We start from the raw sequence: 56,912 nt of genomic DNA on the forward strand, positions 1-56,912 counted from the left end.
ATCTCGCGCTCTGCGCGGTCATGTTCATTCCCATCGCAGCGCGAGACAAACGCTGTCGTTCCACCTCGATTAGCCCGGGACGTCGGCCCTCAAATAGCGCGGGACGTAACACTCAGCGCGTGACCTTTCTTGCCCGCGTCAGCGCGGTTCGGCTCTATTTGAATGGTGCCGATGGCAAGCATATTCGCGAGAAGGCGGGCATCAGCCGTGGCCAGGTGTACCGCCTGCTGACCGAACGTTGCCTGGCGCCGCATCCGGACGGTCGTATCTATGGCTGGCGCGGATTGCTACCGTACCAGCGCATCCATCCTTACACCCGTACTGCGCCGCTTGTCGTGAATCCCTGGGGCGGCGGAGCCGCCGGGGCACTTCAAGCCTTGTTCCAAAGCGCCGCTGGCCAAGGCTTGGAAGCGGAGTTTCGCCAGCAGATCCTCGGGAGCCGCAAAACACTCGAATCGTCCCGACGACCGCGGGCCGTGCTGTACCGCTGGTTTCTGACCGCGCTGCGCGAACGAGGCTTCGAGCAGCGCGGCGAATGGCCCTTCAATGTCACGAAGCAAGGCTACAAGGCCATCTGCCATTACATGGATGCGGTCATTGCGACCGCACCGCTACGGACGCGCAGCGCATTGCTTGGCGGCCCGGAAGCGGAGCGAAAGACCCGCACCGGCGACGGGACACGCCGTCCAGCGTTGCGGTTGTTCGAGCGCGTGGAATGCGATGCGCACAAGCTCGACGCGCGGATGGTGGTGCTCGTGCCGTCACCGCACGGCGGCTACGAGCCGCGGGTCATCCACCGCCTTTGGGTGGTCGTGCTGATCGAAGTCGCCTCGCGCGCCATTCTCGGCTACAGCTTGTCCTTGCGACGTGAGTGTAGTGCCGAGGATGTCTTGCGCGCCGTACGCTGCGCGTTGACGCCATGGGCGCCGCGCGACATCCTGTTCAGCGACAAAGCCTATGCCAAGGGCGCCGGCCTGCCTTCGTACCGCTCGCCACGGTTCGTCGGGGCTTGCTGGCAAGAATTCAGCGTGGACGGCGCTCTGGCAAACATTTGCCAGCGGGTCGAAGTTGCCTTACGCGACATCGTGGGCGCACGGCTGGTGAAGCCTCAGGATCCTGGCAGCTTCAGCTGCCGGCGCAGCAAGGACGACCGTCCCTACATCGAGGCCTTCTTCCGTTGCCTGGCGGCCGGTGGTTTTCATCGCCTGGCGACCACCACCGGAAGCTCACCGGATCAGAAACGGGGCACCGACCCGGAGCAGAAAGCGAAGGACACCCATTTCCAGCTCGAGTATGCACAGGAGCTGCTGGACACGCTGATCGCTAACTACAATGCCACACCACATTCCGGCCTCGGCTATCGCACTCCGCTGGATCAGCTTGAGTTGTTGGCCGATCAGGAGGATGTGCCGTTGCCCACGGTTGACCCGATTGCCGTCAGCAAGATGGTAGGCGTGCGCAAGCTCTGTACGCTGCTGGGCGGCAACGATACCGGTCGACGACCGCATTTCCACTTCGCCAACGCCCGGTATTCCGCAGAATGGCTGTGCCTCCGCGGGGATCTGCTCGGCAAGAAGCTATGGCTGGCGATTGAAAATGAAGACGATGCCCGTTTCGCCACGGTGTCGACGCAGGCCGGCCATTTTCTCGGCGTCGTTCGGGCCGCACCGCCCTGGCACCGCACCCCGCATTCCCTGTACATCAGGCAGGCCATTCGCGGCCTTGAACAGCGGCGGCTGTTGTTCCTGTCGCGCGAGTGCGATGCGGTCGAAGCCTTGTTGCAGTATGCCGAAAGCTCCCCTGACGGGCGGCTGCCGCCGCACCCGGCGTACCTGGAAGCCCGCCGGATCCTGCAGCAGTACGCCGAGCTGGTCGAAGGCGAATCCATGGTGGCCCTGGCACGCCAGGCCTTGCCCAGCGAAGCGGCTGCCAAGGCGGAGCCGGCCGGACCCGCGACGCCCCGATGTCTTCCCCCCATGCGCAAGGCACAGCTATGGTGAACGCGACGTACTGCCCCCCAGCTCCCCTGGTCCCTGCCCACGTACCCCGAGACCATCCGGTCGTGACGCGAGACTATTCCCTTTACACCATCGCGATTCAGGAAATGGTGGACGCGGTGGCCGGCTGGATCGATGACCAGGTCGACGGCGCGACAATCTATGGCCCCTCGCGTTTCGGCAAGTCCAGTGGTGTCAACCACTGGCTGCAGAGATTGCTGTCGGAGCGCTGCGGCGGCTTTGTGCCGATGGTGGTCTGGAGCCACACCGACTCGGGCGGTGCGCAGTCGGTCGGCCGGTTTTATGCGGAGTTGCTGCAGGCGAGTTCCCATGCGCTGGCAACAGCGGTCAGAAGCCCATTGGCGCGGCACCACATGTTGCTGGAACGCTGGATCGAGCTGGCCAGTCAAGGTGGCGGGCGCTTTCTGGTCCTCGTCATCGATGAAGCTCAGGGCATGTCGCAGCGGGAATGGTTGTGGCTCGTCGGACTGCACAGTCAGCTCGATCAGCAGCGCATCCGACTGTGCGTGATCTCGGTGGCCTCGCTGCAGTTCTTTGACGAAGCCATCACCATGGCGCTGTCCGGCGGTGCGCATGTCGCAGCCCGCTTCATGCTCGCCACCAAACCATTCGAGGGGATTCGTAGCGAGCAGGAACTCGCTTACGTGATGGCAGGCTATGACAGCGGCAGCGAGTGGCCGGCAGGCTCTGGCCTGTCGTTCACGGCAAGCTTGGCGCCAATGGCGTGGGCACAGGGTTTTCGGCTCGCCGATAGTGCGACTGCCCTGATGCGTGCCATGACCGATTGCCTACCGGTGCGTTACGCGGGGCCAATTAATTTTCCGATGAAGACGGTGACCCATGCTTGCCGCCACGTGCTGCTGTGCCTGGCCGCGGGCGCGGACGTGGAGCAGGCGACCTCACTGAATGCGTGGCGACAGGTGGTCGAGGCAGGCGGCCATCGCATGTTGATGGCAATGGTGTCGGCCACCGCGGCGCGACGACGCAATGATCGCAGCGCGATGCAGACGTGATGGAACCACCGCGTTTAACGTGGCATCGCGACAGCGTCCTGCCCTATGCGTCCTTGAGCCACACGCTGCACCGCGCCTGCGAACTCAATGGGCTTTGGCCACACCAGCTTGCCCGCATGGCGGCGATCCGGGATCACGACGGCCGGCACCGGCCCGCCTACGGGATTGATCGAGCGCGACTCGCAGCGTTACTGGGCGAACCATCGGAGAAATTTCGATGGTCCACGCTGGATGAGGCGCCGGCCTGCCTGCGGCCCGCCCTCTTCGGCGCTCACGCCAGAGTCTGTCCCCTCTGCCTGGCGGCAGGCTATCACTCTGACTTGTTTGCGCTGCGCTGGCTGAAGGACTGCCCGATCCACGCAGTGCCACTGCGTGCCGAGTGTCACTGCGGCCGCGCGTTGCCAATGACATTGTCGGACCCTGACGGCCCGCCCGGCAGCTGCCCCTGTGATCGGCTGCGCTTTTTTACCCCCGAGCTGTGCCGCCGGCCTCGCCTGGTGCCGGCGGACATGCTGGCCATGGATGCGTTGGTCGCGTGGCTCGACGCGCTCACGCAACTCGCGCACTCGGAGGCCGTCGCCGGCCAGCGCTATTGGACCCAACGCCTGGAACCGGAGGAGATCATGGCGTTGAGTGAGGCGATGGGGCAGGCGCTTCCACCGGGCCTTTTGTCCCTGCCTTCCCGGGACACGCTGCGGCTCGTGCGCCGGCCGGACACGGGCTCGCGCAGAAACTGCTGCTGTCGGCGACCGCCACCGGACCTCGGTTTGACGGCACAGGCGTCATCCTACTGGCCGGATGCGCCGGCGTTGATGGTCTACCGAGCGATGGCACGCCATTTTCGACGCCATGTGGTACCCCGCACCGCGACCTGGCTCGCCAGGATCTTCAGGTATCCGCATGCTGCCGTAGCCGCCGCGACCGCGGCGCATCACCCACAGGCAACGCTCGTTCTGACAGAGTGCCTGTGGGCGCGCAGTGTCGAACCGAATGTCGATCTGCGCCGTTGGCCCTATCGGGCGCCACCGGCTGGGGTGTTCGGCGACTTGAGCGAGCAGGTGATGCTGCACGCGTCCATCCATACGCCGAACCGGGCCTTTTCCGGGACCCCGGATCGCACATGGCTCGCCTATCATGCGGCGGCGAGCCCGTTGCTGCAGCTTTGGACGCTGGCGGAGCGGCGCGTCCGCGCCACGCTGGAAGGTGGGCGCTTGCATTGTCCGGACGCCGGCGAGATCGCGACCGGCCCGCTGCGCCCATGGTGGAGTGCCAGGCGCGCTCACGCGACCTGCCTGGTCGAGACGGTCATTGCCGGCGGCGAGGCGTGGGGGCCCATCTTCCGCCCCGGCAAGGCAGCACGCTGCTATCGCGCCATGCGGCACCGCCACCGCCGCCGGCGGGCCATTGTGGCGCAATGGCAAGCTCAAGGATCGGGGCTGACGTACTCGGCAGAGAGCGGCTGGACGGTCGCGGCCGCCCTCGCCCCCGCCAATGCCGATATCCGCAGGCGGCGTCTGCTCGGCGAGCCAGAGAGCGGCGTGAGGTTCTGGATTTACCGGGAAGGCGGCGGCGCGTTTGTCGCGCGCCTGTGCGATGGGCGAATTCAGGCCGTGGGCGAATCGCCCCGAGCAGCTATCATGGGATTACGGTCCGCCCTCCTCCGCTATCGCCCGATTTGACGTGTTCTGCGCGAATGCATCATGGCCGTCCGCAGCTACAATTTCAGGTGCAAGCGGTGACAACTTCAGGTGTGTGAGCGGCAGCGCGCACAGAAGTGCGCTGAAGAGCGCTTTTCTATCAAGCCTGATAACGCGTATTATCAGGCTTGAATTTCGCCCAAGCACTGGAGGTCATTCGGCGATCGCAATAATCTGGTTCAATTGCTCGCAGGCGGCAGAAAAGACCTCCAAGGGCGCCTGCTTCCACGGGTGAGCCTTTGCATTGCGGGCGCGCCAGTCAAACGATTTGGGTTGATGCGCTAGAACGTAGCTGTCCTTCCCCTTCGGGCCCTGAAACTTGATCGCAAACGGGTTCGTATCGTTGTAGGCGGCCGTAGTCATCGGCAAGCCAATCACGATACTGGTCCGCTCATTGAACGGCCGCGGTGAAAGGACAAGCATCGGATGCATATCCTTCATCTCACGGCCGGCTTGCGGATTGCAGTCGATCCAAATGATGTCGCGTCGCTCGGGCACCCATACCTTGCACACCATCAGATAGCCTCCGCGCCGACCCGCTGCGTGGCCATGGCTTCCCCCCCGTGCTTGACGGGGTCAAACAGAGCCAACTTCTCCGCAAGCGTGAGGGCACGACGGCCAACGGGCCGCACCGTGACACCAATCTCATCGACCGAGACCTCGACTTCCTGACCCTCAGCGAAATGGGCCGAGCGAGCCACCGCGGTCGGAATCCGGACTGCCAAGCTGTTCCCCCACTTTTGGATCGTCAGTGTTGCACTTTTTCGCATGATCAAAGCCTTCCAAGAACGTTGATACAAGTCTAAACATAAGTGCTGGAAGTTTCAACGCGTATAGACGTGCTAACTCGAACCGCACATACAGCACGCCCGGCGACGCATGCCGGGCGATCGATGCTGCAAGCGACGCTGGTCCCCTTCTGTCGTAGCGCCCGAGGCCTGTCTCGCGCGGCGCAGCGTCCGCGGCGATACGTCATCTTGATCGCAGAGGCAGAAGAAGCGAACCGGCCCGCTGGGGCTGCCTCACTCGGATCAGTGGCAGGCGTGGTCATGAGCTTGGCATAGGGCCCCGGGGATAGGGCGTAGCCACCGGCACAAAAAAATAATTTACATTGCGCTTTAGGCAGCATTTCAGCCCTACTTCAGATGGAGCGTGCTGAATATTGTTATAGTTCAAGCACTTAGCTCCTCCCATGGCTCAGGATCCTAGCCTCAATGCCGTCACCAAACTAACCCGCACCGAATTTGCGGTAGTCCGTGCTATGCGGCAAGGCATGCGGCCGGGATTGAGGACCTGACGTCATTAGCTAACCGGCGCGGCAGCAGCTGGTGGCGCACGGTGCCACGCATTGGCGCGCAGTCGGCCGAGGTCATCACGCACTGGCTGATGCGCCAGCGACCCGCCATGGGCGCCGCGGCGGTCAAGGCCTATGCGCTGCCGGCCCCCCGCCGCGACGCGCTTGTGCCGTACCCGGTATCGCTCGAGCATATGCTGGCGCAGGCCCCAAATACCGCGGGAGGGCCAGCACTTGCCGCCGATCTGGCATTCGTACGCGCCTGGCTGCAGGATCGGAGGCCCCGTACCCGCAACAGCTATCGGCGCAAGACCGAGCGGCTGCTGTTGTGATCACGGATCCTCAGCCGGCGGCGTTCTGGTGCGGACCGAGCGGGGCGCGCGACAGGATGCACTGGCGCCCATTCGAAGGCCCTCTGAGGGCCAGTTCGCTGGCGGCCGCCCTACGGGTGGTTCGGGCGCTGTTACGCGCAATGGTCAGGGCCGGGCATCTGGCGAGCGCCCCGCTCGTCCCGAGGCGAGCCGCCGCCGCTGCGCCCAAGGCGCAGCTCGCGCCGTCCGCCCTACCCTAAGTGGAGGGTTTCTTGGTTTGGCTTGGGGAGGCGCGCCAGAGCCCGCGGCATCGGGCTGGGCGGGCTGCCATACGGCTCGTGACCAGCGCTGCGAGCTGGCCGCGCTGCGCTGCGCCAGCCTGCAGTCGAGTTCTGATGGCACCTTACTGCGACATCCGGGTTGGCGGCAGCAACTGGCGGCCCTTGACACAGCCGCCCGACAGGCCTTGCAGGCGCATAGGGCCGACCGTGGCTGGCCAAGCATGATGCCGCAGGCACAGGCGGCACTGGTGGCCCCCGCGGTACAGCCTGCTACCACGCGGGGGCGCAACAAGCGGCTTGCGGGCATAGCGGCGGGGTACTCTTCCACCGGCTTGGATAAGTTGCTGCGTAGTTTGTGGCGGCGCTTCTGCGAGCAGCGCGCAGTCCCATCGAAAGGGTTCACGCCCAGCCAGCTTCGCCCCCGCGCCACGCGGGCCTGAGTGACCGGCGCCGGGACGACAGCACCAATTGAGCTTAGCGTTACGCGAAGCGCCAGAGCCGCAAGCGTTCCTCCCGCGGATCCATACAACGCAAGCCGCTCATAGGAGTCTATGACCACAATCCATGGCTGGAGAGCTCCTAGAACGCGCCGTTGCTCGTCACTTGGCTTACCATTATCCGAATAATGGTAAGTAGAAGTGCAAGGGATATAATGGCGGGCCGCAATGGGGCCGGCACAGGTCTGGCCCCGTGCCACGCTAGCCGACTGGCTTCACCGTAGCCAACACATTGCGCAGACTGCCACTGCCCCTGCCCCCAATGGATACCGCTCCCCTTTCGCCGAATTCGTTGTCTAGCCCGGTGTTACCTGGCGACCTCTCCGACGATGGGCTGGTACGCACATGGCTTGATGCGAAATCCGCCGCGGGGCTTGGCCTGTGCGCCAGCACGCGCAGTCAGTACGAGCTCGAGGCGGCGCGCCTGCTTTGGTATGCACGCGCGATTGGCCGGCCTATTGGCACCTGGCAGGTTTCCCATGCGAGTAACTACCTGGCCTTCCTTCGTGACCCGCCCGCGGACGCGGTTAGTTACTGCCGAGCTCGCCGCGGGAGCACGGCGTGGCGGCCGCTGCGAGGCCCGCTTTCCGAAGCCTCGCGACGCCAGAGCGCAGTCATCGTGGGCGGACTGTTCAACTGGCTGGTAGGGGTTGGGGCGCTGCGGGTCAATCCGTTTGCCTCGGTTCCGCGAGTGCGCGCTGACGGGGGGCCCGGCTCGCAGCGGCGGTTCCTCGAACTGGAGCAGGTCACGGCAGTGTTCGAAGCGATAGAGGTACGTCCGGCGCCGACGTACTGGGCGCAACTACACAAGGCGCGCGACCGCCTGCTTCTTGCGTTGCTGTTCCAGACGGGGCTGCGCGCCTCCGAAGTGGCCGCGCTGACTTGGGCAGACTTCGAACGGCATCCTGGCCGGTCCCGCCCGTTCTGGGCCGTGCGTATCCGGCAAGCCAAGGGAGGCAACGATCAGTGGGTGCCCTGCGACAACGCGATGGGCGAACTGGCACGTTTTCGCCGCTTGGTAGGCCTGCCGCCCACGCCCGGAGCCCCCGATAGCGCAGCGGTCATCCCCACGATCGCCAGTGGGCGCCAACGCGCCGCGCCGCCGGCTGATTCGTCAGAGCTCCAGCAACTGCTGAGCCGGCCGCTGCGTACACGCCAGGGAATCTATGCCATCGTGCGCGCAGCATTTGCGGAGGCAGCTGACCGTCTGGAGCGGGCGCACCGTAGTGAAGAGGCGGCGAGGCTGCGAGCCGCGTCGACGCACTGGCTGCGGCATACGCACGCTACGCATCTATTACGCGCCGGTGTGCCATTAACCGACGTGCAACGCGCCTTGCGACACCGCGACATCAACACCACGCGGCGGTACACCCACGAAGCGCTGGAAGACGTAGCGCATTCGCTGGCCGGAAAATTTACAGGTGCCATCTAGCTCGCCGGACGACCACCATTCCAGCGCCCTCACACCGCGTGCCTCGCTCACCTGAGATGGCCGTGAAAGACTGAAGCGAGCCAGGAGCGAGGAAGCCACGTTGGTTCAGTCCGGTGAGCAAACAATCCCTTCGGTCGGTTCCACGTCAGGCTGACCTGGCATCGCGCATGCGGTCGTGCGGCCAGTGTCCGTCCGCGCTTGCCGGACCGTTGACAGGCTGGTGATAGCACTAAACGTTCGAACCGCTACTTTGGGGCTCCCCCGCGACGCGAGCATCGATCTCAATAATCGGCATCGGTCAACGCGGGAAGGTTGGTGAGCCAAACGACTATGAGCGCGCAGCTCGGATGGCCGGCGCACCCACACTTGGCACCGTCACAAGTTGGGAAGGTCATCGAGCCCTACGCAGGATCGCCCCAAATTGAGAACGGTTCGCGAACCGCGACTGGCAGCATCCCCAACGTCGAGGAGCCACACCGCGCAGCGCCCCCCTCGATAGGTCGGCGATCTGCGCCAGGCACCGTCCCAACTTGGGAAGGTCGGCGACCCGCGTCGGGCACCGTCCCAACTTGGGAAGGTCAGCGACCCGCGTCGGGCACCGTCCCAACTTGGGAAGGTCAGCGACCCGCGTCGGCACCGTCCCAACTTGGGAAGGTCAGCGACCCGCGCCAGGCACTGTCGCAACTTGGGAAGGTCGGCGACCCGCGTCGGGCACTGTCGCAACTTGGGAAGGTCGGCGACCCGCGCCAGGCACCGTCCCAACTTGGGAAGGTCAGCGACCCGCGTCGGGCACTGTCCCAACTTGGGAAGGTCAGCGATCCGCGCCAGGCACTGTCCCAACTTGGGAAGGTCGGCGACCCGCGCCAGCACCGTCCCAACTGGGGAAGGTCGGCGACCCCCGCCAGCACTGTCCCAACTTGGGAAGGTTGGCGAGCCGCGCCGGCACCTCGCAACTTGGGAAGGTCGGACCCCATCGCCTTTGCTGAGCGTTCGGCAAAAAAAAAAGCCCGCTCGAAGCGGGCGTGGTTAATCCTAAGTGTACCTACTTGGGCTGGTGGTGGAACGATTCGCTGATGATCTGTCGGATTTGCGTCTCCAAGGCCTCTGACAGAACCCCAGCTCTTATCTTCACCGTGAAGCCATTGACGTCCTTCGTAATGGAACCAGCCTGTTCCCTGCCGGAAAAGAACTTATCAATACTTCGCTCGCTCGCGGAACTTGGCGCCGATGCGCGCCGGGTGGCGAGTGCTTTGATCGCGGCAGCGGCTTTCCCTTGCTCCATCTTTCCCGATGCTACAAGCGGCCAGATCTCTTTCGCAGCATCTTTGCCAGCTTCACCATATTTCCGAATCGTCGTGACAATGGCCTCGGCCGCGCTTCCGCCAAGAAGCCGCGGTTGAAGGTCGAGATCCTGCAACACGAAATCCGGCAATTGCGTGAAGCTAAGGAATCGATAAAGACCGCTCTTGGACAGGCCAAGCGCCTCCGCAAGTCGCACGCGGGACGGAAATTCCTTCTCCATGCGCCGGACAGAGAGCGCGATTTCATAGTCAGAAAGGTCGTCGCGGCTAATATTCTCGACCATGGCGAGCACCGCCATATCCGCATCAGAACATTCCACGACGACGGCCTTGACGGTATCGAGCCCAAGCATTTTGTGGGCGCGCCACCGGCGCTCACCTGCCACAATTTGGTAGCCGGATTCAGTGCGGCGTACCACGATCGGCTGCATGAGTCCTACTTCGCGAATCGACTCAGCAAGCTCCGACAGCTTGGCTTCATTAAACACTCGCCGGGGCTGCCATGGATTCGGCACGATCTCAGCGATAGCGAGTTGCGACGCGACGCCGGCTGCCTCCAACTCCTGGACACGGAGTTGCGCAACGGCGAGCGCCCCGGTAAGGCCAGGCGCCGTCTGGGTTCGCTCGCTACGCTTGACTTCGTCCTGCTGAATCGCAGAGGTCTTACGGATGCCCGCTGTCTTAGCCAGCAGCTGTTCTCGCATATTGCTCATTGCGCGCTCCTCCATTTCTCTGCGTAGATCTCATCCAACCACCGGCAATAGTCCATGATCGGCTGACGCACGCGCTGCAGCGATTTGGCCGCGCTATGCGTGCTACTCACGTCGAACACCGTCGAGAATGCCAGCGCCCCCGTGCTCATCACCGAACTCGCCGGCACTTCGATCGAATGCAGCCACTTCTCATAAGCGCTCTGCGCCCAAGCACGCACAATGGGCGCCGACGAGGTACGCCCATAATCGACCTTCGAGAGCAGCAACGAGACGAAGTCGTATTTCTTGTCGGCTTCATATTTGATGAAGCTTTTGGAGACGTCTGAAAACAAACGCCAGAAAGACAGCGAGCTGATGAAGTCGAGGTTCTCGGGAACCATCGGCATGACCATCGCGTCTGCCGCAAGCAAGGCGTTCAGGTTCATGTAGGAAAGGGAGGGAGACGTATCCATGAGGATATAGTCATATTGCTTGCGCAATGGCTCCAACCCTTCCCTCAGCACCGTCCAGAAGCGAAAGCCAGGCTTGATTTTCTGCATCGCGGGCAGATGGAACTCTGCCCCAATCAGTTCGGTGTGCGCCGGTATCAGATCAAGGCCATCCCAATAGGTTGACTGAATGCTTCCCTGCAGTCCCCCCTCGATCTGCTGGTCGTAGATATATGGCAAGACTGTGTCTTCCGGCGTGACATCCTTCTCGGCATACAAGCCACACAGTTCCGAGAGCGAGGCTTGAGGATCCAGGTCGACAACCAAAACTTTTCGACCACGTAATGTCAGCCCCTGAGCCAGGCACATAGTCGTGGTCGTCTTTGCCGAGCCGCCCTTGAGCTGGGCGGTAATAATGATTTTTCCTTCGGGCTCTCGCGTGCCTGTGACCAACGGCGTCTGGTAAATGTCCGAGACCTTCTGAACCCAGATGCGCGCCTCCTCAAGCGTGAAGGTTCGGGTGCGCCCCGTACCGGCCGCCTTTCCGGGTGGCAGTTCGCCGTCTCCCTTGGTCGCGAGGTACTGAACTTGTGAGTGTGAGATGTTGCATAGGTCTGCAATCTCCCCAGTCTTGAAAATCGGTGCCGTTTTTCGCGGCCGCGGTGCGAGAATCGTCTCGCGAAGTTCGTCTGTAAAAATCGTGACCTTTTCGGCGAACTGGGATATCTGCTCTAGCGGTACAGTTCGGTCGACTGCTGGAAGTTGGCTCGTTTTCACCATTCTGAGGTTTATCCAGATAACTCGATAAACCTCAGAATACAGGAAACGCTTGAGCAACGGCTCATAAATCGCTGTTTTCTAAACAAAATTTCTTTGAAAACAACGACTTTGCCTAAATTTTGGGCAGCAGCGGGAGGTCGTGGGTTGCATATGATGGCTTTCGAGAGGCCTTTGCGGCATTCCTCGACTTATGAACAGAACCCAAAGGTGGCACAAATGACCTCACCTTCAAACGGTTCATCCGCGATTGGCCACAGCCAAGGTGAGGTCATTTGTGCGGTTTGGCGTAACTGAAGAAGTGAGCGTGGCGATCTCTAGCACAATGAACCTCACCTTCGTCCCCATCCCGTACAAGGTGATCGCAGGCTTGGTGTGCTGACGAAAAGGCCTCTGGTAAGAGCTCCGGCACAATCAACCTCACCTTTAAACGACACATACAAGAAAGCCACGAATCAAAAGCGGAGATGGTGAGGTTCTTTGTGCTGCTGCTCGAGGCTCGTCACGTTGCATTGACGAGGCTTGCAGCACAAGAGTGCTGTAGAGAGCTCCTGCCCGCCGGAGCACAATTAACCTCATTTACTTTGAGCTACGAATACCGTTGCCGGAGACGGTAATAGCCAGCACAAAAAACCTCACCTTCACTACACGCACAAAGGACCTCACCATACGGTTGAGCACCGCGCTGGCACCAAGTCGGCCGGTGATCGACACCAGGGATCCTATCCCTAGGTTCCGGCGCGGTCCCGGAAGAAATCACGACCATGGGAACGCAGAAATGGGTACGCTCTGTGTTGAGATTCATGGGTCGATGCGAGCTGATCGCTTCGTGCTGCCAAGCGCCGTGTTGGTTGGATGTTTTTTGAAGTAAACAACCTACCCAACCAACGAAGCGTCACAAAATCCTTGTCAATCAATGGCTTAACCCTTCAAAGGTGAGGTTAGCTGTGTCATTGGTGAGGTTCTCTGTGCTGCTAAGGTGCGGTTTACTGTGTTGCGCAGGTGAAGTCTATTTCGCGGCAAGGTGAGGATCATTGTGCAAACACCCCGAAGGTGAGATGTATTGTGCGGAACTGTGGACAACTCGGTTTTACCAAGCGAGGCCATGGTTGGAACCCGCGCATAACAGATATTGGTGAGGTTGGTTGTGCATCAGGTGAGGTTCGTTGTGCGCGTCACCTCGAACTGAGCCGACAGGCGACAGACCCCCGCGAAGGTGAGGTTTGTTGTGTTGACAGGACCTCACCATCACATGCTAGAGTCGCCCGGGAACAAGGTGAGCGAGAAGACGAGTATGGAGATGGACAATCCAGTGGAGGTCAAAGCGAGAACGACACCTCGCCAAATGGCGCTGGCATTGTTCGAAGACATGTTTGACCTGGGGCTGCCCATCAATGAAGCAAACCGGGAAATCGGCTATCAGCGCAACAATTTCTTTACCGAAATTGTCAACATGGGGTTGGCGGCACGACGGTTCCTGGATGCCGCTTACTTCATCGTGGCACAAGAACCAGAGGTTTTAGACCAATACGATGTCGAGCTGAACTACTTCAAGTGGTTGATGCGCTATGACAGCCGTAACCTGAAGCACCTGCGCACCATCGCAGACGAAGCGCAGAATGCCAAGGTCCGGGTCACCAATACACCGTCAGACCGTGAGCCGGATGAGAACGATATCTGGGTCCAGGTCCAGTTGATCGGCATGGTGGCGATGCACCGCGGTCGTGTCCGTTTCGATGTGCATCACAGCTTGATCCCGCATATTCGAGACCCACGCAAATCTCACTGGCTCAGCCTTCGCATCTCGACGGCTTTTACTCGTAGCCTCGCGCGTGCTATCTACGACAAGGTCCTGCCAAGCGTGCCCAATGGCCGTACAGACTGGATCAAGCTCGAAGAGATGCGGACCTGGCCCGGAAAGATGGGCGCGAACGCGACCATCTTTAAATACTTCAAGCGCGATTGGCTGGAGCCGGCAGTTCGTGAGATCAACGAGATCTCGGATATCGAGCTCACCTATGAGACCAAAACCGAGTCGACTTCTTCGAAGAAGGTCGACCGGATTCGCTTTATCCTCAAACGTAAGGACACGGCCGACGCCGTCATGGCAAGCTTGTCCGATGCTAGCCAGATCTATAAGATCCTGAAGGAAGAGTTCAATCTGTCAACCCGGCAGTTCGGCGAGATATCGGAGAACCGCGAGACATGGAACGATGACCGTATCCTGCAGGCAATTGAGTACACGCGGTTCAAACTGAATCGCGGTCAGATAAAGAAGAGTCCGGCAGGCTATTTGATGAAGGCTTTGCGCGACAACTGGCGCATGTCAGAGGCCGAACGGACGATGGTTCAGGTCCAGACCAAGCTGCTCGTCGAGGAAGAAAAGAAGGAAGCCGCGAAGATTTCAGTCAAGACGAGCGTCGAGCGGAGCGTCGCCTCGCGCGATGAAGAGACTCGCGCTCGCATGAATGACGCGTCGCGGCAAGGACGCGAGCACTTCGATGCATCGGACACCAAAGTGCGACAGGAGTTTATCCGCGCATGGCTGGCTTCTCGCGAGGGCAAGCTTGTGTTGAAGCGGATGAAGCTGGAGCCGTCGTCCGTGTCCGAGGACGTGATTCGGGCAAGTTCGGAGTTGGCATGGTATCTGGGTCAATTTGTGTTTGGGCGATTGACATCATCGCGCGTATAGAGGCCGTAATTCCTATCTTGCCGATTGGAGAAAGACTCGTTCCTGCTTGTTTACCGATCGTACGAGTGGCGCTCGGCTTCTCGCAGTGCCGCCCGAAAAAACGAACAGGACATGTCGGGCGTGCGATCGCGCCGGTGTGCGCGCCTGATGCATCGTAAGCGTCCAGTTCTTCCGTCTTGAATCGATCCACGGGATCCTGCATCGTCCCCACGATGGAGGATCGTGGGGACGATGGATCGAGTGTCGACAACTATCGAGCGGCCGCGCCGCAGAGAGTACAGCGCCGAGTTCAAGGCGACGGTACTGGAGCAAGCTCGCCAGCGTGGGGCTTCGGTGGCCGGCGTGGCGCTCAGCCATGGGCTGCACCCGAACATGGTGCACAGATGGGTCAGAGAGGAACGTGAACGCCAGACGCGGGCAACGCAGCCCGAGGGCCGTGCGTTTATTCCACTGCATGTTCAGCCTTTGACACCAACCATGCAGCCAGCCGAGGCGGTGCCATGCGAGACGCCAGCTCCGGCAGCACCCGACGCCATCCGCATCGAGATCCAGCGCCCAGGCGGCACGCTGGTTGTGCACTGGCCTCTGTCAGCGGCACAGCAATGTGCTCAACTGCTTCGGGACTGGCTGCGATGATCCGCATCGACGCGCTGTGGTTGGCCGTCGAGCCCATCGACATGCGTGCCGGCACCGAGCGGCTGCTGGCGCGCGTGGTGCAGGTCTTCGGCGCAGCCCAGTCTCATCACGCCTACCTATTTGCGAACGCCCGCCACACCCGCATCAAGCTATTGATACATGACGGCTTTGGCGTGTGGTGCGCGGCGCGCCGACTCAACCAGGGACGCTTTGTCTGGCCTGCGGTACAGGCCGGCGCCACCGGCGCACAACTGACGCAGGCGCAGTTCGACGCCCTGGTCCTCGGCCTGCCTTGGCAGCGCCTGGAGGACCTGCGCGCCATTACGCGGATATGAGGATGATCACGGCGCGTTGACAGCATAAATCCGGATGGTGGTAGTGCCCGGCGGCTGGCACGATGGTTCCATGCTGAACCTGCGCCAACTACAAGACCAAGGCCTTCAGGACCTCGCGCCCGAGGACGTCCTGGCACTGGCGCAGCAGATGCTCGCACACATCCAGCAGCAGGAACGCGAGATCAAGCTCAAGGACGTCAAGATCGAGAAGATCACCTTCGAGCTGGCGCGACTCAAGGCCTGGAAGTTCGGGGCCAAGACCGAGGCGATGAGCGCCGAGCAGCGCCGCCTGTTCGAGGAGACCTTGGCGGAGGACGAGGCCAGTCTGCAAGCGCAGTTGCAGCAGGCCAAGGGCGAGCCCTCTGTAGAAGACAACATCAGGTCCAAGCGCAAGCCCCGTCGCCAGCCACTGCCGGCCCATCTGCGCCGAGTCGAGCATCACCACGAACCCGAAGATACTCACTGCCCAACACCGGGCTGTGGACGGACCATGGTACGCGTGGGTGAGGACGTCAGCGAGAGGCTAGATATCGTGCCGGCGGAGTTCTTCGTGCACCGCCACATCTATGGGAAGTGGGCCTGCCGATGCTGCCAACGCCTGGTGCAAGAGCCTGTTGAACCGCAAATCATCGACGGTGGCCTACCAGCAGCCGGTTTGGTCGCACACACGCTTATCAGCCGCTTCGTCGACCATCTGCCGTACTACCGGCAGGAGACGATCAACGCCCGCTCGGGCGTACACACGCCGCGCTCAACATTGGCTGCCTGGTCCGGGCGTGCTGGTGCGGCGCTGGAACCGCTCTATGAAGCGCACAAGCGCTTCGTACTTGCAGCAAGGGTTCTGCACGCCGACGAGACGCCAGTGGCAATGCTCGACCCGGGAGCCGGCAAGACCAAGCGAGCGTACGTCTGGGCCTATTCGCGCGGCGCCTTCGATCCACTGCCTGGCGTGATCTACGACTTCTGTACCGGTCGATCGGCGCAGTACCCGATTGCCTTCCTGGGAGGTACCAGCGAAGACGGCAACGAGCGATGTTGGCAAGGTACCCTGGTGCGCGACGAATACGCTGCCTATGACAGCGTGTTGCAAGCCTACCCCGGTCGCAAAGCCGCGGGATGCCTTGCTCATGCCCGGCGTCGGTACGACGAACTGCTACGGAACCAGGGCAGCAGCACGGTCGCGCCAGAGGCACTGCGTCGCATTGCGCAGATCTACCGTCTTGAGCGAGAGCTCGCCACCCTGAGCAGCGAGCAACGTCTGGCCAGAAGGCACAGCGACACCAAGCCACTGTGGGAGCAACTGCATGCCTGGCTGCAACTGGAGCGGTCACGTGTGCCTGACGGCAGCATCACAGCCAAGGCGCTCGACTACAGCCTCAAGAACTGGCCGGCGCTGACGCAGCACCTCCTCGATGGGGAGGTCAGTGTGGACAACAACAGCCTGGAAAACTTGATCCGTCCATGGGCCCTGGGACGCAAGGCATGGTTATTTGCGGGCAGCGAACTGGCCGGTCAGCGCGCCGCGGTCGTGATGAGCCTGGTGCAATCAGCCAAGCTTCAAGGACACGATCCGTGGGCTTACCTCAATGACGTGTTGACCCGCCTGCCCACCCACCTGAACAGCCGCATCGACGAGCTGCTTCCCCACAACTGGCGTCCCGCACGCTGAGCACGTCTGCTCTCTCACAACCGTTCCCAACCGGAAAGGTGGGACGGCGAGACGCTTACGATGCATCGACGCTCTGACACCCTGTATTAGGACGCGATGATTGCGGCGACGGCCCAGGAGCACCAGCTCACCGTTGTGACGCGTAATGCCAGCAATTTCGCAGACTTCGACGTCCCGCTGTTCAACCCTTTCGACGCCGCTCGGTGATCATGCCGAACCCAACCACGACCCCGCTTTACGGTTACGAAATCGCGCCCCGCCTGGCGGAGTCGGGCGGCGGCTTCCGCCTGCGCCTGCTGCAGGACGGTGTGGAGGTGGGCGGCGGGATCTTTCCCGCCGATCCGGACGCCGACCCGCAGGCGGGCATGGCATGGTTCAACGCGCTCACCGAGTTGGAGCGCGCCGAGTGGGTCGCCCGTGCCGACAGCGCGCGCCCCTCCGAGGCCTGGGCGGCCTTCTGAGAGCCATCGCTTACCGCGATGCGGAAGGCGAGGCGCAGGCCTGGCTCGCGTCCCGGCCGCACGCTTAAGCAAAACGCCCCTGGTGCGGGGCGGATGCTCGAACCACACTGGAGGACGGTGGATAGAGATCAACATATTGGCGCGGGGGACACCGCGTTGCAGCCAGAGGGGAGGATGTCAACGGATACGTCAACCATCACAGCTGTGCCTCAAGGACGAAACGTGAAGTCGGATTCTTCTTTGCCGTGCTGATTCGCAACTGTGTGCGGGCGCGTGTCACTGCTACATAGAACAGCCGACGCTCTTCCGACTCGGTGCTCTTCTCATCCGGCACCACCGTTTCTTCAGCGCGAATGATCCATACGCGATCCCATTCGAGCCCCTTGGAGCTATGCATAGTGGTGAGAATGAGCGCATCCGGCGCGGGCTCATTGTTGTCGCGACGAAGAAAGTCCAGGCGCTCGGAGAACGGGCCATTCAGGCGTGTGAGCACGTCGTACGTCGTAGTGATTGCCCGCTTGGCCTGGTCTACATCAGTGTGCTGGATCATCCACTCCCGGACGCCCTCCAGTACAAGCGAATAGAATTGCCGGTCGCAGAGGGACCGCCATTCCCCAAGCCGCTTCATCAGCTCGCGGTACCGGTCGGCGGAATTCTCAGACAGGCCCATTTCGAGCAACTCCTTCTTCGGGCGTTGGTCCGTACTCACGCGACCCTTGCGGTGAAGGAGTTTGAGTTCCTGCGTACCGATCCGGGCAAAGGAGAGCAGGGCGTCGACCCCGGCCGTCCTGGTCTTCTGCACCAGTTCAAGCAGGTTGCACATCAACGCTGCCTCGGGCCGGCTCAGAATCGACTTGCCGGACGCCCGGTAATACTTGATGCCGTGCGATCGGCAGACGGCTTCCAAGGGATCGAGAATCCGGTTCGTCCGCGCGAGTACTGCAGTGGACTGGCCTTCCCGAAGCGCCGGCGCAAGGTACTCCATGGCGGCCACCGCCTCGGCGTACTCATCCGGATAGCGCTGGAACAGCACCTCGCCGCCCGGTCCCTTGTGCGCAACCAACTCCTTGGGAATCCGGTCCCGGTTGTGGCGGATGATCCTGTCGGCCGCGCCAAGTATCTCGGCGTGACACCGGTAATTGTTTCCCAGCACCACTGGCTGCGCCTCGAACTGGCGGATGAATGATTCCATGCCGCGGAAGCCCAGCGCCGAGCGGAAGCCGTAGATGCTCTGATCGTCGTCACCGACTACAGTCACGATTGAGCCGGCCTGGGCGTGCAACGCGATCCACTGGTACTGCAGTGGATCGGTGTCCTGGAACTCGTCAACCAGCAAGTAAGTTAGCGGGTAGGGCGCGATGGTGCCGCGTTGCATGCCGTCGACCGCGAGGCGCAACATGTCCTGAAAGTCGATCTTCCCGTTTCGTTCCAGTGCGTCCTGATAGCACTGATACAACAGCGCATCAGGCGTATCCGCCTCGACCTGCCCGAAGTTCGTCTTGATGGCCTCGATGGCTGCAATGGCGTCTTCCACCTTCCAATCCAGCCCTGTGTCCGCGAGAACCTGGATGAGCAGGCCTGTGCGGTCGCCATCGGTCGCGATGTCAGGCGCGCTCTCGCCGCCTCCGCCCAACTGTCTGTACGCGAGTGAGTGAAACGTACCCGCGAGCAATCGCTTCTTGGCGCCCGGGCCGGCGAGGGCCAGGATGCGTTCGCGCAGCTCAACCGCAGCGTCCTTGCTGAACGTCACCGCGCCAACCGTTGCATCGGGCTCGCCGAGGAGCATTGCCGCCTTGGTGGCAATGGTCTTGGTCTTGCCGGCGCCCGGACAGGCCACCGCGACGCAATGCCGCCGCAGCTCCACCACTTCGCGCTGCGCCGGATTCAGTTCATCCAGCATGAGCCACCTGTTCGTCGGGGTAAAGGATCACAACGATATGATCCTCCGCGCCGCGCCAGTGGATCCCCTCGTCGTCGCGGATCACAAGCGTGCCGGACTCATCATCGTGGGAAATGACCAAGCCTTCGCCGAAAGATGCGACATCGGTCTGGAATTCCACGGTAGCGTTCACAAGGCTCATGCTGGAGCAGTAGGTATTGAAGAAATTTGCCGCCCATCGGGGCGAAGGGCGGTCAGGCATCACTCAGACGCCGCGAACCGTCGTCATCAGCTTCAGGTGAGTCATGTAGCTGCGCAGGCCGAGGGGATGGAAGGTGCGCAGGAATCGCGCGACTTCGTCGTTGATGTCGGACTGGTCGCGAATGCCGTTCCAGACCATAAAGTCGAACTGGTCCATGGCGCGGTCGAACTTAGCGAGGAGGCCCAACACCCGCATCGAAAAGCGCGAGTAAGCTTCCACCGTCAGGTTCAACGAAGGCAGGGTGACGGTCGGCTCAAACACGATATCGTTTTTCGCACGCATCTCCGCCTCCCGTTGCGTGCGCAGTGCCTCGGCGACTCGCAACTGCTCGTCGACATAGTCCTCCAGCCTGGACAGCGTGCGCTCGAAGTAGTCTTCCAGCGTTGCCAGCTCACCCTTGGCAAACGTGCTGCTCCCGAAGCGCTGCAGGTTGATGCTCATGCGGTTCATGAACGGCCACCACTGTTCGAACAGCGGGCGCAGACGCGTGTGATTGAGCTTGATGGCGACGGGCACGACGGCCGCGCCGGCAAGTTGCCGCGTCAGGATCTGGCTGCCGATCTCACGGCGGCGACGAATGATTGCGGCGCGGTCCTCCGGCTTCAGGTCGCGAAAGCGCTTGCGCGTGTTGGCGACCTCGGCCTTCTTTTGCTCTGCTTCCGCAGAAGTGATCAGGCCTTCTTTACGCAGAGTGTCGGCTGCGGCGTCCATCTCCAGCAGCTCGCGCTCGAGCGAACCATCGTCAGCGCCATCGGTCGTGCCCGTTGCGGCGTCAGCAGCGTCTGCGGTAGTGACGTGAGCCAGAGTGTCGGCCTCGGCGGCGAGCAGAGGATCGTCCTGCTGCGTCACAACGGCGGTGTCGGTGATGGTGGTCATGCTGTTTCTCCTGAAAGGACCCCCAAAATGGGCGATCCGCGTTGAATGTATGAAAGTGAGGTAGAGCAGATGAGTACGGCTATCGGTTCACGTGAAACGACGCTGCGAGGCGCCAGGACAGGCCGCCTACGCCGGCGACGGCAAGCGTCCATACCCATGCCGGCAGCGACAACGGCAGAAGCATTGCCACGGCACTGAGGCCCATCGCCGCGAGGAGGCCATGCGCGGCCAGGTGAAAGCCAACGGGGCTTGCGACGCCGGCGGCGGCTGCCCGGATGCGCCGCTGGACCGCGCCGTCGTTGAGCATGACCCCCGCAAAGATCACCGCGCCCCATCCCCAGTTGCCAGCAATCGTGGCCCGATACACAGCCCGATACAGCTCCATCCAGAAGCGCTGCATCCATCCCGCGGCAAAGCCGGCCGAGCCACCGTCGCCGACCACCGACTGGTTGTTGGAACCAGCAAAGGAGCGTCGGATCAAGCCCGAGTCGACAAACCACTCGCGAAAGCGCTGATTGGCGCGATCGGCTAGCGCAATTGCTCGATCTTCCCCAAAGACTGATTCGACAGACGCCTGTTCGGCGGCGTCAACTTCGAACCGCGCGCTTTCCGGCAGGAGGGGCACGAGCGTAGCCATCAGTACTGGCGTGACGACCAGCCACAACCGCATGTGCGAAACGAAACGACTGTTGGACATATCAGCGCAGCAGGGTATTGAGCACGAGACACGGAATCGCGAGGAAGGCGAGCAGGCCGCCCCAGAACAGCGCGGGGCGGGACTGCTCGACTTTCAGCAGCGCCATGGCGAAAGCATGGCGACCGTTGGCGAAGATCTCGGGGACCACCGCATTTGGCTCGCTGGAGCGGACCCAGGTGCGCATGTCTTCTACTTCGTCGGCCGTCACGCGGGCGAGCCTAGCGATGAGCGAGTTGGCTACAGGCATCGTATTCCTCGAAATAGCGGCGGAAGGTCGGCCCCTTGAGCACGCGCGCGGCCAGCTGAAAGGCGGCACTGCGCGGTGTGATAGGCTCCGGACAGGGCTCATCGACCATACGGCATAGATAGCCCGGAGCCTGGCGCGCCTCGAACAGAGGGATCGGCTCCAGGAACGGGGCCCAGACCACGTACTTCTCGCCTTTGAAGGCCGCGTAGCGCTTGGCATACAACTCGTGCGAGCGGCCAAAGAGGCCGCGCATGAAGGCGATGTTGCCGGAGCCCGCTTTGCGCTCGGCCTTGTAGCCAGCCAGCGCATCTACCAGCATTTCCTTCACCAGCGGCTCGTCGCGCACGATGAAGTTCAGGCCGATGAAGTCGACGAGACGGGTGCAGACGTCGTCCAGCTCCGGGAAGCAAATGAACACGGGCGACAGCTTGGCCGAGAGCTTGTGCTCTTTGACGATCTGGCGAAACAGGCTGGTCATGCGAACTTATCCTTCGATGATGGGAATGCGACCCTGGTAGACGGAGCCACCGGAGACCCGCAGGAAGTACTGGAGATTGGGCAACTGCGTAATCAGGCGCACGGGAATCAGCGGAACCTTCTCGAGCTGCCGGGAACGCGACACCGACCCGCTGAACTCGCCCACGTGGGCCTCACTGCCGGTGCTCGTCGTGCTCGACTGGACGATATTGGTGATTGCGGTTTCGCCTACCTTGTCCGAGAACCACTGCGCCGTGTCGGTGTCTTCCAATCGTAAGATGATCTGATTGTTGAGGTTCGCCAAAACCTGCAGCATTTTTGCTGCGTTTCCGAGTTTGGCCTCCAGATCGGACCGGCTCTGGAAGGCGACGAAGGCCTTGAAGCCCGCGCCGCGCCCCTTGTTGAGAATCTGGATCACTTGCTCGTTGATCGCCTCGGCCACCTCGTCAATGATGAGGACGACACCGGGCGGCTTGTCGTAGAAGTTGTAGATGGTGCCGGCCACCGAAGCGATGTCGGACAGGATCATCGAGGCGATAGCCTTGGCGACAATGCTGTTGGACATGGAATCAAGCCCGACGCACAGCACCGCCTTCTGCTTGATGATCTTGTCGATGTCCCAGATTTCCCGATCGTCCTCGAAATCGTCCGCCTTGGGCGCGAGCATCAGGCCGGTCTCGCCGGTGGCCAGCATCTGCAGCAGCGGCAGCGCCGATGCGATGATGCGCATGTAGTGCTCGCGGTCATGCGTAAAGGTGGAAACCAGGCCATCGATCGACTCGTGCCCGTGCCCGACATTGGCGAACCGCTGCAGGTAGAGCTGCACCATGCCGTCAAGCACCGTTGCGCCGCTCTTCTGGCCGAGCTTCTGCATGAAGCCGTTGACCTCGTCCTCCCAGTCGGCCAGGCCTTGTTCGGGGAAGAAGCGCTTGAGGCAGCGCTCCAGCAAGTTATTGATGCCGGACTGCGCGTAATTGAGGATGGAGCGCAGGTTCGGCTTGTCGCCGACGTACAGCTCGCCTTTCACCGCCCGGTCGATGAAGAGAAAGGCGAAATCGCGGAACGGGCCTTCCTCCATCAGCTGCGCGATTCGACTGGGGATCTCCGAAGGCTGCGACCAGTTCTCCAGTGGATTCAGACGAATTGACTCAGAAGGCGCGGCCTGCTTCCAGTACAGGAACTTGCGTCCGGTCCGCTCGCATTCGCGTTTTACGCGGTCCTTCAGGTCCCGGTCGTTCTTGGGATCAATGATGATCAGCACGTCTTCGGCGTTGTGGATCACCTGAGTTGCGATGACCTCGTAGGTACGTGTTTTACCCGCGCCTGTTGTGCCGCCGACGGCCGTATGTCCGCCCAGCGCTTTGTAGTGTAGCGGCACCGGAACCTTCTTCGGCTCCATACCGTGAATCCACGACTGGCCTTGCGGAGTATGGTCGCGGATGCTCTGGGGAGGGCCAAACCTGGCCTCGATCGCGCTGCTGACCTTGGGCGGCAGCCACCGCGGAAGCCCCGGGATTTCGGACGACGGCATGCGCAGGATGTCATGCGCGATCTGACAATGCTTCTGTGTCCACTCGAAACCCGTTCCCAGATACATGGCATCGTCGCTCTTGCGCAGCTTGGCGCTTTCAGAGAGCAGTTGTTCGATGTTCACCTTGGCGAGCCATTTGGTCGAGATGGCCATGCGAAATGACAGTGCTCGCCAGACCTGGGTGCTTCGCCAAAGCAGCATCGCTCCGCATGCGGCGGCGAAGTATCCTGCATGGGGCATGCCGGACGCAGCAATTAGAGGAACACTCCCGGCCCATCCGGCAGCGGCGCGCGCCTCGAACATCGGGCGAAAGTGGTTGATGTACTTGGTCATGGACTCAGGCAGGTGTGTTGGGCCGCGGCAGGATCAGCGTGCCGATGCGTTCGTGCAGGATCAGATCCGTCCCCTGCAGGGCGTACAGCAAGGACAGCTTGCGCAAGTTCTCGATCAGCGTGTCGCTGGCGATGCCGTAGTTGCCAACCATCTTCTTCGGCAGAACGAGTCCCTTCTCGGCCCATAGGACTTTTACCTTTCCGGCGGTGACGTCCTGGGCAAGAGCGCGGAAGAATTCGCTCATCATGCGCGAGCCGCCAAGGAGCGCGGCGAACGGGTCCGGTGCCTCGCGGCGCGGACGCCCCAGAGACGCCGCATCGATGGCGGGCGCCGCGGGTGCATTTGGTGCCGGGACTGGTTCGGATGCCGGGGCGGCTGGCGCCACCGGAGCGTTGGCCGCGCCGGGGAGCGGAGCAGGATCGGCGGCTGGCGGCTGGAACAATGCAGCCGCGGCCGCTGCCGCGCTAGGTGCAGGAGGAACCGGCTCATGGACGCTAGCCGGCACGAGGGCCGTGGCACTGGCTACAGGCGAAGCGAGGTTGACGGCAGCCGCCATTTGGTCGGCCGAGGGCGGCACGGTGGTATCGGGAGCGAACACAGCGCGCCGTGCCTTCTGTTCATAGTCCCGAACGGCGGCGACGGCCTGACGCACGATCTTGTGCAACTGGGCTTCGAAGCCGGTCGGCATTGGCGCGGGATTGATCGCGCCGAACAGTTCGGACAGCACGGGGCCTTCTAGCCATGACAGAGCGTCGGCGCCAAGGATCGAGCGGGCCAGCAACGCGCTGCGCATGCGTTCCACCGGCAGCGCCGCTTCGAGGCGGATGACCCGGTAGGGATTCCCGTCGAGCCACGCGTGAAACGCACCGTGCGCGGCCGGCATCCACTGCTCGCCCGTATCCTCGCGAACAAAATGGAAATGTCGGCAGGGCTCATCCAGCCACGTGCAACACGCGGCCAGGAAGAGCGCATACAGGTATTGCGGCTCCAGCCGGCGACGACGCTCCGATGGCTGATCCGCGGCAAACTTCTGCCCGCCAGACAGGCGCATTGCAAAGTAGGCCGTCTCCACCGTAGCGCGGAAGGCGCCGCCCGGTTCCGCGTGCTGCGCCGGCTGCAATGGCATGGTGGAGAACCAGTTGGCGCAGGCGCACAGGACCGATAGCCACTTGGCTTCGAAATCGGCCGGGTTGGCCTCGTTGGCATACTGCCGAATCAGGGCAATGCGCTTGTCGTGCGAGGCCAACAGGACGTCGGCGTCCTGGGGTAGGTGCTGGTTCATCATCCGCCCGCCATTTTCTTGCCAAGATTCCAGCCGCCGCGCGCGATCCCGCTCATGGCCGAGCCACCGGTTGCGCCGGATCCGCTACCGAACACTGCTCCGGCAAACTTGGGAATTTCAAGCGAGACGAGAAACAGCATGATGGCCATCCCCAGAGCGTAGGCCGCTGCTGCGACGGTATCGGTGCCGATCTCGTTGACCCTGCTCAGGTCCGGTTCCATGGTGCCTCCGACCAAATTGGCGAGCACTGCTGCGATCACGGTGTACATGCAACCGCCAATCATGAAATCGAGCCACGACATGAAATAGCGCCGCGTGTAGTCGGAGAGGGCGAGTGCAACAGCGAGCGGGCCGAGCACGATGCCGACGGCGACCTGGATTTCACCGAGAATCATGAAGAAGGCGTAGACGAATGCCGTTAGCGCCACAACGATAAAGGCGAAGAACAGCAAGACGGCACTGACGATCCCTTGCAGCAGCTCACCGGCCTTGATGACGCGCCACACGGAATCCCAGAGCTTGCCTGCGGTCACGGCCAGCGTCGTCGCGGCGCTCAGCTTGTCACTGCCGCTGAGGCTCGCGGCCAGGGTCTTGAACCACTCATACAGGCCTTGGGAGAAGCTGTCGTAGGCGAGGTAGATGGCGACGAAGATGCCCACCACTGTGATCGTCTCGATGAGTCCTACCCACGCGCCAATGGGGTGCATGGCGGCCATGAAACGGAAGCTCGCCAGCGTGAGCGTGATGACAGCGAGGGCGAAGGCCAGCTTGTCGGCCTCGGGCGATACTTTGTGGCTCAGACCGATAGCGGACGGGATCAGGCCGCCGGTAATGTTGGTCGCCTGTGCAACGGCCTGCTTCAGGCCCTTCTCTGCACTGTTGGTTGCGGCAGCCGCGGAGGTGTCGGTTTGAGCGAAGGCGCCGTGAGAAACCAGCCACAAGGCGAAGAGGCACGCCACCAGTGCTTGAAGAATGTGCTTCAATGCCATGGCGTTGGCCTTACTTCCGGAACACACGCGATTCCAGCTCCCGCAACTGGGCATCCCGGTCGCGCTGCAGCTGGTCGGCGTTGTTCGTGCGCTCGGTTTGCTCGGCATTCGTCTTTTGGTCCTTGACGGCGTCGGCCTGGGTTTTGGCGCCGATCAGCTGGAGCAGGTCGGCATTCTGGCCGGCCATCACGTCCAGCATCTGGTTGGTCAACTGAGCGGTTGCCTGCGAAGTCTGATTCAGGTTCAGATCCGACTGCAGGTCACGCCGGCGCTCGGCGAGCTTCTTGTTGTTGGTCGTGACGTCCTGACCAAGGTCGAACAGCCGTTTCGCTGTCTTGTCGCCGGTGGCAAGCAGGGTGCGCTGGTCGCGGAACCATTGATCCGGCGTCTTGCCTGAAGCGGTGACCAGGCCCTGTACGTTGGAGAGAAAGTCGGCGGTGTTTGTCACGCTGCCATAGAGATCTTTGACGGCGTTTCCATATGCCTGGTATCGCGTGATGTCCTCCTGGATACCCTTGGCCTGCGCGGCCATCGCAACCGGATCCAGGCCGACCGCCTGTTGCAACTGATTGAGCATCATCTTGCTCTGATAGACGATGTTCGTGTTCTCGTAGATCTCGGTCTTGAGCGCCTGAGCGGCGGTCATGGTGTTCTTGATGAAGTTGGCCGCGTCAAACACGGGCATGCCACCAGCGTGCGCGAGGGGCGCCGTCAGGAGAGATGCCGTGACGAGCGCGGCAGAGAGAGCCATTTTCATGGGTGCGTTCCTGAGAGAGGGGAGGGAGTTCACTAGCCGCGGGCCAGCACTTCGCGCACATACCGCTCCTGCCAGTCGGGCAGGCCGCTTGCGTAGTGGCGATCGAGGACATCCTGCGCATAGCCGTCGGAGCGAAGCATGGCCACCATCTCCTTGCTGAACGCGGTCTGAAGCATCCGACTCTGGCTTCGGGTGGTCCAGTAGTAGTCCCGGTTCGGCACTGCCTCGGCAATCAGCTTGGTTTGATCCAACGTGAGGCCGAACACGTCGCAGTAGAGGTCCTTGCTCGTCACGGCCTGGCTGTTGGGCAGGTAGATGATGTTGGCGATGTTGTCCTTCAGGATCTCGAAGTCGGCCACGCGCGCAATTTGCTGCAGCGACTGCGTTGCCATCCAGATTGCGCCGTTGAGCTTGCGGATCGTGACGATCCAGGTTTCCAGGCGCGTGTAGAAGCGGGGATTGGTGAAGAAGAACCCGGCTTCCTCCACTTCGATGATGGTGTAGCGCGTGCCCATCGACTGGCTGATGCGGTAGAACGCATAGTCCATGAACAGGGCTGCGGCGCGGGGAAAGTTCGAGAACAGGTCGCCCATTTCGATCGAGAGATCGTCACTGACCTCGAAGGCGTCCTCGACGTGATCGAAGAAGTGGCCGTATTGCCCACCCTTCACCCAGATCTGCAAGCGTTCACGCAGCGTGGCGTGCAACTGCGTGCACAGATTTGAGAGCGTCCAGCGCTCCCGAGGAAAGCGCGAGAGAATCTGGACGGCCTGATAGAGGTCCGTGCGCTGTTGCGGCGTGCACCGGAAGTCTTCGTCCTCGATGGCGAGCGCCAGCCAGTCGGCGAGGTAGGCGTGGTTGGTGGCATCACCGAGCAGGGACAGCGGATTGGTCTGGGTGGCGGCCTGGAAGCGGCCAGTCACGTCAACGAACTTTCCTCCGGCCAGAAGGGTCGGGATGCGGGTTGAACGGTCCTTGTCAAATCGGATTCGACGGGCGCCCTGGCGGCCCGCCTGCGTGACAAGGAAGTTGAGAAAGACGGACTTGCCGGCGCCGATGGGGCCGAGCACAAGCAGGTGACCGTTCCCACCCGGCTGGTGCATGTCCACCCGTTGGGACGTACGGTGGCCGGTCGGCAAACAGGTCAACGGTGGCGTCTCCCGCCCCGACAGGTTGGAAAGCCAGTTGTTGCGGGTTGGGCCGGGCCGCACGGAGCGTAGTGGCGCGATATCGGAGACCGCCGGGGTCTCCACGAACTGGAGGCGGCGCTGTTTGTCCCAACGACCGGGAAGGGTACTATTCCAGGCTGGCAGCAGATTGGCCTTCTCACGAATCGGGGCGAAGCCGGCGTTGGTGATGGTGCCCACCACCTCGCTCACGGCATCCTCGCATTCAGCCTCGGTGTCGCCGTAGACGATCACGGAGATATTGACGAAGCCATGCTGCTGGCCCTCGGCGGTCAGGCGGCGCAGAGCGTCACCTGCCTCCGCGGCCAGTTGCTTGCGTCCCTCGTCGTTCTCCGCCTCTTCCTTGGCTGCTATCTGCTTGATGATCGACCAGAGGTTGAAGCTCGCCATCTTGTAGAAGCGACGAATCTTCTCAATGTGGCCGGTGGCCTTATGGGTATCGAGGAAGCGATAGAGAATGCAGACGTCAAGTTCGACGTCGAGCTGCGTGAGCGCATCGAGCGCCGCCTCCTGAAAGCCCATCCATTCCTTGATGGCGACGATGGCGGCGAAGCGCTTGCCGTGGGCCGACTCGAAGTAGAGCTTGTCGGCGCCACAGGTGACTTCGGATTCCGTCAGGTGGGTATCCAGCAGCGTGACGGGGAAGCGCACCAGGCGGGGCGGCACGGTGGGGTTGGCCGTTTGGTGCAACGCGGCCAGCCCTTCCTGCATCGAAAGGCGTGAGAGCCCAAGCTTGGTCGCACCACCGGTGAAGGCGTCGAGCATGGACTCGAAGCGCTTGGCGTCGGCCTCGGTCCGCTCCAGATCGAAGGCAAAAGCGTTGCGGGCCAGCAGCACGTCCTTGGCGGTCTCGAACGCGGCGACGGCCACATTCTTTCCCCCCTCCGTCATGTGGTACGCCATGCGCTCAAAGATCTTGTCGATCCCGTTCTCGGGCGTATAGGCCAGTGCCAGCGAGTGCGAGTTGTGGAAGTACCGGCCGCTGGCCATGTTCTCGCGGTTCAGCGCATCGAGCCGCGCGTCGGAGGCGGCTGGGAAGGTGCCTTCAATGTACTCGCGCGTGCGGCGATGGCGTAAGCGCCACCAGGCGGTGATGCGGCTGTCAAAGCTGCGGCAGGCCTGGTCGAGTTGGTCGCGCGCCGCCGACACGTCGTTGGCGTTCGGGCTGTCCGCGTCGATGCCGTGAAACTCATAGGTCGCAAGCAGCGAGCCATCCTTGTTGAGCACCAGATCTGGGGTGACGAGTGTCATCCACGGTGCAATCTCTTGCATAGGGCGATGCTTCAGCATGGCAGGTCGCTATCGAAGCCGTACGGGCGGCGAAATCGGGGGCTGAACTTGCCATGCCACGGCAACGGCTTGTACACGTCGCCGTAGTGGTTGTAGGTGTTCAGCACGAGGTTCCACCATGGGTCGCGGGTGGTGAGCCAGCGCAGGAACAGGTGCACGCACAGCCCGAGCAGGAAGAATCCGCCCATGGTGACCACGCCGCCCGAGTAGGTGGCGTAGCACAGCAACGCTGTAATGGTGCCGTTGGCGATGGCGAGGCCCCGAACCGCGCCGCCCATCATGCGGGGCAGGGAGAGGGAGCGGCTGACGGTATGCTGGCGCATGATCAGCAGTACGCGGTGAGACCCATGTTCTTGGCGATCGGGATCGCGGCCGCGGCAATGCCTACGCCGACGATTGCCGTCATGACAATCTTGACGATGGTCGATTCGGAATTGGCGATGCCGATTGCGCCAAGAATGATGACGACGACGCCGATCACGAAGAGCACCGGGCCGCTCACCAAAGCCATGATCGCGCAGATCATGTTTGTGAGGCCGCTGAATATCCCAAGGTCGGCTGCAAGGGCGCTCTGCGCACTCAAAAGCAGCGCGGCTCCTAGCACAAGGGCTGCTTGTTGCGAACGGATGCGGTTGGCTCTGGCTTGTAGCAGGGACAGCGATTTGGATCGGAACATGGGTTGTTGCACTCCTAGTTAGAAAACACGTTTGACGACATAGTCGTTTTGGTCGAAGCCTTGGATCTCCAGGATTTCCGATACGTGCCGCATCTCGCCGGTGCGGCGCATGTGCAGGACGTATTGAAAGCATTCGGCGATGAGCTTGCGCATGTCACTGAGCTCCCAGCGGGAGCCGGATGGAATGCCCAGCATCGCCATACCTTCGAGGCGCGACAAGGCGGAGCGGGCGTTGTTCGCGTGCAGAGATGCCATGCCGCCGTCGTGGCCGGTATTGAGCGCTTGCAGCAGGTCGTAGGCTTCGCCGCTACGGACTTCGCCGACGAGGATGCGATCGGGGCGAAAGCGCAGGGATAGGGCAACCAACTGTTGGGTGGTCACGCGAGTGTCCGTATTCGAGAGCAGGCGCACCTTGTTGGGCACCGACATCTTGAGTTCCATCGTGTCTTCGATGGAGAGCACCCGCTCGCTGTGGGGAATCTCGGCCACCAACGCGTTGAGCAGCGTCGTCTTGCCCGACGAGGTCCCGCCCGCGACCAGAATGTTCTTGCGCTGCCTGACCAATTCGGTGAGGGCGTCCTTGAGCGCATCGTCTTCCAACGCCCCGTTGAAGATGGGCTTGTCGTTGGCAGTGCTGCGCGCCACTCTCGAGGAGAAGGCACCCATCTCGACGTAGTCCGCGAGCGACAGGTTCTTCTCGCGATGGCGACGGATGCTGAGGGCGTTGCCGTCGATAGCGGTCGGCTGCATCACAGCCGCAATCCGCATGCCCTGATAGCCGGCGTTTATGATGCCCTGGTCGGTGCCGCGTACGGCGGACTTCTGCACTGAGGCGGCGAGTGCGCGGATCGCGCCTTCGATCATGGCCGGATCGAGCCGAATATCCAATTGCTGGAGTTCACCGTGTCGCTCGATCCACACGCTGTCGGCATGATTGATCATGACCTCGGCAATGTCGGGCGCTTCGACATAGCTTTTGATGGGACCAAGCGCCTCGAAGAACATCGCGACCGCGCTCGCTTCGAGCTGGTCGAACTGGAGGGGGGAATGTGCGGTCGTTTCAGACATGCCGCTATTGTTCTTGTTCGGCGTGTCTGTGTGCGGCCAAAAGGTATGCGATTTTCGCGAGCTTTCGATTGCGGATGGCTCCTTATCTAAGCGGGCTACCGAGCGGCCGCCAGGTGGGCGAGCACGTGAGTTCACCCTATTTGCCGTAACGGATGCAAAACCGCTCTCTCTTCGCTAATAGGGTGGAATCATGTGTCCGGGGGTGGCCTTGCATCCTCGGTAAAGGAGGCCGCGGCATGAACGCTTCAATCGCTTGTGATATTTCCACGCTGGATCACCCGTTGATTTAAGAAAAATTGAAAGCTGTTGAAAATCGTATAGCTTTCGAGGTGCAGTAGGTCGCGATTCACTGGTTCAATTAGCGGCATCCAAACGGGGTGTCGCATGCCACTGTTCTCACGTAGCAATCAAGCCAAGAAGGATCTTTCGCCCGCTCCCGGCATGTACGCCGGTGACGATGTCACGCAGTTCCTTTTCGATCGTACGGCGCGCGTCGCGGTGGAACGCAATCACTGGAAGCTGGCCGCGCTTGTTGCTGCCTTGGTCGCCATTGCAGCGGTAATGACGCGCCAGCCGCCGGAACCTGTGGTGCGGGTGGTCGGCGTATCGGGCGACGCCAATGGCAAGCCGGTCGCGCGTGAGCTGGAGGCCTACCAGCCGAAGTCGCTGGAGATTCAGGTCGCGTTCCGTGACCTGGTCACGCGCATGTTCACCATCGAACCTGTGCTCACGGCGCAGATCGAAGACTCCCGCATCTTCCAGAACATCAATAGCGCCAAGAAGCAAATGGTGGGCGCGGCGCGTGAGCAGTTCGAAAAATGGTTGTCCGAGGACGCGCCATTCCGAGCCATCGCCCAAAGCCCGACTCTGGTGCGCGAGGTCCAGGTCACCAATATTGCCTTGCTGCCCGACAACACCGTGGCAGTGGAGTTCGTCACATCCACCCGAGATGAAGGATCGAAGCCGCGCAAGCAACGCTACGCGATGACCTTTCGCTACCAGATCGACCCTCCGAAGAGCGACGCGGCCCTCACTGCCAATCCGTTCGGCATCTACCCCGTCTTCTTCAGCATCCAGAAGTCCGCCGCCTGACCATGTCCCAGTCCCTGCGCTCCACCCTTACCGTTGTTGGCCTGACCGCTGTCATTTGCCTGGCGTTGTCGGCGAGGCCGGGATTCTCTGCCGAGAAGCCGTCGCGCAAGGCTCCGCCGCCGCTGCCGACGCTTGGCATTGGCGACATGGCTGACGCTATGAATCCGATGAATCCGTTCAACGGCGGTACCGAGCCGGTAGCCCTACCCGGCGATTCGCGCCTGGTGGTATTTCCGTACAGCGCCGATCAGATCTTCCGCGTGCTGACGGCTCCGCTGAAGGTGACGACGATCGAGTTCGCCGCGGATGAACAGATCGTTGGCGACCCGGCGTGGGGCGAGAACATTCGCTGGAGCTTCGATACCGACGGCGCGAATCACCTCTACGTGAAGCCGCACGCCGCGGGGTTGGTGAATACCTTGTCGGTCAACACCAACAAGCGCAGCTACGAGTTCACGCTGGTCTCCTCGCCGCTCGGCGGAATCTTCTACCAGAAGGTGAGGTTTCGTGTGCAGGCGCCGTTCGGCGCCAAGGCCAAGGCGCGCAACGACGTGGAGGGGCAGGAGAGCGAACGAGGCAGCGGCGGCGTGGCTCCCGATGCTGTCGCCGTGTCGCCGGACAAGCTGAACTTCGACTATGGCGTGTCGGGCGACGCGAGCTTCAAGCCGGAGACCGTCTTTGATGATGGCAGATCGATCTGGATGCGTATGCCGAAGGCGACCGAATGGCCGGTTGCGCTGGTGAAGGATGGTAGCGACTACGTAGTGGCCAACTTCATCCGGCGTGGTGACTTCCTTGTGCTGCAGCGCCTGGCCAATGAGGTTGCCCTGCGCTCCGGCGACACGGAAATCATCGTGCAGCGCGGCAAGCGCCGCTTCCTGGGTCTCTTCTGAGCGAGGCGCACCGTGAAGCCGCAATCCGTAACTGACGTCTCTGACGCCCAAGAGCGCCTGACCAAAGGGAAGGTGCCGCGCAACATCGTGATCTCCCTTGGCGTGGTGGCGGCCGTGCTGGTGGGCTCGCTCGGCTACTACTACCAGAGCGGCATGGAGTCGGAGCTGGCCAAGCAAGCCGAAGAAAAGAAGGCCAAGAAGCTACAGGAACGCACCAGCAACCCGGACAACGGAGGCCTGGACCAACTGATCCGCCAGCAGCAGGAAGAGGCGCGCAAGCAAGCCGAGAAGCAGAAGGCCGAAGCGACCTCGCCTGAGGCGCCGAGCAAGGGGCCCGTCATGACGGCCAAGGACTTCGTTCAGCCAGCCGCCAGCACTGCTGCGCAGGATAGTGAGTTGGCAAAGGCCAACGATCTGGACAACGTCATGACCTCGCCCATCTTCAAGGCCGATGGCAAAGCCCTGCGACGGGATGCGGGCAAGCGCTTGCCGGACATGACCGGCGTGGTGGACCCGGCCACGATGCGCGCACAGCAACAGGCCGCTGTGGCGAACATGGATGGCGTTGGTGGCGCCGGTTACCCGGGCGGCATGGGCGGCATTGGGGTGGGAGCCCATGGCGCAGCACCGGCCGGCCCGACCTCGAGCGACAAGGAGTTCTTGCGCGGCGCGGCGGCCACAGGCTTTACCCGCACCGGGTTCGCCGGAACGTTGGCGCCTTGCACGGTGAGCCAGGGCTTCATCATTCCCGCCACCTTCGTTGGGGGACTGAATTCGGACAAGCCGGGCGAGTTCCGTGCGGTCGTATCGCAGGATGTGTACGACACGGTTCGTGGCAATTGCAAAGCGATTCCAGCGGGCTCGACGCTGGTCGGCACGTACAGCAGTGACATTGCCATCGGGCAGGAGCGCATCCTGGCCGCCTTTGTTCGCATGCAGCTGCCAAATGGGAAATGGGTGCCGCTGCTCGGCATGGGCGGCGCAGACCCGAACGGCTACGCGGGCATCAGCGGCGACGTCAATAACCACTTTTTCAAGATCTTCGCCGGGGCGCTGATCATCGGAGTGCTGGAACAGCACTTCAACGATTCGAAAACAGCGACCACGGTCGGTCCCAATGGACTGACCACCTACGGGAACACGGCAGGGCAGGTGGCCGCTCAGACGGCACAGACGATCCTGAACCGGAACCAGAACATCCGCCCCACGATTACCACCAAACCGGGCCAGAAGCTGCTTGTGCAGGTCAAGCACGACATCGTCCTGGAGCCGTACCGTGACTAAGTTTGGTGTCACTGCCATGCTGGCTCTGGCCGTGTCAGGCGCCGCTGCTCAGACCATCGAGGCCATGGTGAGTCCGACTGCACTCGTGCTGCGTGAGGGCACTACCGCCCGCATCGTCACGCTTCCGGGGAAGCCGGTCCTTTACTGCGGGCTGAATCCGTTCCTCGGCTGGTCGGCGCGGTTGATCGGCGCGAGCCTGCGCATGGGCCCGGGGGGCGAACCCATTGTGGAGGCTAATGGCCAGTCGCTGCCGATAGTGGCACTGCTGGCACGCGACGGCTGGCTGCGTCCGGAGCACCTGGACGACGGCGCACAGGTTGCGCTCGTCGAGCGTCGTGGCGGATGGGCGTGCGCGCCTAAGACCGAACCCTTCGCGCAGATGAGCGCCAAGGTGGACCCGCGGATTCTGGCCGGCATCGCAATGAACGAGTCGGCCTATCGCGGCCGTCCGTGGCCGTGGACGCTCAACGTGGCCGGGCGCGGCATGTACTTCGCTACCCGCCAGGACGCCCATGCGGCTATCGAGCAGCTGCTCGCGGCCAGGCGCTGTGACTTTGACGTCGGAATCATGCAGATCAACTGGTGCTACCACGGCAAGCGGTTTGCCTCGGCGTGGGACGCGCTGAGCCCTGCCACCAATATTCGTGTCGCCGAGACGCTTCTTGTCGACAACCTGCAGCGCAGCGGCTCCGAGATGAAGGCGGTGGCCTGGTACCACAGCGCCGACCCGGCACGCGGCGGCCCGTACTTCAGCCGATTCATGAATCACTTCCAGCAATTGCCACGATGATGAAGCCGCTACTGATCTCCGTGCTGGCCTTGGCGGCAAGCGGGGCTGCCGTCGCAGCGGATACCGATCCGCTCGATTTCGACTACCAAGTGGTGGCTCGGGCGAGCGATCGTCCTGCGCTCATCTTCAATGACGGGGTGTCAACGTATGTGCAGCCACGGGCCGGGCAGACGGTATCGGCAGACGGCGCGCAGCAGAACGGTCCGTACTGGGTGATCGACGGAGTGCCAGATGTGGTTCGCTACAGCGTGAATGGCCAGCCGGTCGTGGCGCGCCTGAAACGCGCGAATGGGTTCACGTCTGAGCAGTCAAATTCGATCGCCGAACTGTCTGGCCGTGCTGCCATCTCGGGGCGGATTGCCTTGATTGGCAGCTATACGACGCTGTCGCTTGTTCGTGCAGGACGCTGGTCCCTGCCTCTGGCCCAGACGGTCAAGACAATTGCACCGGCCGGCTGGACTGGCACGGCGCAGAAGGACGTTCCCCTCACCGACGAGGTTTCACTCGAGCTGCATAGCGGCGAGAATTGGCTCCAGGCACTTTCTCGGCTTCTCGAGCGGCGCAATCTCTACGCAGAGGTGGACTTCGCTCGTCGCAATATTGGGCTGCGCGCCGCGCCGCCCAAGGGTTTCGCGATAGCCGGCGAGGCTGCCAGTGAAGCGGCGCCGGGCAAGGCGCAGCAGATCGCCGCCGGCGGCGCTCAAGTCGCGGCGGCCACAGCAACCACGGCGGCTGCGGTCGCTGCGGCCCCGGATACCACACCTATCTCCGTTGCTGTCTCGACCGCGATTCCGTTGGCAGAGGGCCCGACGCTGGCCTCCGCGTTCGGCGCGGTGGCGATTCGGGACAACAAGCAGGGCCGCATCGAGATCCGATTCGAACGTGAGCCCAAGGACCTGGTACTGCGCGACGCGTCCGATAGCAAGATCTGGACAAAGTGGGATGAAGATCAGCGCGTCTTGTCCTTCTCCACCGTGGACCGGTTTACGGCGACCGCTGAGGGTAAGTCCGTGGAGGTGACGCGCTCGCCCGAGATTGAGTACGAGTTCCCCCGCGAGAACGGGGCTGGCTTGGACATGATCTTTGAGAAGGACGGCGCGACCTACCTCAGCTTCACAAAGTCGCTGGTCAGCGTGTCCGTCTTCGGCGATGACCACCAGCGCAACGGCGAACAGAAGGACCGCTACTACAGGTTCAACGGCATCGCTTCGCGCCTGACGGTCATTGCAGATGGCAGCGTGGTCTACGTCGACCGCGTGCCGCAGGTGCGGTTCAAGGAACGGCCGGGGAAGGTGGCGCTGTGAAGGTCGGCTCGATCGTGTCCGCCATCGCGTTGTGCCTTCTGGCTGGTGCGGCCAATGCGGACTGCCTGGACGATGCTGCCGTGTTTCATGGCATCAGCCCGTCCTTGCTTCGCAGCATCGCGATGCAGGAATCTGGCATGCGCGCATGGGTGACCAACCGCAATGCCAATGGTTCGGAAGATATCGGCCTCATGCAGATTAACTCCATCCACCTGCCGAGACTCTCCCAGTATGGCCTCACGCGCGATCACCTCTTCAACGGATGCGTCAACGCGTACGTCGGCGCGTGGATTTTGCGCGAGAACATCCAACGCTATGGCCCGACCTGGAAGGCTGTTGGTGCTTACAACGCGTCATCACCCGATAAGCAATTGCGGTACGCCAGTCAGATTCATGCGCGGTGGCAGGCGCTCCAACGCGCCGCCTTGCGGTAGATCCAACCGTTCACTCGAGAGCAACGTTATGTGCCATTCCACACGAACCCTCCGCATTGCCGTCGCCGCGGCATCGCTCGTGAGCTGCGCGGTCCTTGCCCCGGCAGTACACGCTTCTCAGCTTTCGACCGACGGCTGGCAGTCGTTGCAGCCGGCGCGGGCCAGCAAGGCTGCGGTCGAAACCACGCTACTGGCGTCCAATCACCCGACGCTTGCGGCCGGCCAGGCCGCGATAGCCGCGCCCGCTGCAGCGCCTGTCTCCACGCCAGTCGTCGCGCCGGTCGTTGGCGATGTCTACCGACTCGTAAGAGGTGAGCCGCTGCAACAGCAGCTTCAGAAGTGGGCCACGCGCGCAGGCTGGACTGTGGCATGGAACGTCCCGGATGGCTGGATCGTCCCGGGTGACAAAGATTATGGCAGCGACTTCGAGGGCGCGGTCCAGCGCGTGGTCGAGGAGCTCGCCAGCAACGGTGCCGATGTGGTCGGCGACAGCTGGCGCGGCAACCGCACGGTAATCATCAGCCAAAACGGAATGGTGCAATGAACATGAAGAGCCAGCGCTTTACCGCCGCCGCCGTTGCGGCAGCCACCTTGATGTCGGGCTGCGGGGTGATCCAGACCCGCGACGTCCAGAACGCAATCTCTGCCGATGCTCAGTCGCGCTACGCCGATGCGCCCCGCAGCCGCCCAGTGTTCCGGGTGCATGAAGGCGCGTGGTTGCTTGGCGAGAAGATCCGAGCGAGCAAAGCTCAGCCCGATATCTATGGCAAGCACGTGGTCTACAAGGGCTCTATCGGGTCCCTGAACGAAGCGGCCAACTGGATCGCGCAGAACGTTGGCGTGCGCGCGACCGTGGAGCCATCGGCTGTTGCCACCGCGACTGGCACGGGGACCGCCCCGGTAGCGCTCCCGGCCGGTTCGGCGCGGCCTAACGGGCCGATTCCGACTGGCGGAATGCCGCGTGTGGACCTTGCCGCACCGCTGGCCGGCGCATCCACGTCGGGCGCCGGCGTCGCGGCGGTATTGCCGCTGACGCTGCGCTATGAAGGCAGCTTCAAGGGCTTTCTGGATGCCGTCGAGGCGCATTTTGGTGTCTGGTCGCGCTACAACGACGGTACGGTGACGTTCTTCAAGACGGAAACCCGTACGTTCATGCTGCCAAGCCTTGCCGACAGCTCCTCGATGGACGGCTCGATCACGACCTCGGACAGCGGTTCGGGCGGCGCGGCGGGGGGCGCGGGCAATGCAAGTAGCTCAGGAGGCAGCACCGGACGCGGCGGTCAGACGATGAAGACGTTCATCGAGGTGAAGCCATGGGAAACCCTGCAGGCCACGGCGAAAGCTGTCGCCGGCGCGACCGCGGAGGTGGTGGTTGACAAGAACCTCGGCACGCTGACGGTGACCGGCGATCCGGTGCAGTGCGATCGTGTCGAACAGTTCGTGAAGAGCCTGGCTGCCATGTATGGCAAGCAGGTCGCCATCGACGTTCAGGTCTACGAAGTACGCGTCACGCGCGAGGACAACTATGGACTGAATCTTTCGCTCGCCTATCAAAGCTCCAGTGGCCAGCCGGGCGTCTCCTTCAGTTCTGCCAGTACGCCGACCGTCTCGGGCGGTGCATCGCCTGCGACTTTGGGGGCAACGATCATGAGCGGCCCGTTTGCCGGCAGCAAGGCCGTGGTCCAGGCGCTCTCGACACTGGGCAATGTCTCGCAAGTGGTCTCGCGATCGGGCGTAACCCAGAACGGCAAGGTCCTTGCGCTGCAAACGGCGACGCTGCAGGACTACGTTGCGCAGGCGCAAACGACACTGGCCGCAAACGTGGGATCCACCAGCTCGATCCAGACGGGGACGGTCACCTATGGCTTTACCAGCAACTTCCTGCCGAAGGTGGTCGACGGTCGAATCCTGATGAACTTCGACATGACGTTGTCGGACTTGCTGCCGCTGCAGCCGTTCAAGTCCGGCGGCGAGGCGAACCAAAGCACCGTGCAGCTTCGGACGATGCCGACCAATCGGTTCGCGCAATCGATCACGCTGAAGCCCGGCGAATCGCTGGTCCTGACAGGCCTGCGCAATCAGAAGGCGGCGACCACGAACAACGGGATCGGGGAGCCGTGGATGGCCGCGCTCGGCGGTGGTGTTGGCGCCACCAGGGGCGATACGGTCATCGCCATCATGATTTCGGCCCGCTTGCTGTAACACAGAGACAATCCAATGCAGAATCGCGCATTCATTCATCGTTGGGCGCCCGCGGCGCTCGCCGCCGCCATCGGTTGCCAGGCACTAGTGTTCTCGTCCAATGCCGCGGCGGCAACGGCCAACCCGGCTGTGGCAGCCATCGCTGCAGCCGCCGCGGGCCCGACTAGCGCCCAGCCCGCTTCGAGCGCTGCGGCGCAGGCATTCCCGCAAGCATCTGCCGCGAGTCTTACTCCGGCGACTGGAAGTGCCAGCGCTGCCGGTGAGGCTGTTCAGGCACAGCGCCACACCGATGCGCCGGAGTTAGCAGCGCTGCAGGCTCAGATCGCCTTGTGGAAGGCCCGCGCGGAGATCGCCAAGTACAAGGCGGAGGTCAAGCGCGCCGAGGACTCACTGACTGCGACGGCTGCAGGCGGCGCACCGTCTCCGGGCGTCGGCGCCATCTCGCTGGCCGCGCCGATGCCGGTGGGCAGCGCCACTGGCGACCGTGCGAAGGGCTTCTCATCGGAAGCGCCGCGTGTCGTGTCGCTGCGCGCGTTTGATGGCAATTTCAACGCGATTGTTGATGTCAACGGGCGCATGGTCCCCGTCCAGCCGGGTGATGCGCTGGAAGGTGGCTGGAAGGTCGTGGCCATTGACGAAGGCGGCGTGAAACTCGCCAATGGCAAGCGCGTGCGCACGCTGAGGCCGTAAGCCATGGCCGAAGTCCTGTCATTTCCGGGGCTCAAGGGCGGCTTTGCTGTCGGGCTGTCCTGGCAGCATGAGGAAACCCAGCCGAGCCAGAGTGCCTTGCGCGCGCGAGCGCTGGACCTTGGCCGCAATGGTCGTTGGTGCGTCGTGCACGAAAGCACGGAGGGCGCCGTTCAGACCGGATTCTGCGAAGCTATCGCGGGCACCAAACCGGCTCGCCTGAAGCCGCTGGCTGCGATTGTCGCGGGTCAGCATCGCCAGCCTTGGATGGGGCTGTTCCATCTCCGGGGCGATGTCTACTGGTATGTCGCGGTGCGACAGGGGCACGCAGTCATCGCCGGCGGCGATCGGGTCGGCACGCTGGAAGAAATCAATCCGATCCGCGAACGGCATCGCGCCCTTGGCGAGTGGACCGAAATCGAAGGCACCTTGCGCGACCTCGCCACGATGGCGCGCGCCTCGAAGGGCGTTTCCGTCATGCGTGACGCGCTAACTGGTCGCTGGAAGTCGCAAGCCTACACGATGGCTGCAGTGTCGGGCGTGATGGCTCTAATCGGAGGCGGCTGGTACTGGTACGACCAGCAGCAGGAGGCGGAGCGTGAAGCCCAGAGGATGCAACAGCGTGCCATAGCGGCTGCGCGGCTCGCCAACGAGGCGGCCCGTCAGCAAGCCGCGCCGTGGGTGGAAATCGCGGCGCCCAAGGAACTCATGCTGGCGTGCCGCCGTGCGTGGGATCGACAGGCGCTTGCACAGGGCGGTTGGACGCTGGCCGGCTGGCGCTGCAAGCCGGCCACGCCGACGGCACTGACGATCGAGACGACGTGGAAGCGAGAAGGCGGCGTGGCGGACACCGCGCCAGGCGTGCTGACCGTAGATGGGAACCTTGCCACCGAGACGGCAAGCGCCCCGGCCGCTTTCCTGCCTTCCTCGCGCGAGATCAGCTCTTCGGCCGAAGCGCAGCGTGCGATGTGGACCTATGCCCAGAGGAATGGCGTGAGTTTGCAGTTGACACTGCCGCCCGCGTTGCTGCCAACGGACGGAAAGACACCGGTCGACCCGTGGTTGGCGATGACGGCTGATATCGGCTTCGGCGCGCCGCCGTGGCTGGGAGCGGGCGAGGGAATTGAAGCCGTGGCAGGTGTCCGGCTGACCGAGATCAGCTATGAGGCCGCCAACCAGACCTGGAAAGGGACCGCGAAGCTCTACGCGACGCGGAACGGCTGCTCGCTACGGAGTGAAAGATGATGGGAACGATCACGCGACTCTGGCGAGCCCAGGGCAAGGCGTCGCGACGCGCCGGCAGTGGTGCGGCAAGGGTAGAGCCATCCGTCAGGGCGGATGTTCTGGTGTTGGCGCCGCCTCCGGAGGTTCTTGAGCCCCACATCATCTACCCGCGAAACGTCGCCGCGCCCTTTGACCGCGTTGCCTTGAACCTCAACTATCTGACGGCCGAGCAGGCTGGCGCCCTTCGTCAGCGTGCGGCGGATAGCGGACTCTATGTTGAGGACGTTGCAAGGGAGTTCGGCCTGTCCGAGGAGAACGTCCAACAGGTCCTGGCGGTGCATGGCTGCGAGATTTTCGTGGATGCCCGGCATTTCGGCACGCCGCGGCTCCTGACGTGGGAATCCAAGTTGCGACGCGGCGGCGTTGCCCCGCAGATCCGAAAGGTCTCGGCGCAGGAACTCGCCGAGCTTCGGCAGGAGCGCGGTTCCGGGCAACTGCTGGATACCGACCTGCAGACCTTGACGCTCGCACGCCGATTGATCGCCGATTGCGCGGCCATGATCGCATCGGATATTCACATCCTGGTGCGCGATGACCATACCGAGATTCAGGTACGGATCAAGGGCGATTTGCGAACGGTGTCGGCGCTGTCGATGCGACGCGAGGAGGGCGAGCGCCTAATCCGCGCAATCTACACGGGCCTGGCGACGGTAAAAGCGGCGACCTACAACCCGCTCGATGTTCAGGATGCACAGATTGCTGGAGACGCGCTGCCCGGAACAGGGCTGTCGAGCGTGCGGATCATCCGCGGGCCGGCATATCCCGTTGAAGCCGGCGGCGGCTTTCTGGTCGCTCGACTGCAGTACCGTGAGCATCACGAGGGGGCACTGAAGGCGGACGCGGTCGATGCGGCAAAGAGACTCGATCTGCGGACTCCCAAGGCGCCGGGCGGTGACTTCAAGCTCGGACAGATGGGATACACGCCGCTTCAGGTCGAACTGATTTCCCAACTGCTGCGCCGGCCGATGGGGGTGATTGTGGTGACGGGGCCAACCGGCAGCGGCAAGACCACAACGCTGTTCGAGTGCACGCGGCACCAGGCGAGGCTCTTTCCGGAAAAGCGGCTTATCACCATCGAAAACCCGACCGAGTACCCGATGGACTGGGCTGTCCAGCTCACGACGGAAAGTGAGCGGTTCCCCGAAATGCTGCGCATGACGCTGCGGATGGATCCGGACGCGGTGCTGCTTGGCGAAATCCGCGGTGTGGAGGAGGCCATCGCAACGTTGCAGGCTGCGGCCACTGGCCACCTTGTGCTGACAACCCTGCACGTGACCGACCCGTTTGAAACGTTCTCGCGGCTGATGATGCTGGACCACGTTCGACTCGCCATGGAGGTGATTGCGAACCACAACCAGATCATCGGGCTGATCGCCCAGCGCATCGTGCCGCTGCTTTGTCCGGAGTGCTCGGTGCCGCTTGAGCATGCCCGACAGGCACTTCCGGACTACATGCTGAGAGCACTGCAGTCCTGGGGCGACTTGTCGGAAGTCCGGGTGCGTGGCGCGGGTTGCTCCCATTGTCACGGCGAAGCGATTGTCGGCCAGCAGGCGGTCGCCGAGGTGGTCGTTGCTAGCGAAGCGCTGATGCAGGACTGCATCAAGGACGGCGTACTGGTTGCGCGGCGCGAGCATCGGAAGCGTGAGGGGTCTGACAAGCCCATGATTGCCCACGCGATGGACCTTGTGCTGGCCGGACGGCTAAGTCCGATCGACGCCGAGCGAAATGTTGATGCCATTCCCATGTGGGAGGAACAATGAGCGAGATGGCTTGGGCAATGCGCCGACGCCTGTACCAACAGGCTTCGAGCCAATTGGAGAACGGGCTGACCCTGGCGCAGGTCATCGAAGACTTCCGCGAGCGGCAAGCGCGACGGGGCCGCAAACGCGCGGCCGAGGCGGCGAACGAGGTCGGACGTCAGGTACGGGATGGCAAGACCCTGATGGCGGCAATGGGGCCGGGCCTCAGCGATCTCGAGCGCAGCGTCCTCGATGCCGGCGAGAAGGCGGGTCAATTGCCGGACGCCATGCGCCTCGTACTGGAAGTGCGGGATTTGACCTCCCGCCTGCGCCAGAAGCTCCAGGCCAGCTTCTTTGCGCCGGCGGTGTATCTGGTGACCCTGTACGCGGTGCTGCTGCTCATCGGTGGCTACATCGTTCCTCAGTTTCTGGGCGTTCTGCCGATCGACCGTTGGACCGATTGGGCATACGCCATGTACTTGTCGGGAGAACTGGCCGTGGGCTGGCCAGCGCCGTTGCTATTCGGGACGCTTGCCGGGTACGCAATCTGGAGCTGGTGGGCGCTTGCAAGGTGGACCGGTCCAGGCCGGCGCTACTGCGACAAGCACATCTTCCCGTTCACGGTGTACCGCGAAATCACCGGCTTCACCTGGTTGCTGTCGTTCGTTGCCCTGTTGCGCGCCGGAGTGCCAGATATCGCTGCGCTGGAGAGCCAGATTGCGACAGCGTCGCCGTGGCTTGCATCGCGCTTGCGGCCGATTCGGCTGGGTCTTGCCGACGGGCTGGATCTGGCGGAGGCCATGCGGCAAGCCGGAAACGCGTTCCCCTCCCTGGATCTGATTGACGAGATCGGCGCCTATGCCGGCTTCGATGACTTCACGGAAAAAATCACTGTCGCCGTTCGTCAGCACGCGGAGGTCATTGAGCGGCAACTGCTTGCGAAAGGGATGGTGATGTCCGCGATCTTTACTGGCTTCATGTTCCTCGCTTTCATCGTGCTCCAGCTCGGAGCCAACTCTCTCTCATCGATTCTCACGTCATCGATGGGGCAGTTCTAACGTCGACGTGCTCAAACCTGATAGGAGTGTCAAATGGATGGAATTCTTGGGCGCGTCGTCGCTACTGTGTTGGGCTTGCTTGCGCTGGTTGGGATCGCGTACGCCAGCTATAACGGCTTCCAGAATCACAAAGCCAGCGTGGTTGCAACGAACATCACGCAGATCATCACGAACGCACGGGGCGGGTTCTCCCAGGGCAACAACGGTTACACCAACTTCACGACCGCGAATGTGCCTGCCCTGATTACCGGCGGTATGTTCCCGACGGACATGGTGCGCGGCACGGCGCTGGTTGACACGTGGGGTAACACCGTGACACTCGCGTCGGCCAACAATGGCTCGCAAGGCGTCATCACGTTCGGCGGTGGCAACGCGCAGACTGCGAAGCAATGCGTCAGTGCCGCATTGAGCCTGAAGGACTATGTCACGTTGGTGGTCGGTACGACGACTTTTACGCAGACCACGCTGCCCGATCAGGCAACCGCTGGTGCTGCCTGCAGCGCGACCGCCACGTTCACGCTCACCTTCCAGTGAGAATCCGGCCTGGCACAACGGCCTAAGGGGACAAGAATGGGATACCTCGTGTTACCGATCGCAGCGGTGCTCTTTTGCGCGGGAATCATGGCGCAGGGTTGGCAGCTTGCGCAAGCTATGCCCGGGGCGGGGTTGCCGGGCCGCATGGAGTCCGTGGCTACGGTAACCGCCCAGCAGGCGCAGGCGTATGGCGCAGCGTGCGTGACCACCGCCGGCGCCACGCCGGGGCTTGTCGGCGCCAGTGTAGTGCCCTTGCTGCCATCGGGTATGACCGTGCCGGCTGGTGCCGGATGCATGGCCGTAGCCAAACCTGGGGGTGGACGGGATGTGTACGGGTACGTGCCCGTGTCCTCCGGTGCCAGCGCCGCGCTGCTTGGCAGCACAGGCGGAAGTCTCGGCTGGTTCCGTGTCCGCAGCCAAGGCACGGCCGTCAATATCTCGACGGGCACCGCGTACAGCGTGCCCGCGAGCATTCCAATTGGCGCGCTGGTCCATTGGGTCCAGTTGAATACCTGAGGAACGCATGGAATCGATCGTTGGATATCTCATCGCGCTGATGCTGTCGATGCTAAGCCTTGCAGGCTTCGCGACGTGGGCCAAGGCCGGGGTGACGAATGTGCAGACGGCGGCCGCGGCCAGCCAGATGCTGGTGTTTGACAAGGCTGCATTGCAGTTCGTGCAGGACCAGGCCGCCACGCTCGTGACCCAGGCGACAGCTACCGTGCCCGTCTCAGTCACGCCGGCGGTGCTCGTGAATGGCGGCTATCTGCCGGCGGGCTTTTCGGCCACCAATGTCTTCGGGCAAAGCTGGCTACTACAGGTGCTGCAGCCGACGCCCAACAATCTTCAGGCGCTTGTGACCTCGCAGGGCGGCCGCGCCATTACCGACACCCGACAGCTCGTGCAGATCGCCGCGCAAGCTGGCGCGCAGGGCGGCTTTGTGCCTTACGCGGGCCAGAACGGTGATCCAACGATGGTGTCCACCAACGCGTACGGCGCATATGGTGCTTGGCAGGTACCGCTTGCCAACTTTACGAATCCCGGTAGTGGCCGGCTTGCATCGTTGCTCGCCTTCACCGGCGCGCAGGCCAACAACGGCTACCTGTATCGGGTGCAGGTTCCTGGCCACCCGGAGCTAAACAAGATGCAGACCTCCATAGACATGGGAGGCAATGATCTCAACAGCGCCGGGCGGGTGACGGCAAACACTGCGTTGACAAGCGGCGGCGACACCTACCTGACCGCCATGGGGACACCGAACACGGCTTGCGGGGTGGATACGTCCGTCCGTAGAAGTTCGACTGGAACTGGGCTTGTGATCTGCTCCGCCGGTATTTGGCAGCCCGTTGGGACTGCCGTTGCCAATGTGTCCGATGGCATGTGGTGTGGAAACAATGGTCAGTTCGCAACAAGCGGGAGCAACGTCGGCTACGTCTGCAAAGGGAATCGCTATGTGTCTCTGAGCAACGCACTCGGCAACATCGTCATAACGCGAAAGATCGACAACGTGACCGATGGCATGGCCTTCGTGAAGGACAACTGTCCCGGCGGCTCGCCATGGGCGATTTACACCCCCAAGCAGCAGATGGTGAACATCACTGGAAACATCATGCCGCCGATTGAGGGGACTTACTTCGCAATGAACGACGGTGGATGGCAGTGGGGTGCCCAAGCTAGCGCGATATCGCCGGCAGCCTGGTATAGCGGAAATGATGTCGGCGCAATCGGTGGACAGTTGGTTGGCACTGTCACGACGGGATGTGTCTATTGACCTGAAGGAGAATGAATGAGCAGGTTGATTATAGCTTCGGCGTTAGCGCTTCAAGCATTGACTGCCAATGCACAACTGATCGTTTACCCCGCACCGCCCATGACGGTTGCTGATTGCCTTGGCACGCAGGTATGGATGAGGAACCCTGCAAATGGCTTGCCCTATTGTGGTGTACCTGTGCCACCACCACCACCGCCGCCGCCACCACCCCCGGCCTTAGGCGGATTTGTATATGGCGTGGGTGCCGTTCGCTTCGCGTGCCAAGCCAACGACAGCTGCCACCAAAGGGTCGCGGTGACGCTAAAGCAAAGTGGGCAAGCCGAAAGCGTACGTTGGTACGCTGATGACAATACGATAGTCCCGTGGGGCGTCAACCTATGGGATCTTTTTAGCATGCCATATTCGGCGGCTATGGTACTGCCGATGCAGTACTTCAAGGATCGTGGATGTGTGGTCGCCACGGAGGACGCAAATGCTATGGCTGTCGTCAATAGTGTTTATGGCTTTGACCTTGCGCCCGTGATAAGGCTTGGTCTGACAACGGGTGATTTCATCGAGTACGCAAATTACGCGGTCTGCCCGGGGACCATCGGATTTTGAGACCAAATAAGAATGCACTTCGCCCTCGCGGGCGAAGTGCATCCATCGTTGCCGAAAGAGCTATGGCGCCCGCTTAGAACGCAGTAAAGCTCCACGACTTCGTGATGGGAACGCCGTTGCGAGCGCCGCTGAAAGTCGCAGTGTATGATCCCGCCGTTAGCGGCTGGGTCGGAAGAAGAAAAGCTACGCCGTTGTATACGTACGGATCGGAGATTGACGATGCAGTCGAGCCAGCTTTGGCTCCCGTTGCGACAAGAATCCGGGCGGGAATCTGTGCTCCACCGGGTCCCGTAAGAGTAAAGCTCGACACCGTAAGGACGTCCGCGGCGTCAGGCGCTGGAACTCGGAACATGACCGGGTGCCCCGCGCTTGGAAGGTCCGCGGCTGGGCTTGGTGATTCACCGGCCGCGTTAAATAACCCGACCACGTTCTCCCCATCGATCGGTGAATACGCCACTGCGTTGGCGGCCATCTGCTGGCCGCCCCATTGCGCGAGACCATATCCACCACCGTTTGCGCCAGTAACTACTCCAAAGTTCAAGACGCAGTATCCGTCTCGGACCGCCAAGCCGACAGTCTCCTGGTTCGAGGTAATGCCTTGTAAATGGTAGACGGAATTCCTGAACGTGCCCACGCACGCCGTAATCAGGCCGCCATATGCTGCTTGCGCGATCCATTGGTTACGGGACGCCCCGGTTGCAATTGCTTGCTCATACGGATTGACGCCGGTAAAACCTGGCTTTCCGGCGATCTCTTCGTGCGAGACGATAGAATTTGCCTTCATGTAGGCCAGGTGATTGTCCGCCGCAGTGTCGAGGGCGGCGTCTTGTTTCAGGGCGCCAACGCCCATTTTGACGCGGTAATCGTTCAGTTCATTGAATGCCGTCAAGCGGAGGTCACCGCTCGAATAGGTCGGCACTGGGACACTCGTCGCAGGAGCAACAGACGTCGGTGCTTGGGGCGCTGGCTTGGTGTCGGTCCCGGTGCTGCTGTTTGCGCTGGAGCCTGATCCAGAACTACCGCCGTCCCCGCCACCACCGCAAGCCGCGAGAGAAAAGGCAGCCGCCGCTGCAAATACGCTGAGGAGAGTCTTATTGGTCTTCATGTCTGTTCTTTCCTTTTGCTGGAATCTTGTGGCTCGCCTCTCGAACCACTTGATTCCAGCTTACCGAAGTCAGCGCGAAGTCAAGTCGCGCTAGCATCCCGACAAAAAACGCAGCCAGGGATCGGCTGCATGGCTTCCTAGTCGGCAGATCGGAGGCGAATTTTAGCCCCCATTACGAGGGGTAGGGCCGGCTGTTGCGGTGTTCTCGCCTCGTTGTCTCAACTATCGTATAGGTACGATCCGCAATGGTTACAGAGGTGCGGGTCTCGATCGACAGTAATCCGGCATTGCGCCAGAGACGGATACTGCTCGAATAGCAATGGGCGCAAACGATTCCGCGCTTGGTCCGGCAGTGCGGGTACCGGGCCAAGTATTCCTTCAGTGTTTCCCGCTTTTGGCGGGTAACGAAGAGAAGGATGAAGGGCGTCGCCACGGTCAGAAGATACGCAAGCGTGCCCCACAATAGGGGATTCTTACTGCGCCGGTGAGCCAGGTAGGCGGTGATCAGAATACACGCGCCCTAGAATATCCATACACCGTAGTTCATGGTCGTTGGCTGAAGTTGATGCGTGGTGGGTAGTACCGCGCATGAGTGCGCAGACCCTCAATGATTCTATTGGGGCTTCGGCTTCCGCGGGCGCGTGCGGCCAACCTTTCCGACATTTGGCGATGAGAGCGTACCGCTACAACTGGGGCACAGTGAAGCGTGGGCTAAGTCTCCAGCAGAGGCGAGGTAGGAAGTGCTGCAAGTGCGGCAGGCACGTACAGTGAGTTCGTGCTCCGTCGCCATGGAGCGAGAAAGATGGAAGGCTCGATCCGGACTGACTTTGGAATCATCGCCGAACATGTGCCTCGCGATATCGACCGCCGAAATAAAGGCTTCGGGAATCGAGGCATCGGTTGCGATAGCGGTGCGGAAAAGCCAAAGATGGAATGTCGATTGCAATCGTCTTCCGGCCGAATCCACATACCACGCGGACGACGTTGGCGAGTGACCGGACGGTGATGACTCGCCATTGATGCGGATGTACATCTGGCGCACGGTAGTCACGTTCATGCTAAAGAGTGAGGCAACACTCTTAGCACGGCACTTGAAGCGCACAAAGGCCTCGGCGTAGGCTTCTGAGAGCGGCCGACCTATGCGAAGGCCACCCCATGCGCCGGAGTGTGGCAGCTTGTCGGTCCTAACGGGGCAATGCTCCATCAAAAAGTGGGCAATGACCTCCCTTGAGAAGCGGCTGCCGACAGCCTCGGCCCAGAAGAGAGGATTTGGGAAGCGCCATTTGAACAATGGCACGGAACGGGACGAAATTGCAAGTTCCACGCGGTGCTGCGGCAAGGTGCGCAGGTACTCGGCCAGTTCGATGGAGATTCCCAGCATAGGCGCTGCGAGCAGCGACATGTTAAGTACGTCGTACAGCGCGCCAACATAGGTGCGGTTGCTTTGCTCCAACAACATTTTGTCAAGCGGTGACAGCGCTGGTGTTCCGGCCGCTAGCCGATCGTAGGCTAGGGTGGAAGTTGAGCCATCGGTGAAGCACGCCCAATCGGCCGGCGTTTCAAGGGTAGGGGAGAAGACCAGGAACGGAGAGCATAGGACCGTCGACGAATGCTCCGCGTCATCGCGCAGCTTCTGGAGGTCATCCTTCTTGGCTCCGAAGACGGGCTCGAATTCTGGCTTGACGGCTAGGGTGCTGACCATCGCCATTGATAGCCGCAGGTTCGCCGACATGATGCGGTCAAGTACCCACGCGGGGTGCAGGAAACGTTCGTGGAAATCTCTATTGATGAGTCGAGTCATGGTCAGCGATCCTTAAGCGGCCTTAGCCGCGGCAAGCAGCTCCTGGTGAAAGGTAGCCACCGAGGCGGCCAGCGTAACGAGTGTCCCGCGATGCTGAGGCAGTTCACGCGCCTGTTGGCAGGATTGGAACTTGCTCCGTAGTGCATCAAAGTCTGCAAGTAGTCCGTCCAGACGCAGGCTGACCTGACGGTCGGCCGGAGGAGTCACACGCTCTCTCGAAGGTTGCTCGTTGGCGGCGATGACTTCGCGCGTTTCGAGAAGCTTCGCCTCGGAGGCCCTCAGCTCGTTGTTTACCAACTCCAGTCTCGCCTCTGCGTCCTTGATGGCCTCGGTCACCGACGCGTAGCCGTCTGGCACCACGGGCACCTCCTTTATCTCGACCCGCACCTTCATCTCGCTGAGTTGCCGTTGGAGATCGGCTTTCTCGCGATTTCCCTTTTCGACGGCAAACTGCAAGGCATCGACGTTTGCGCTCTGAGAGGCGAGGGCGGTTTGTGCTTCAATCAGGGCAGCCTGTTGTGCCTCCGTGCTCCTACCAGCGGAGGCTATCTGGTCTTTGAGGTACTTCAATTCGAGCTGAAGGGAATCTTGCTGCGCCAGGCTGGCGGACAGCTCTTCCTCGGTGCCAGCCAGTTGGTTCTCAAGGGTCTCCATTTCGGCGGTTAAGGCACGATAGCGGTCAATGAATGGGAGAATCTCTTCCCGGCTAAACGCTTCGTTGGCGCGCTTGGCCTTGACGATCAGGGCAACCTCTTCCGCAGTGATGTCTTGCCGCTTGAGGATGTTGAGTTCGCCGACGTTCAGAAAGGTGAGCGCATCCTTGTTATGCATGAAGCGCTCGTAGATCTGTACGTATCGCTTTGCGGACCACTTTGGCAGCTTGAGACTGTGCTCTGAGAATTGATACAGGAGCATACGGGCGTCATTGGCCGCCTGCTCTGGGCTGCTTCTGCGAGGTGCGAGCGATGTGTAAAGGATGTGTTGAATCTGGGAAAGCTTCGAGCCAATGACGATGTGCTCGGAGAAGATCCGATCGCGTGCAATCACAATCTCTTCTCCGGCCTGCACGATGCGCGCAATCGCGGCCGGGTCAAGGTATGACGCGAGCTGCGTCCGTGCGAGTTCAAGAATCGACGGCTGGCGCGGCTGATCTGCCAGTTCAAACTTGTTATCTTTTTTCATGTCTTCTTCAAGGAGTCGGGTCGAAATGGAGCGCGGGCGAGTCTCTTCATACCTTAGTGGCTTGGGGACGAACTCAAGGCGTTGCTCTGGTCGCTCCGTTGGCGGAAGATTAATGCCAACTTTGGCGCACAGAGAGTCTGTAAGCTCGCGTCTTTCGTATCCCTTACAAGTTGCTGCGTGAAACGAGGCAGTTTTCACCCCTCTCTTATCGACTCCAAGTGATGCGGGTTTATACCTATGCAACTTTGGTGGGGTCTGGAATTAAACGGGATGAAGATCTGTCGTAAAAGCGACTTAATTCACAGAGTCCGGGCTCTGCGCGGGGCGAGCACGTGAGTCCACCCTATTTGCGATAACAGTTCAAATTGAGGTGCGTTACCAAAAATAGGGTGGACTCATGCGCTCTGAGGGAGGCGGCCCTCGTGATTTAATCCGCGGTCGGTGGCCTTGATGACCTGCTAGTTTCGGGTTACCATCTGATTACTTCTCGCGTCGTAGACGCATCGACATTGACAAGCACTGCCTGCAACTGGGCCCGTGCTTCGTTTCGCAGATCTCCTCCATTTTCGAATCCCCTGAGTAGCGCTTTTGCTCAATGCCGCGCGCATTCGGCGAGCGCGTTGCCGCTTCAAGGATTCCTTGCTCTTCTGAGCATCGAATAATCGCCCGACCTTTCTGTCGGGAAATCCCCATTTTTCAGTTTTCAAGAGAGAAAACCATGGAATCCTTGGCTGACCTGCTGCGCTCGCCTATCCGCCTGTTTTTTTCGCTGATGGCGATCTATGTAGCAACACAATCCGCAGTTTGCGCGCTGTTCATCGCAATCGTTGGGGTCTCTTGGGTCTATCACAATGTCTTCGGTCGCTCGCACGTCGTGCCGACGCCCAGAGACGTTACGATGCCCAAGCCGCAAGCTGCAGCTGCAGACCAGGAAGAGTCGCAAGCGCCCCAGGCGCGTGTCTATGCGAAGTCCCCTGTTGTCGTTCCGTTGAAGCGCCAGGACGCCGCTCGTCGCAGCGCCTGACCCTAGCCGCCCTCGTATTGAGGGCGGCCCTATCCACCTGTCGTGGGAACCTCGTTCCCGCCGGCAGGTGGGCAATTGGGTTCCCATTCGGAGAACCCTATGGAAATGCAAACCGCCGCCTGGCAACTCGATTTTTTCGGGGATGTGGCACCTGTGAAGACCATCCCGCCGAAGCGCGACCCGCTGCCCGATCCGATTCACTGGAGCGATGGCGTGCGCGAGCAGATGGTAGACGCGCTCATCAGCCTCGCCTGCGATAGTCGTCGAGGCGACAACCTTCCTGAGTCCCTGGCCGATTGTGCCGATATGCTCCGTGCTCGCATGGAAGGAAGGGCCGTCGAGAAGGAAGACTACGACATGACGCTGGGCTGGATCTTTGGCTATTGGGACGGGGCGTTGCCCTATGCCTATGTCTGCGCCGTCACAGGCGTGAGTCCCGAGGTCCTGCAAGACATCATTCTCAACCACTCCCGTCTCAGGCGCGACCTGGCGGAAGTCCGTGGGATGCGTTGCGGGTCTCTGCTCTAGGAGTTGTCATGGCATTTCTTCAGAGAATGCTTGGCGCACTCCAGGATATTCTCCAGCCGAGCACAGTCACACAAGAGCCCGTCCATTCGCCAATCGTTGGCACGGGGTCGAGCAACGAGGCCCACATCGAAATCAGCGGCGTGCCGAATCTCTTTCGCGACGAAGGCGGGCGCATCGTTCACTTCGTGGCGGCCTTCGAGCCCCGACCGACAGCGACCCGCTTTGGTCAGAAGCTCTTGCCAGACCCAGTCCCGTACTGGTGCATGGCTGGAGAATATCCGGGTGCAAAGTTGGCTGATGTCATCGCCGGAGCCATTCGCTCGAATGCCACCCCGGCAGCGAGCATTGTGGCGACTTGCAACAACGGCGCAAGCCCACTATCGCGTGTGCACCCCAGCGATGTCCCAGATGCCGTACCTGCGACGGTGAGCGCTCCCGCGCGCCGCGCGTCGAGCGGATCTGCGCATCGCGGCAAAATCACCTTCTGGGGCGAAGCCGAATTCCCCGATCGCAAACGCATCGGCGGGACCTACAAATCGTTTGCCCTGAAGCTCGAAACGGCGACAGGCTCCGAGACGCTGCAGGGCGAGGGCCTCAAAGACGCTATCTCCCAATCCGGGTGCCAACTTGGTGACTGGGTGGAAGTGCGGCGGCTGGAAAAGGTTAAGGTCCAGGCCTTCCACCGGAGGTCTGGAAAGCCAAAGCTGGACGAAAACGGTCAACCGGTCCTGTGGGATAAGTGGCTGTGGTCGATCACGCGTTCACATTAATCTGAAAGGAAATCTCGATATGGCATCCGTCAACAAAGTCATTCTCGTCGGCAACCTGGGCGCGGACCCTGAAGTCCGCTACATGCCGAGTGGCGATGCTGTCGCCAACCTTCGCCTTGCTACCACCGATCGCTACAAGGACAAGCAATCCGGCGAGATGAAGGAAGCCACCGAATGGCACCGCATCTCGATGTTTGGAAAGCTTGCCGAGATCGCGGGCCAGTACCTGAAGAAGGGGGCCTCGGTGTATATCGAGGGCAGGATTCGTACTCGAAAGTGGCAGGACCAGTCCGGCCAGGACAAGTACAGCACCGAGATTGTTGCCGACCAGATGCAGATGCTGGGCGGTCGGCAAGGCGGCGCGAATGATGGCGATAGCTACAGCCAGCAACCTTCCCGCCAGCAGCAGGGCCAGCACAGTGGCCAACAGGGGCGGGGTACGTCGGCGCGTCAGCAATCGGCGCCGTCGAATGGCTTTGAGGACATGGATGATGACATCCCGTTCTAGCCAAGGTAGGTCGCTAACCTGATTCGCAATTCGCTGATCATCTCAGGCATCCTCCCATTTCCCCCGTTGCAATTTCCTAGTGCCGTCGGCTTTCGCCGGCGGCACTAGGCAACCATCTCCTACCGCCCGATTCCGGGCAGTTCCCCCAACGTTCTCGCGATTGTTGAAAAGACGCCCTGGTTCGGCCGGGGTGTCCTTTGAGCAAGCGTTTCCCCGCCTGTCTCAGGCATCGACCAACCATCATTCCGAACAGGAGTGCAAATGAACTTGAACTGGAGTCCGGCCCAGTGGTTGTCCGTACTGCTCAAGTACGGCATCCCTGAGTCGTCCCTATCCGGGCGCCCCACGGCGTGCCCAGTTTGTGGTGGCAAGGACCGCTTCACCTATGACAACAAACGTGGCCGCGGTGACTGGGTCTGCCGGCATTGCAACGACGGCAGTCCGATGGCCGGCGATGGGCTACAGCTCATCTGCCGGTTCACAGGCTTGTCGTTTGCTGCGTTGGCTAGAGAGATCGAGGGTGGCAAGCCGGTGTGCCTGGTGCCCCGGGCCTTGCGCGTTGCCCAGCCGAAGCCCGCAATGTCGGGCGAGGCCAAGGCAAAGCGCATAGAGCGGGTCTGGTCCCGTGCCTCGCCACTGGCGCCGGGCGACGCTGCCATGCGATATCTCGCCGCTCGAGTACCAGGGCTGGTTGCCCCGCGTCCTACCGCGTTGCGGCTTGCCGCGATGGACTATCGCCATGAGGGTGTTGTCTACGGACGCTACCCGACGATCGTCGCGCAGTTCACGCTACCAGACGGTCGGATGGCGACGGTGCACAGGACCGCACTGGATCCGGCCAAGCCGGCGAAGGCTTTGATTGTGACGGCTGACGGAGAAGTTCTGCCGGCCAAGCGCAATGATGTGACAGCGCATCCACTGGCTGGCGGCGCAGTGCGGCTCATGCCGCCGCGCGATGGCGTACTGGGTGTGGCCGAAGGGCTGGAGAATGCCTACGCCGCCTACATGCTCTTTGGCGTGCCGACGTGGCCCTGCCTCAACCGGGTGCTGCTCAGCCGCTTTGTGGTGCCCGAAGGATTGGGTATCCACACGCTGCACATCTTCGCCGACTTCGATGAGGTTGATCCGAAGACGGGCAAATCGCCCGGAATGGCGGATGCGCTGGCCCTGGCCAAGCGGATTCGCGGTGAAGGTCTTACCGTTCACGTACACCGACCCATGGTGCGTAGCACGGATTTTTGTGACCAATGGCTGACTGCCAGCCGGTTGCAAGACATTGCCGGCAAGCAGGCTGTCTGCGCGTAGCCGGTCGTTGCAAGCGCCGCCCTTCGGGGCGGCATCCTCTTCTCTATCTGCCCTGCGGGTTCTGCCCGCACGGGAGAACCCTTTCGGCAGCTCACTTCTTGGAGTTTTCCATGTCGTTCAAAGGGTTCAACGTGATCGTCGGTCGTCTGCAAATCCGCGCCATGCGTCAAGTGCCATCGGGGACAGTCCCGGCGCGCCAGTCTGAAGCCGACACCTACCATGTCTACTGTCGCAATCACGACGGCTCCTCACAGCTTCAGCATACCGAAGCCGATTTCGATTCCGCCTTTACCTATTGCGCAGGTCGCCAACGCCCGACGCGCCACTAGGCGACCATATCTGAACAAAAAGCCCGGCAATTCGCCGGGCTTTTTTCCTTTCTGCAGTCTCACTTCGTGCGAACCGCCCACCACAGTCGCAGGGCGCATTCCCACAGCGCGAAGCCGATACCGAACGTCAGCAAAAACTTGAAAAAGCGGATGACTTCATATTCCGACATGGTCGTTTGCCTTGGTTGTTCGTTGATATGGATTCTACTTTAGCGGCAATCTCGCAATGTCAAGCCGACGTCCAGATAGGCTCAGTATCGCGCCATTGCGTCGTTAAGTGCGGCGAGATCAATGCCGGCCAAGGGGTCTGGGGTGCCAGGATCGGTAGCCTCCTGCACGTTTGTCATCGCGTTGGGAGGGGAAGGCGAAGTCGTTACCGGACTCCACGCCTGCGCCCGGGGCTGTGCAGGGTCCTTTGCCAGCTTGACCGGCTCAGGGAAAACCTGCTCGTCAAGTGGTCGGTGAGGGGCGACCTGAGGCGCAGATGCAGGACTGGCTTGCGCTGGCGTGCCCAACATCAGGGGCCAAAGGAGATCAGATCCACCTGGACTACACGACTGGAGACCGCGCAAAGCCAGCATTCGCAACATGAAGGATCGCTCACGTGCAGCCGAGAACTGCCGCAAATATGCAAGCAGCTCGGGCTCGGACAGCGTCACGGTTATCTGCAACTTGTCCATGGCGTTGCCTTACGCGGTGCGGGCGGTCTGCCTTGCGGCGCCGATCGTATAGAAGCCGCGCACGTTTGCAAAGCAGGGCACATCCATCATGTGGATGACGTTCTGGGGGAAGGCCGCACGAATGGCCGGCGCATACAGTTGCGCGCCACCGCCCGTCAGAATGATCGACCTAAGGTCATCGGGGCGGCCAACCCGTGTCTGAATTTCCTTGACCGATTGCTGGGTGATCGCCATCGCTTCCTTCAGGTACGGACCCACATCGAGATCTTTCCCGAAGTACACGAGGGGCTTGGACTCGCGGATGGCCTTGTCGATCCGCTCAATACCCTCGATCGGCTGGACTTGGTCGGCGGTGATCAGGCTCGCTACCTGTTGGTACACATGTGCCGCACCGCCTGGAACGCCGCCGCTGCGGGTGTCGTCGACGGTGTACCCGTGGGCGACCACCCAGTCGGTGGTGAAGTAGCCGACGTCGATCACGAGGTACGCATTCTCCGGGTCGTACTTCTTGCCGCTCTGCTGAATGTAGCTGATGAGGGTCCCGAGCGGTTGGGGCAGCGGCAGTACGCTACCAATGTGAATTTCCCCCCAACCGAAGTCGTGGCTGCCGGAAAAGCGGTCCTTCAGATGGGCGGCGTACTTCTGCGTGTTGTGGACCGGCAAGCCGAGAACCAGCCGATCCACCTCACGCGCACCTGCGTAATGCAGGGCGCCGCCGAGCAGCGCCGCATAGTTTGGCGTTGCCGCAAAGTCCTCCGATAGAGCCCTTCCGGTGTGCACGTGAGCGCCGCTGATCGAAACGTCCGGTCCGACCTCATAACGTGCGCCGTCCACTTCGACGGTAACGACATTGCGGGACTTGAATAGACCGCCACCAAAGCTGTTCAGGGCAGTATTGGCCG

The 56,912-nt window shown here is 61.8% G+C and carries 54 protein-coding genes (1 of these 54 running past the window's edge); 32 read left to right on the plus strand and 22 right to left on the minus strand.

Annotation, left to right across the window (positions count from 1 at the left end):
* The 3 genes from LDO29_RS20840 to LDO29_RS20850 form a co-directional block, all read left to right on the plus strand.
* Positions 1–2,000, plus strand: a 2,000-nt coding sequence (locus LDO29_RS20840; RefSeq protein WP_224081645.1) for an integrase core domain-containing protein, incomplete at its 5' end; no start/stop codon positions are given.
* Between the two features lie 62 nt (positions 2,001–2,062).
* Positions 2,063–3,031, plus strand: a complete 969-nt coding sequence (locus LDO29_RS20845; RefSeq protein ID WP_224081646.1) for an ATP-binding protein — start codon at positions 2,063–2,065, stop codon at positions 3,029–3,031.
* Entirely contained in the window at positions 3,031–4,710 is a 1,680-nt protein-coding gene (locus LDO29_RS20850; RefSeq protein WP_224081647.1) for a TniQ family protein, read from the plus strand. The genes LDO29_RS20845 and LDO29_RS20850 overlap by 1 nt, the downstream gene beginning before the upstream one ends.
* Positions 4,711–4,881: 171 nt before the next feature.
* On the opposite strand, the gene LDO29_RS20855 is transcribed toward LDO29_RS20850, so the two are convergent.
* Both LDO29_RS20855 and LDO29_RS20860 read right to left on the minus strand, forming a co-directional pair.
* Complete coding sequence (locus tag LDO29_RS20855) at positions 4,882–5,244, minus strand: type II toxin-antitoxin system PemK/MazF family toxin (protein WP_224081648.1); 363 nt, start codon at positions 5,242–5,244, stop codon at positions 4,882–4,884.
* Positions 5,244–5,498 carry an AbrB/MazE/SpoVT family DNA-binding domain-containing protein gene (locus tag LDO29_RS20860; protein ID WP_151073121.1) on the minus strand — a complete coding sequence of 85 codons (255 nt, stop codon included), beginning with the start codon at positions 5,496–5,498 and terminating at the stop codon, positions 5,244–5,246. The genes LDO29_RS20855 and LDO29_RS20860 overlap by 1 nt, the downstream gene beginning before the upstream one ends.
* A gap of 514 nt (positions 5,499–6,012) precedes the next feature.
* Between LDO29_RS20860 and LDO29_RS20865 the strand changes: the two genes are divergently transcribed.
* Positions 6,013–6,354, plus strand: coding sequence for a phage integrase family protein (locus LDO29_RS20865; RefSeq protein ID WP_396022703.1), 342 nt, complete (start codon positions 6,013–6,015; stop codon positions 6,352–6,354).
* 1,019 nt (positions 6,355–7,373) lie between these two features.
* On the plus strand, positions 7,374–8,543 hold the full coding sequence (locus LDO29_RS20870) for a tyrosine-type recombinase/integrase (RefSeq protein WP_224081649.1): 1,170 nt from the start codon (positions 7,374–7,376) through the stop codon (positions 8,541–8,543).
* Positions 8,544–9,585: 1,042 nt separating this feature from the next.
* On the opposite strand, the gene LDO29_RS20875 is transcribed toward LDO29_RS20870, so the two are convergent.
* Positions 9,586–10,557: a ParB/RepB/Spo0J family partition protein gene (locus tag LDO29_RS20875; protein WP_224081650.1), complete on the minus strand. Its 972-nt coding sequence runs from the start codon at positions 10,555–10,557 to the stop codon at positions 9,586–9,588.
* On the minus strand, positions 10,554–11,765 hold the full coding sequence (locus LDO29_RS20880; RefSeq protein WP_224081651.1) for a ParA family protein: 1,212 nt from the start codon (positions 11,763–11,765) through the stop codon (positions 10,554–10,556). The genes LDO29_RS20875 and LDO29_RS20880 overlap by 4 nt, the downstream gene beginning before the upstream one ends.
* Before the next feature lie 1,291 nt (positions 11,766–13,056).
* On the opposite strand from LDO29_RS20880, the gene LDO29_RS20885 reads away from it, so the two are divergent.
* The 5 genes from LDO29_RS20885 (at position 13,057) to LDO29_RS20910 (ending at position 17,555) form a co-directional block, all read left to right on the plus strand.
* Positions 13,057–14,454 carry a replication initiation protein gene (locus LDO29_RS20885; RefSeq protein ID WP_224081652.1) on the plus strand — a complete coding sequence of 466 codons (1,398 nt, stop codon included), beginning with the start codon at positions 13,057–13,059 and terminating at the stop codon, positions 14,452–14,454.
* A gap of 240 nt (positions 14,455–14,694) precedes the next feature.
* The gene (gene tnpA / locus LDO29_RS20890) at positions 14,695–15,090 is read left to right on the plus strand and encodes an IS66-like element accessory protein TnpA (protein ID WP_224081653.1); all 396 of its coding nucleotides are present in this window, start codon (positions 14,695–14,697) and stop codon (positions 15,088–15,090) included.
* Positions 15,087–15,425, plus strand: coding sequence for an IS66 family insertion sequence element accessory protein TnpB (gene tnpB, locus LDO29_RS20895; RefSeq protein ID WP_224081654.1), 339 nt, complete (start codon positions 15,087–15,089; stop codon positions 15,423–15,425). The genes tnpA and tnpB overlap by 4 nt, the downstream gene beginning before the upstream one ends.
* 70 nt (positions 15,426–15,495) lie before the next feature.
* Positions 15,496–17,094, plus strand: coding sequence for an IS66 family transposase (gene tnpC, locus LDO29_RS20900; RefSeq protein WP_224081655.1), 1,599 nt, complete (start codon positions 15,496–15,498; stop codon positions 17,092–17,094).
* Between the two features lie 209 nt (positions 17,095–17,303).
* Positions 17,304–17,555, plus strand: coding sequence for a hypothetical protein (locus tag LDO29_RS20910; RefSeq protein WP_224081656.1), 252 nt, complete (start codon positions 17,304–17,306; stop codon positions 17,553–17,555).
* Positions 17,556–17,751: 196 nt separating this feature from the next.
* Here the strand turns inward: LDO29_RS20910 and LDO29_RS20915 are convergent, their stop codons facing one another.
* The 14 genes from LDO29_RS20915 to LDO29_RS20980 form a co-directional block, all read right to left on the minus strand.
* Positions 17,752–19,455, minus strand: a complete 1,704-nt coding sequence (locus LDO29_RS20915; RefSeq protein WP_224081657.1) for an ATP-dependent helicase — start codon at positions 19,453–19,455, stop codon at positions 17,752–17,754.
* A complete protein-coding gene (locus LDO29_RS20920; protein WP_224081658.1) occupies positions 19,445–19,696 on the minus strand; it encodes a hypothetical protein in 252 nt (83 codons plus the stop codon). The genes LDO29_RS20915 and LDO29_RS20920 overlap by 11 nt, the downstream gene beginning before the upstream one ends.
* Positions 19,697–19,699: 3 nt before the next feature.
* Positions 19,700–20,572 (minus strand): ATPase, encoded by an 873-nt coding sequence (locus LDO29_RS20925; RefSeq protein WP_224081659.1) that lies wholly within the window; start codon positions 20,570–20,572, stop codon positions 19,700–19,702.
* A 79-nt stretch (positions 20,573–20,651) separates the two neighbouring features.
* Positions 20,652–21,269, minus strand: coding sequence for a DUF4400 domain-containing protein (locus LDO29_RS20930; protein WP_224081660.1), 618 nt, complete (start codon positions 21,267–21,269; stop codon positions 20,652–20,654).
* Between the two features lies 1 nt (position 21,270).
* Positions 21,271–21,516 carry a hypothetical protein gene (locus LDO29_RS20935; protein WP_224081777.1) on the minus strand — a complete coding sequence of 82 codons (246 nt, stop codon included), beginning with the start codon at positions 21,514–21,516 and terminating at the stop codon, positions 21,271–21,273.
* Positions 21,488–21,994: a hypothetical protein gene (locus tag LDO29_RS20940; protein ID WP_224081661.1), complete on the minus strand. Its 507-nt coding sequence runs from the start codon at positions 21,992–21,994 to the stop codon at positions 21,488–21,490. The genes LDO29_RS20935 and LDO29_RS20940 overlap by 29 nt, the downstream gene beginning before the upstream one ends.
* A gap of 6 nt (positions 21,995–22,000) precedes the next feature.
* Positions 22,001–23,857, minus strand: a complete 1,857-nt coding sequence (gene traD, locus LDO29_RS20945) for a conjugative transfer system coupling protein TraD (protein WP_224081662.1) — start codon at positions 23,855–23,857, stop codon at positions 22,001–22,003.
* 4 nt (positions 23,858–23,861) lie between these two features.
* Positions 23,862–25,142, minus strand: a complete 1,281-nt coding sequence (locus LDO29_RS20950) for a TraI domain-containing protein (protein ID WP_449720082.1) — start codon at positions 25,140–25,142, stop codon at positions 23,862–23,864.
* Complete coding sequence (locus tag LDO29_RS20955; protein ID WP_224081663.1) at positions 25,139–26,128, minus strand: type IV secretion system protein; 990 nt, start codon at positions 26,126–26,128, stop codon at positions 25,139–25,141. Before LDO29_RS20955 ends, LDO29_RS20950 begins: the two co-directional genes overlap by 4 nt.
* Positions 26,129–26,138: 10 nt before the next feature.
* Positions 26,139–26,885 carry a conjugal transfer protein TrbJ gene (locus tag LDO29_RS20960; protein ID WP_224081664.1) on the minus strand — a complete coding sequence of 249 codons (747 nt, stop codon included), beginning with the start codon at positions 26,883–26,885 and terminating at the stop codon, positions 26,139–26,141.
* 32 nt (positions 26,886–26,917) lie between these two features.
* Positions 26,918–29,362 carry a VirB4 family type IV secretion system protein gene (locus LDO29_RS20965; RefSeq protein WP_224081665.1) on the minus strand — a complete coding sequence of 815 codons (2,445 nt, stop codon included), beginning with the start codon at positions 29,360–29,362 and terminating at the stop codon, positions 26,918–26,920.
* A complete protein-coding gene (locus LDO29_RS20970; RefSeq protein ID WP_224081666.1) occupies positions 29,356–29,685 on the minus strand; it encodes a conjugal transfer protein in 330 nt (109 codons plus the stop codon). Before LDO29_RS20970 ends, LDO29_RS20965 begins: the two co-directional genes overlap by 7 nt.
* Before the next feature lie 2 nt (positions 29,686–29,687).
* Positions 29,688–30,038, minus strand: a complete 351-nt coding sequence (locus LDO29_RS20975; protein ID WP_224081667.1) for a TrbC/VirB2 family protein — start codon at positions 30,036–30,038, stop codon at positions 29,688–29,690.
* An 18-nt stretch (positions 30,039–30,056) separates the two neighbouring features.
* Positions 30,057–31,106 (minus strand): CpaF family protein, encoded by a 1,050-nt coding sequence (locus tag LDO29_RS20980; RefSeq protein WP_224081668.1) that lies wholly within the window; start codon positions 31,104–31,106, stop codon positions 30,057–30,059.
* Between the two features lie 384 nt (positions 31,107–31,490).
* Between LDO29_RS20980 and LDO29_RS20985 the strand changes: the two genes are divergently transcribed.
* Genes LDO29_RS20985 through LDO29_RS21060 form a run of 16 tightly spaced genes read left to right on the plus strand, consistent with a single transcriptional unit; the run spans position 31,491 to position 46,778 of the window.
* Complete coding sequence (locus LDO29_RS20985) at positions 31,491–32,198, plus strand: type IV secretion system protein (RefSeq protein ID WP_224081669.1); 708 nt, start codon at positions 31,491–31,493, stop codon at positions 32,196–32,198.
* 2 nt (positions 32,199–32,200) lie between these two features.
* Complete coding sequence (locus LDO29_RS20990; RefSeq protein ID WP_224081670.1) at positions 32,201–33,091, plus strand: TrbG/VirB9 family P-type conjugative transfer protein; 891 nt, start codon at positions 32,201–32,203, stop codon at positions 33,089–33,091.
* A gap of 12 nt (positions 33,092–33,103) precedes the next feature.
* Positions 33,104–34,375: a TrbI/VirB10 family protein gene (locus LDO29_RS20995; protein ID WP_224081671.1), complete on the plus strand. Its 1,272-nt coding sequence runs from the start codon at positions 33,104–33,106 to the stop codon at positions 34,373–34,375.
* Positions 34,376–34,391: 16 nt separating this feature from the next.
* Positions 34,392–35,165 carry a transglycosylase SLT domain-containing protein gene (locus LDO29_RS21000; protein ID WP_224081774.1) on the plus strand — a complete coding sequence of 258 codons (774 nt, stop codon included), beginning with the start codon at positions 34,392–34,394 and terminating at the stop codon, positions 35,163–35,165.
* Positions 35,162–36,469, plus strand: a complete 1,308-nt coding sequence (locus tag LDO29_RS21005; protein ID WP_224081672.1) for a pilus assembly protein PilL — start codon at positions 35,162–35,164, stop codon at positions 36,467–36,469. The genes LDO29_RS21000 and LDO29_RS21005 overlap by 4 nt, the downstream gene beginning before the upstream one ends.
* Positions 36,466–36,903, plus strand: coding sequence for a lytic transglycosylase domain-containing protein (locus LDO29_RS21010; RefSeq protein WP_224081673.1), 438 nt, complete (start codon positions 36,466–36,468; stop codon positions 36,901–36,903). Before LDO29_RS21005 ends, LDO29_RS21010 begins: the two co-directional genes overlap by 4 nt.
* A gap of 28 nt (positions 36,904–36,931) precedes the next feature.
* The gene (locus LDO29_RS21015) at positions 36,932–37,447 is read left to right on the plus strand and encodes a toxin co-regulated pilus biosynthesis Q family protein (RefSeq protein WP_224081674.1); all 516 of its coding nucleotides are present in this window, start codon (positions 36,932–36,934) and stop codon (positions 37,445–37,447) included.
* A complete protein-coding gene (locus LDO29_RS21020; RefSeq protein ID WP_224081675.1) occupies positions 37,444–39,105 on the plus strand; it encodes a type II secretion system protein GspD in 1,662 nt (553 codons plus the stop codon). Before LDO29_RS21015 ends, LDO29_RS21020 begins: the two co-directional genes overlap by 4 nt.
* A 15-nt stretch (positions 39,106–39,120) precedes the next feature.
* Positions 39,121–39,795, plus strand: a complete 675-nt coding sequence (gene pilP, locus LDO29_RS21025; RefSeq protein WP_224081676.1) for a type IV pilus biogenesis protein PilP — start codon at positions 39,121–39,123, stop codon at positions 39,793–39,795.
* A gap of 3 nt (positions 39,796–39,798) precedes the next feature.
* Entirely contained in the window at positions 39,799–41,037 is a 1,239-nt protein-coding gene (pilO2, locus tag LDO29_RS21030; protein WP_224081677.1) for a type 4b pilus protein PilO2, read from the plus strand.
* Positions 41,034–42,836, plus strand: a complete 1,803-nt coding sequence (locus tag LDO29_RS21035) for a GspE/PulE family protein (protein WP_224081678.1) — start codon at positions 41,034–41,036, stop codon at positions 42,834–42,836. Before pilO2 ends, LDO29_RS21035 begins: the two co-directional genes overlap by 4 nt.
* Positions 42,833–43,873, plus strand: coding sequence for a type II secretion system F family protein (locus LDO29_RS21040; RefSeq protein ID WP_224081679.1), 1,041 nt, complete (start codon positions 42,833–42,835; stop codon positions 43,871–43,873). The genes LDO29_RS21035 and LDO29_RS21040 overlap by 4 nt, the downstream gene beginning before the upstream one ends.
* A gap of 33 nt (positions 43,874–43,906) precedes the next feature.
* Positions 43,907–44,407, plus strand: a complete 501-nt coding sequence (locus tag LDO29_RS21045; protein ID WP_224081680.1) for a prepilin type IV pili — start codon at positions 43,907–43,909, stop codon at positions 44,405–44,407.
* 48 nt (positions 44,408–44,455) lie between these two features.
* Positions 44,456–44,923 carry a hypothetical protein gene (locus LDO29_RS21050; RefSeq protein ID WP_224081681.1) on the plus strand — a complete coding sequence of 156 codons (468 nt, stop codon included), beginning with the start codon at positions 44,456–44,458 and terminating at the stop codon, positions 44,921–44,923.
* 7 nt (positions 44,924–44,930) lie between these two features.
* The gene (gene pilV / locus LDO29_RS21055; RefSeq protein ID WP_224081682.1) at positions 44,931–46,178 is read left to right on the plus strand and encodes a shufflon system plasmid conjugative transfer pilus tip adhesin PilV; all 1,248 of its coding nucleotides are present in this window, start codon (positions 44,931–44,933) and stop codon (positions 46,176–46,178) included.
* 15 nt (positions 46,179–46,193) lie between these two features.
* Positions 46,194–46,778 (plus strand): hypothetical protein, encoded by a 585-nt coding sequence (locus LDO29_RS21060; RefSeq protein ID WP_224081683.1) that lies wholly within the window; start codon positions 46,194–46,196, stop codon positions 46,776–46,778.
* A 73-nt stretch (positions 46,779–46,851) separates the two neighbouring features.
* Here the strand turns inward: LDO29_RS21060 and LDO29_RS21065 are convergent, their stop codons facing one another.
* From LDO29_RS21065 to LDO29_RS21075, 3 genes are all read right to left on the minus strand, one after another.
* Positions 46,852–47,883, minus strand: coding sequence for a CAP domain-containing protein (locus LDO29_RS21065; protein ID WP_224081684.1), 1,032 nt, complete (start codon positions 47,881–47,883; stop codon positions 46,852–46,854).
* A 613-nt stretch (positions 47,884–48,496) separates the two neighbouring features.
* Positions 48,497–49,684 (minus strand): FlhC family transcriptional regulator, encoded by a 1,188-nt coding sequence (locus LDO29_RS21070; RefSeq protein WP_224081685.1) that lies wholly within the window; start codon positions 49,682–49,684, stop codon positions 48,497–48,499.
* Positions 49,685–49,696: 12 nt separating this feature from the next.
* On the minus strand, positions 49,697–50,866 hold the full coding sequence (locus tag LDO29_RS21075) for a coiled-coil domain-containing protein (protein ID WP_224081686.1): 1,170 nt from the start codon (positions 50,864–50,866) through the stop codon (positions 49,697–49,699).
* Positions 50,867–51,584: 718 nt separating this feature from the next.
* Here LDO29_RS21075 and LDO29_RS21080 point away from each other — a divergent pair.
* The 6 genes from LDO29_RS21080 (at position 51,585) to LDO29_RS21105 (ending at position 55,330) form a co-directional block, all read left to right on the plus strand.
* Positions 51,585–51,890, plus strand: a complete 306-nt coding sequence (locus tag LDO29_RS21080; protein ID WP_224081687.1) for a hypothetical protein — start codon at positions 51,585–51,587, stop codon at positions 51,888–51,890.
* Positions 51,891–51,989: 99 nt separating this feature from the next.
* The gene (locus LDO29_RS21085; protein ID WP_224081688.1) at positions 51,990–52,418 is read left to right on the plus strand and encodes a hypothetical protein; all 429 of its coding nucleotides are present in this window, start codon (positions 51,990–51,992) and stop codon (positions 52,416–52,418) included.
* An 8-nt stretch (positions 52,419–52,426) separates the two neighbouring features.
* A complete protein-coding gene (locus tag LDO29_RS21090) occupies positions 52,427–53,188 on the plus strand; it encodes a hypothetical protein (RefSeq protein WP_224081689.1) in 762 nt (253 codons plus the stop codon).
* Positions 53,189–53,207: 19 nt separating this feature from the next.
* Entirely contained in the window at positions 53,208–53,696 is a 489-nt protein-coding gene (locus LDO29_RS21095) for a single-stranded DNA-binding protein (protein ID WP_224081690.1), read from the plus strand.
* 261 nt (positions 53,697–53,957) lie between these two features.
* Positions 53,958–55,001, plus strand: a complete 1,044-nt coding sequence (locus LDO29_RS21100; protein WP_224081691.1) for a primase-helicase zinc-binding domain-containing protein — start codon at positions 53,958–53,960, stop codon at positions 54,999–55,001.
* Positions 55,002–55,111: 110 nt separating this feature from the next.
* Complete coding sequence (locus LDO29_RS21105; RefSeq protein ID WP_224081692.1) at positions 55,112–55,330, plus strand: hypothetical protein; 219 nt, start codon at positions 55,112–55,114, stop codon at positions 55,328–55,330.
* Positions 55,331–56,019: 689 nt separating this feature from the next.
* Here LDO29_RS21105 and LDO29_RS21110 read toward each other — a convergent pair.
* Positions 56,020–56,912, minus strand: partial view of a PRTRC system protein D gene (locus tag LDO29_RS21110; protein ID WP_224081693.1) — the 3' portion only. The gene runs 130 nt beyond the window's last position; 893 of the gene's 1,023 nt are visible here — the last part of the coding sequence; its start codon lies beyond the right edge, outside the window; the stop codon is at positions 56,020–56,022.

This window comes from Cupriavidus laharis (assembly GCF_914271435.1).
Taxonomy (GTDB): Bacteria; Pseudomonadota; Gammaproteobacteria; order Burkholderiales; family Burkholderiaceae; genus Cupriavidus; species Cupriavidus laharis.

What these genes read in the sequence shown, in the direction of transcription:
- LDO29_RS21090 (WP_224081689.1), top strand. Translation starts at nt 52,427, where the DNA reads ATGGCATTTCTTCAGAGAATGCTTGGCGCACTCCAGGATATTCTCCAG.
- LDO29_RS21095 (WP_224081690.1), top strand. Translation starts at nt 53,208, where the DNA reads ATGGCATCCGTCAACAAAGTCATTCTCGTCGGCAACCTGGGCGCGGAC.
- LDO29_RS21080 (WP_224081687.1), top strand. Translation starts at nt 51,585, where the DNA reads ATGGAATCCTTGGCTGACCTGCTGCGCTCGCCTATCCGCCTGTTTTTT.
- tnpC (WP_224081655.1), top strand. Translation starts at nt 15,496, where the DNA reads ATGCTGAACCTGCGCCAACTACAAGACCAAGGCCTTCAGGACCTCGCG.
- LDO29_RS20915 (WP_224081657.1), bottom strand. Translation starts at nt 19,455, where the DNA reads ATGCTGGATGAACTGAATCCGGCGCAGCGCGAAGTGGTGGAGCTGCGG.
- LDO29_RS20920 (WP_224081658.1), bottom strand. Translation starts at nt 19,696, where the DNA reads ATGCCTGACCGCCCTTCGCCCCGATGGGCGGCAAATTTCTTCAATACC.
- LDO29_RS21000 (WP_224081774.1), top strand. Translation starts at nt 34,392, where the DNA reads ATGCTGGCTCTGGCCGTGTCAGGCGCCGCTGCTCAGACCATCGAGGCC.
- LDO29_RS21075 (WP_224081686.1), bottom strand. Translation starts at nt 50,866, where the DNA reads ATGAAAAAAGATAACAAGTTTGAACTGGCAGATCAGCCGCGCCAGCCG.
- traD (WP_224081662.1), bottom strand. Translation starts at nt 23,857, where the DNA reads ATGACCAAGTACATCAACCACTTTCGCCCGATGTTCGAGGCGCGCGCC.
- LDO29_RS20985 (WP_224081669.1), top strand. Translation starts at nt 31,491, where the DNA reads ATGCCACTGTTCTCACGTAGCAATCAAGCCAAGAAGGATCTTTCGCCC.
- LDO29_RS20930 (WP_224081660.1), bottom strand. Translation starts at nt 21,269, where the DNA reads ATGTCCAACAGTCGTTTCGTTTCGCACATGCGGTTGTGGCTGGTCGTC.
- pilP (WP_224081676.1), top strand. Translation starts at nt 39,121, where the DNA reads ATGCAGAATCGCGCATTCATTCATCGTTGGGCGCCCGCGGCGCTCGCC.
- LDO29_RS20875 (WP_224081650.1), bottom strand. Translation starts at nt 10,557, where the DNA reads ATGAGCAATATGCGAGAACAGCTGCTGGCTAAGACAGCGGGCATCCGT.
- pilV (WP_224081682.1), top strand. Translation starts at nt 44,931, where the DNA reads ATGGAATCGATCGTTGGATATCTCATCGCGCTGATGCTGTCGATGCTA.
- LDO29_RS20950 (WP_449720082.1), bottom strand. Translation starts at nt 25,142, where the DNA reads ATGATGAACCAGCACCTACCCCAGGACGCCGACGTCCTGTTGGCCTCG.
- LDO29_RS20935 (WP_224081777.1), bottom strand. Translation starts at nt 21,516, where the DNA reads ATGCCTGTAGCCAACTCGCTCATCGCTAGGCTCGCCCGCGTGACGGCC.
- LDO29_RS20860 (WP_151073121.1), bottom strand. Translation starts at nt 5,498, where the DNA reads ATGCGAAAAAGTGCAACACTGACGATCCAAAAGTGGGGGAACAGCTTG.
- LDO29_RS20955 (WP_224081663.1), bottom strand. Translation starts at nt 26,128, where the DNA reads ATGGCATTGAAGCACATTCTTCAAGCACTGGTGGCGTGCCTCTTCGCC.
- LDO29_RS20880 (WP_224081651.1), bottom strand. Translation starts at nt 11,765, where the DNA reads ATGGTGAAAACGAGCCAACTTCCAGCAGTCGACCGAACTGTACCGCTA.
- LDO29_RS21015 (WP_224081674.1), top strand. Translation starts at nt 36,932, where the DNA reads ATGTGCCATTCCACACGAACCCTCCGCATTGCCGTCGCCGCGGCATCG.
- LDO29_RS21040 (WP_224081679.1), top strand. Translation starts at nt 42,833, where the DNA reads ATGAGCGAGATGGCTTGGGCAATGCGCCGACGCCTGTACCAACAGGCT.
- LDO29_RS21020 (WP_224081675.1), top strand. Translation starts at nt 37,444, where the DNA reads ATGAACATGAAGAGCCAGCGCTTTACCGCCGCCGCCGTTGCGGCAGCC.
- tnpB (WP_224081654.1), top strand. Translation starts at nt 15,087, where the DNA reads ATGATCCGCATCGACGCGCTGTGGTTGGCCGTCGAGCCCATCGACATG.
- LDO29_RS20965 (WP_224081665.1), bottom strand. Translation starts at nt 29,362, where the DNA reads ATGCTGAAGCATCGCCCTATGCAAGAGATTGCACCGTGGATGACACTC.
- LDO29_RS20850 (WP_224081647.1), top strand. Translation starts at nt 3,031, where the DNA reads ATGGAACCACCGCGTTTAACGTGGCATCGCGACAGCGTCCTGCCCTAT.
- LDO29_RS21085 (WP_224081688.1), top strand. Translation starts at nt 51,990, where the DNA reads ATGGAAATGCAAACCGCCGCCTGGCAACTCGATTTTTTCGGGGATGTG.
- LDO29_RS20980 (WP_224081668.1), bottom strand. Translation starts at nt 31,106, where the DNA reads ATGTCTGAAACGACCGCACATTCCCCCCTCCAGTTCGACCAGCTCGAA.
- pilO2 (WP_224081677.1), top strand. Translation starts at nt 39,799, where the DNA reads ATGGCCGAAGTCCTGTCATTTCCGGGGCTCAAGGGCGGCTTTGCTGTC.
- LDO29_RS20925 (WP_224081659.1), bottom strand. Translation starts at nt 20,572, where the DNA reads ATGACCACCATCACCGACACCGCCGTTGTGACGCAGCAGGACGATCCT.
- LDO29_RS21045 (WP_224081680.1), top strand. Translation starts at nt 43,907, where the DNA reads ATGGATGGAATTCTTGGGCGCGTCGTCGCTACTGTGTTGGGCTTGCTT.
- LDO29_RS21005 (WP_224081672.1), top strand. Translation starts at nt 35,162, where the DNA reads ATGATGAAGCCGCTACTGATCTCCGTGCTGGCCTTGGCGGCAAGCGGG.
- LDO29_RS21035 (WP_224081678.1), top strand. Translation starts at nt 41,034, where the DNA reads ATGATGGGAACGATCACGCGACTCTGGCGAGCCCAGGGCAAGGCGTCG.
- LDO29_RS21060 (WP_224081683.1), top strand. Translation starts at nt 46,194, where the DNA reads ATGAGCAGGTTGATTATAGCTTCGGCGTTAGCGCTTCAAGCATTGACT.
- LDO29_RS20960 (WP_224081664.1), bottom strand. Translation starts at nt 26,885, where the DNA reads ATGAAAATGGCTCTCTCTGCCGCGCTCGTCACGGCATCTCTCCTGACG.
- LDO29_RS20855 (WP_224081648.1), bottom strand. Translation starts at nt 5,244, where the DNA reads ATGGTGTGCAAGGTATGGGTGCCCGAGCGACGCGACATCATTTGGATC.
- LDO29_RS21070 (WP_224081685.1), bottom strand. Translation starts at nt 49,684, where the DNA reads ATGACTCGACTCATCAATAGAGATTTCCACGAACGTTTCCTGCACCCC.
- LDO29_RS20870 (WP_224081649.1), top strand. Translation starts at nt 7,374, where the DNA reads ATGGATACCGCTCCCCTTTCGCCGAATTCGTTGTCTAGCCCGGTGTTA.
- LDO29_RS21100 (WP_224081691.1), top strand. Translation starts at nt 53,958, where the DNA reads ATGAACTTGAACTGGAGTCCGGCCCAGTGGTTGTCCGTACTGCTCAAG.
- LDO29_RS20940 (WP_224081661.1), bottom strand. Translation starts at nt 21,994, where the DNA reads ATGACCAGCCTGTTTCGCCAGATCGTCAAAGAGCACAAGCTCTCGGCC.
- LDO29_RS21105 (WP_224081692.1), top strand. Translation starts at nt 55,112, where the DNA reads ATGTCGTTCAAAGGGTTCAACGTGATCGTCGGTCGTCTGCAAATCCGC.
- LDO29_RS21065 (WP_224081684.1), bottom strand. Translation starts at nt 47,883, where the DNA reads ATGAAGACCAATAAGACTCTCCTCAGCGTATTTGCAGCGGCGGCTGCC.
- LDO29_RS20970 (WP_224081666.1), bottom strand. Translation starts at nt 29,685, where the DNA reads ATGCGCCAGCATACCGTCAGCCGCTCCCTCTCCCTGCCCCGCATGATG.
- LDO29_RS20910 (WP_224081656.1), top strand. Translation starts at nt 17,304, where the DNA reads ATGCCGAACCCAACCACGACCCCGCTTTACGGTTACGAAATCGCGCCC.
- LDO29_RS20975 (WP_224081667.1), bottom strand. Translation starts at nt 30,038, where the DNA reads ATGTTCCGATCCAAATCGCTGTCCCTGCTACAAGCCAGAGCCAACCGC.
- LDO29_RS20990 (WP_224081670.1), top strand. Translation starts at nt 32,201, where the DNA reads ATGTCCCAGTCCCTGCGCTCCACCCTTACCGTTGTTGGCCTGACCGCT.
- LDO29_RS20885 (WP_224081652.1), top strand. Translation starts at nt 13,057, where the DNA reads ATGGAGATGGACAATCCAGTGGAGGTCAAAGCGAGAACGACACCTCGC.